Below are 43480 nucleotides of genomic sequence, written 5' to 3'. Positions count from 1 at the left end.
GCCAATATAACCCTACCATAATCTAAGCGCCGTTTAGCTCGCCTACAGAAAAGACCATCGCATTTCGCTGGAATATAAAACACTCAAAATATTGGCATCTAGCATACACATGTTCAAGCTCCCGCATATAACTTTATTCAAGCTGTCCAACTATTTTATTTGGTAAGCAAAACTGATACGTACCTGCACTGCCACTTTGACCGTTGACTTGAACTGGATCAGCACGCTGTCGGTGGTAGGGTCGCTCCAGATCACGCCCGTCATCATCGGCTCCTGCACGCCCGAGCAGAACCCGGCTGCATCTGTGACTGCCGTAAAGTCTGATGGAATAGGGATCGACAGTAGCAATTGGGTGAGCGTGGATTCGGTTACTGGCGTCAACGTAATACAGCCTGACACTGACACCAAACTGCCGACCCGGCTGTACATAAGCCCATCACGTGGTACCGCCACGCTGAGGTTCTGCAGGTTGCTGAGCATTGGGATGTAGGTTCCGCTGCCGTACTGGGTGCCTTGCAAGTTGTCGCCGTCGATTAAAGGCCCGTAGATCAGTGCCGTGCCCTTCGAGGAAAAGTGGTTGAGCCCATTGCCGCCGTAGGGGAGCGACGTGGTGGCGGTCGGGTTGGGTGCGCCCCAGGCCTGTGCCGAAGTCAACTGCGGCCGGTAGGCCAGCGGTTCGCCCAGGTTCACATGATTGACGCGTGCCCATGGTCCGGTGTCGAGGTCGTAGTAGCGGGTCAGAGGGTAGAACTGGCCGCCATGGGTCATCAGCTTCATGGCGGTGCGGGTCGTATCCTGCTGGCCGTCCAAGCTGATTGCCAGCCAGACACCGCTTTTGATCACCTCAAGGTTGAACGACCCGGCCGGGAACGGGATGGTGGTGTTGATGGTTTGGTAGTTGACGCCGCCGCAGTAGCACTGGAACACGAAGAAGCCATTCGAGTCCTTGCGGATCTGCACGATATCGCCAGAGCTACCGTTACTACCGCCCGCGCCCACCCGTACAATCGGTGGATTGTTCGGGTTTTCGGACATGCTGAAGGCTGCGTTGTTGGCCGCAGCATCGCCGACAAACGCCAGGTTCATGGCGAAGTCATGGGCGGTAACCGGGCAGATATACATGCCGTTCGGCGCTGCAACACTCGCCGCCAGACGCTTCATGGCCGTTGCCAGGATATCTCGACCGTCTATAACGATACCGCCCATGCGATTGCCATCGATCAGGCCATAGTCGTTGTAGAGCGCAAACGAGCGCACCAGACCGGCCGCGAAATCACGGCCCTCCTGCTCATCGTAGCTACCGTAGGAAGCGAAGGCGGCGTTTGGGTCGGCACACACCGAGGGCTGAGTGATGAACACTAGGTCAGGTACCTTGGCGAATCCTTTCATTTTGGCCACCGCCGACGTCAGCGCGGCATTTGAGATGTTGCCGCTGTCGTTGCTGCCCATGATGATGTAGATGACGTCCGGCTTGACGTCCGACAGATAATCAATCCAGGCACGCCGCGAATCGGTGTACCACGATGGAAACACAGTGGGCTTGTCGTTGAGGTTGGCGAAGGTCTGACCACCGATACAGCGGTTATGGAAGGTGATCTTCTTATCCGGATTGAGCTGGCGGATACGCAGAGACAGCATCGCCGCTACCCCGCCGCCGGTGTCCACCGTGTTGGGGTTCCAAGTGCCGGTCGAACTGCCGGTCAGCACTACGACCGGCGCCCTGGTATTGGAGAAGGTCTTGAGGTGGCGAGCAGGCTCCAGGTCGTGGAAGGTAGGCGGGCTCGTCGGTGCAGACTCCGGAATGACCCGCACCCGGTAAGAGGCATTGCCCGAGAGCTGACCCGTGCCTAAAAAGCGCACGTTGGTGCGGTTCTTCAGGGCGCCCACGCAGACGTACTCACGCGAGACCACCGCCTCCTGCCCGCCTATCGCCAGCACCGCGTCGATCACCCGCTGGATGATCTGCAGGTCGCTTTGACCTTCAAACCAGATGGCATGGATCAGACCGTTGAAGATGCGCTCCCAAACCGAACCGTTCCCTCCGACAATGTAGGTGCCGCCGTTGTCACCTTTGCCTGACCCGATCAGGCGCCGGAAGGTGCCGGCGATACCGCCCTGGGTTAGGGTCACCTCGGCAGCCGTGCCGATGTAGGCGCGCAGGTCGTCGTAGTTGGCCAGCGTGGTGGACTTGTCTACCTCCTGCTTGACCGCGTTCAGCTGAGTGTCCAGCTCTGAGACCTGTCGCGCCGCTTCTCTCGCCTGGCTGGCAGCATCATCGACCTGGGAAGTACGTGCCACATTCCGGCTCAACCAGTCATCGTGTATGGTGCCGGCGCCATCAGCGATCGGCATCTTGCCAGGCTCGGGCTGAAAGCTGGCGGTACCGCCCGTGACCACCGCCGCGGCTTTGGCCTCGCTGGCAGCTGCTGCAGAAGCGTTTCGTTCGACGCTGGCTCGATCAGCTGCCACCTGTGCGACCGATTCTGCAACGCTCGCGCGCGCGCCGACAATGAAGATGCTGGCCTCCTGAGTCACCTGCTCGGAAAGGCCGGCGGCGATCTGGCTTTGCTGGGCCGCACGAGCGCTGTTCTCGGCCAGGGCGGTGTTCTGCTGCACGGTGTTGCGATCATCTGCTACGGCCAACTTTGCCTCTTGCGCCAGGTCCGCAGCCTCTTGGGTAACCTGCCGGTCCGCCGCCACGGCCTGCGCCTGCTGTGCGACCTGGGTGGCGCTGCGCGTGACGCCTTGCGATTGCTCCTGCACCTGAGCTGCGTTCGTTTTGACCTCGGCGCTCAGCTTCTTCACGGCGTCGGCATTGCTGCCGGTTTCGTCCCGCGCCGTCTGGATCTGCGCCAGCATCTCGACCGATGCGTCAATCTCCGCCCCGGTGTGGGCGCTGTTGTAAGCCATGTGTCTTTTCTCCAGGCAAAAAAAACCGCCAGTAGGCGGTGTGTTGTTGCTGATTTGGTCAATAAGCGGTGAGGATGAGGTTGCGCTCGCTACCGGATAGGGCATCAACCATCAACCCCAAGACCGGCTGTGGATAGTCGACGCTGAGCGAGGAAACCTGCATGCCAGGGGCCAGTGCACGCTCGATCCGCGAGACAGGCGCCAACGTCCCTCCGACGCTCACCTGCCAGTCGCGAGTGGTGCCCGGGGTCACGCCGATGGCCAGCACCAGCGAGTTGCGCACCGTGGTCCCGAGATCGGCCGGTGCGGCCGGCGCCGACTGCGCCGCTAAAGTGAAGGTCGACCATGCGCGGGTACGAAACGCCAGTACGGCCGTGAATACCCCGCTTGCCGCGCCTTTGTACCACCTGGGAGCAGCCAGCCCGGCGACGTAGCGCGCCGCGCACAGGTAATCCTGGTTGCCGGTCCGCCAGCGCTGCCAGCCATTCGTGAGCATCTCGGTCGGCGCCTGCTCGGAGCGTGGCGACATGACGCCTACTAGCAGATCGCCCTCTCGGATACCAGCCGGCAGGCCTGGCGTGATCGGCGCGCTGTCAGTGGTCAGCAAGTTTGTCGAGCCAATGAACTGCCAAGCACTTGCCGAGCCCTGGACATTTCCCAGCATCAAGGCGGCCTCAATCATGACCGCGCTCCTACCGAACCCACCCAGCCATCCCCGATCCAGATAAGGATGATCGTAGTCCAGGTGGTACCCATCACCGGCGACTGGCTGTTGTTCCACAGGATGCCTGGTGGCCAGGCAGGTTCAACCGTGCCGGTGATGTGCAGCACCACGGTCATGGCCCGCCCGCCTGCCGGAGCGTTGGCAAAGGACAGAGTGCGCTTGATCGAGGCGTCGATCTTGAACACCTGGCTCTGCGCCAGATCCAGCAAGGCCGTGCTGGCCGCCAGGCTCAGGTCATAACGGCTCAGGCTGCTGGAAAAGTCGACGCCACCATCGAGACGCGCCAACAAAGGGGCACCGGCCTTACCAGCTGTGGCCGGCAAACCTGCCGAGGCCTGCGCTGCCGCTGCAGCCGCTTGCGCCGCTTCCCGGTGCCCCCTGCTGGCATCGGCCTGTCCTTTGGCCGCAGCCGATTGACTGGCTGCCGTCTGGGCGCTTTGCGCCGCAGCCGAAGCGTTGTCTGCCGCCTTCTCGACCTGCAACGTACCGCTGTTGGTGATCTGCCGTGCGATTTCAACGACGGCGTCCACCTGGTCGCCGACGTGGTCCACCACCTGGTTGATTTGGTCGCCGAACGCCGGCAAGGCCGCCATGAAGCTGTCGGCCTGCGCGGCAAAAGTCCCCGCCGAGTTTTGTCGGCTCGGGGCTTCAGGCAGCCGGGTAACAATGGGTGTTGCCATCAGATGAGTCCTTCGACAGAAATGGAGCAGTCCGACGCTATCGGGCCGCTGATCACCAGGTTGAATTCTTTATAGAAGCCGTAGAGGATCGTGGATTGCAGGCTAGCCTCACCAATCCACACCAGTGGCTTGGCTCGGTACTTGCCCAGCAGGCGCTGGACCTGCGACACCATGCTGGTGGGCACCATCACGTCGAAGTCGGCGCGCTTGGAATAGTCTCGCTCGACCACCACCATGTTGCCGAAGTCGTCGCGCTCCTTGCGGCTGTAGTCCGTGATCCCCACCGCTGTGCCATAGAGCGCCTCGCCCAGCACGGCGGCTTTGCCCAGTATCAGCGCGCCTAACTTGGCCAGCCCCCCGGGCTTGGCGATCCTGATCTCGATGGAGCCATAGCTGCCCACTGGCACATCGAGCAGCACGAAGTCTTCGTTCACCTCGACCGGAGAGAAGAAGTAGTCGTACCAATCGTCAATGCCGTCAGTGGACACGGGTGAGACGCTCGACTCGTAGACGATGCCTTGATAGGGATCGACGACTCGCACGTAAATCGACGCCGCGTCCAGTCCGAAGAACGCCAGCGAGTCCACCGCCCGGCCCGGGGCGATGGTCAGCGCGATGCTCTCCGGGTTGCTGGTCTCGGTACCGATCTTGTCATCGAACAGGCGCCAGCGGTTGGTGGGGCCCAGGTCCAGCCAGGTTGGTGGATCGGTAGCGGCCCCGGCCGGGCTTTTGTTGCTATGCGCGACGAGAGCTTCGTAGTTACGGTGCTCGAGCATGACGCGCTCGCCGAGCGCATACGCCTTCGTCGGGACCCAGACCGGATAGTCGTTCTCCGGGACGTTGGTAACGAGCGAGGCGACCTGGAAGGACTGCCCTGCTTTGACCACCAGCGGCTCGGCGCCGGGCGCCACTTGAAACGCCTCCATAACCGCCATGCTCGGGGTGATGGTGACTGGTTCAATGATCCTCACGGGTACAGCTCCTGTTCCAGTTTCTGCGGTAGAAGATCGGTGTTCTTGGCGGCTTTCAGGGTGTTCTTGGCGATCGCGAACAAGGCCGATTTGAGCTCGGCTCGAAGCTCGCGCACCTCTGCGGCCGTGGCCTCGTCCTGGCCGCCTGCAAGCATCGCTGCCGTCTGGCCTGCGTTGTAGATCCGGCTGGGCCCGGTCACCTCCAGTTCCGGTCCACGCTCCCCTACCAGGCGCAGGCCACCACTGAATATGCCCCCTGAGGCATAGCCAGGAGTCCTGACGGACTCACCGTTTGCAGCACCGCCACGAGCGATGGTGTCCATCAAGTTGGCATAGGTGACAGAGCCGTTCTGCAAAGCAGCCGTCCAGGTTGCTAGTCCTGAAGCATCCAGCTCCCTGCCAAGAACGGCCTGATACACCGCCCGCAGCAGCGCCACGTTGTTGTCGGGGGTGTTCTGCCGAGCAGCGTTGGCGTCCTTGATCGACAGCGAGGCAGTGATGGCATAGCTCAGCCTGTCGACTGCGGCCGCCACCGACACGATCGAGTTGTCCACGCCGTTGAGCGCATCGACCTGAGCTTGAGCAAGCGAGAGCTGCACGTCGTATTGAGCCATCTGTAGGTCGTATGACTGCTTGGCCTGCTCGATTCGAGTCTGCAGGCTTGTAACGGTCTTCTCGGCCGCAGTCAGCTGTTTTCCATTAGCGGCGTTGAGCTGGCTGACCACGTTGGCAGTGCGACCCTGGTCGCGGTTGAAGGCCTCAAGCGAAGCATAGGCCGTGGTGTTGTTCTGGCTCACCACCTCGAGCGCATCGCTGAGCCCGGTGATGCTGCTCATTGACTTGCCCGCGCGGGTTGCGGCCAGGGCGTTGGCGAGCGTGGCCTGTGCCTGGCTGCGCAGCATCTTGACCGCGTCGTCAGAATTGCCTCGCAGCGCCTTGAGCGCACTGCTCAGGTTGTTGCCCACCGACGTCAGGCCGCTCACGGTTTGCTGGGCCGTCTGCGACATGTCGTTCAACGAGGCCGTCTGTGCATTGTAGGCCTCAGTCAGAGCGGTCTTTTGGGCATTGACGGCGCGCTGTACAGAACCCAGCGCAGCCGTGACGTTGCTTTCCAGGGCGGCCGCGACCTTGGCCGCTGCTTCCTGCGCCGCCTGTGCTGCTGCCGTGGCCCGCGCCTCGAGGACATCATAGGCCTGCGCCGCGGTACCGGCCGCACCAATCAGCGTTTCGTACATCTGCTGACCGCTTGCGGTTGTGAGATCCAGTGACTCAACGACCTTGCGATAGGCTTCCCGCGTTTCCGGCAGCACCACGTTCATGGCTTTGAATTGCTGCCGAACAGCTGACAGTGTCGACTCCGCGCGCTCTACATCCGTGAAGAACGCACCGGTGTAGGTGCTCAGGCTATTTGCAAAGGCTTCGGCGGCTTCCTGCACTGCCTGTGCTGCCGCCGTCGAACGCGCTTCGAGGATGTCGTAGGCCTGCGCGGCGTTACCCGCAGCACCGATCAGCGTCAGATACATCTGCTGACCAGTCTCTGTGGTCAGGTCCAGGGATTCGATCAGCTTGCGGTAACCTTCCCGGGTCTCTGGCAGCACCACGTTCATATCCTTGAACTGCTGTCGCAGAGCAGCCAGCGTCTTGTCGGCCCGCTCGGACTCGCTGAAGAAAGCCCCGAAGTATCCATTGAGGCTCTCCGTGTAGGCCTCAATACCGCCAGCTGCGGTGACCATGGCGTTAGCCAGTTCCATCGAATGCGGAGACAGCTTGAGCATGGCCACATCGATGAGCTCCAACGATTTGTTGAAGCTCTCGAACGTGGCGATACGCTGGCCAAGCTCGGCAAAGCTGTATCCGAAGCCACCTGAACCTTGATCGAGGTAAGTGACCATCTGGTCAGCGAAACCACTGAACAGATCATTGATAGCCGCCTGGATCTGCTCTTGGGTTTGGCCCTTGGTCGAGATCTGCTTGCGAGCGATGGTCAGGCCAGAGAAAGCACCCTCACCTACCGAAACTCCGATTCGCGCCAGCAAATCGACGACACTGTCCTGCGTCTCGCTATAGGTCTGCTCCAAGGCTGCCTTGAACTCAGGATTAAGCGCCGAATACTGCGTGCGCTTTTTGCTCGAGCTGAACAGCCCGCCTTTTTTCTTCTGGTAGATGTACTCCCAGCCTTGGAAGTCGCCGTCGCTTACGCCCAGCTCGAAACCGCCATCCTTGGTTTGCCATTTGCCACCAAACAGCGCTGAGCTGACTTTTCCCAGCACTGCCGAAGCCAGTGTCGAACCGGTGAGCATGGCTGCCATTTTGCCGCCCACCAGCTTGGAGGCGATCTTATCGGTCAGGCCCAGGCTGGCGAGCATGGTTTTGGCCAGAGGGTCGTATTTAATCAGGTCGAGATTTGTGACCTCACTAGTCTTGAATCTCACGCCTTGATCGTAGAGCTTGCCGCTCTGATAGGCGCCAGTAATGGCCGCTACGACCCACCCAACAGGATTCGAAGCCATTGCCGCCAATTGCCCCATGAGCCCAGTACTCACACCTGCGGCTGCTCCACCAGCTGCAGCGGTTCCGGCGCCGGCATAGGCCGCTCCCCCTACCCCGATACTGCTGCCGACGGTGGCTGCGCCCTGGGCGACCGCGCCCTGAAGCGCCGCCGAGGTGGCTGCGTTGGCCGCGATTTGGGAGCTGGTCGAACCCAGGATGGAGCTCACAACACTGCCAAATCCGCTGTACAGACTACTGGTCAGGCCGCTGAACAGGTTGGCGTAGTAGCTGTAGCCTCCGTTGATGGCCCCGCTCAGGCCGCCAGAAGCCCAGCCGGAGGCAATGCTTGAGCCCACCCCGGTGATAGCGCTGTAGACCTTGTAGAGCATGTTGCCGGTGCTGGCCAGCGAGCTGAGCTGGCCAGTGCCGCCACCGCTTGAACCGTTACCGAGCAGTTTGCCCCACACCGAGGAAAGGCCCTGGCCGTTGTCGGTACCGGTCAGCCAGTTACTGATCGAGGCCAGAAGCGGCTTGGTGGTCAGCATGTGGATGATTTCGCCCAGGGTCTGCTTAAACCCTTTCACCAGATCGCCCCACAGGGTGCTGGCCCCGCTGCCGATGTTGGACCAGGCGGTGGCGAAAGCCTGGTCCACCCGGTCGATGGCGCCCTCGGTCATCTGGCCCCAGAGCGTCGAGTTGCTGCGGTTGATCTCGTATTCGTTGCTGAGCTTGCCCAGCGCCTCTTGATACTTGGCAGCATTCTCTGGGTACAGCGACATGGCTGCATTCAGCGCTTTCTGCTCCTCGGTGTAATCGCGCAGCAGCTTTTGCTGCGGGTAGAGCCGATCAAGGATCGAGCCCGCGCTGACCGCATGCTGGGCGATCCTCACCGCCTCCTGCTGCGCGCGGGTGGCCTTGACCAGGGCCTCGTACTCGGCGCTGGACTGGGCGATGTCCTTGCCGGCCAGGGCCACCTTCAGGGCCTTCTGTATGTTGTAGTCGGCCAGCGCATCTGCGCCCTGCAGCGTGGCCTTGGCCACGGCGGTCTGGTCGGTCGCTTCCTGCCGCAGGTCATACGCCTGCTTGCTCACCGCCAGCCGGTCCTCGGCAGCCATCTGCCTGGTGATTGCGGCGGTGACCGCATCGCGCGCACCCGCCCCAGACTTTAGCAGTGCCTCCTCCACCTTCTGCTTGAGGGTGAACTCGCGGGAGCGATCATTGCCGGCCAGGTAAGCGGCCGCCAACCCCTCAGCCGAGGCTATAGCGATGTCCGCCTGAACCTTCAAATCGGATAAGGCTTTGGCTTGGTTTTTGGCCTGGGTAGCTGCCTCCTTGGCCGCGCCAGTCGCCCCCTTGGTGGCCTTGGTGGCTGCATCATCCGCCGCATTCTGGGCATCCTTGGCTGCAGCAGCAGACCGGATCGCGACGACCATTTCGTCAGTCAGCAGCTTGTTTTCAGCGATGAACCTATTGGCTGCCTGCAGCGCGGTTTTATCCTGGGCGGTTGCCAGTTGCTTCTGCAACTTCTCCAGATACTTCTGTCCCTCTCCGGCAGCCGATGCCTTGGCAGCCGCATTCTCACGCTCCGCCCGGGTGTTGTCATCCGTAGCACCAGTCAGCTCGGAGAACGCTTGCTTCTGATTCTGCAGAAGGGCACTCAACTCGGCCACTGGCTGCTGGCTGGACTCCAAGGTCCGCGCCATCTGCTCCGTAACGCCTGGCATCAAACGCAGCTGATCAGCCACCGCCTTCCAGTCAACGGTGATGCCTGCGGCCTGATCCTTCGATGCCTTGCGCACCAAGTCCAGCGCAGCCTGAGCCTCGGCCGGCAACTTCACCAGGCTGGCCATCAACCCGTCAGCGCCCGCGGCACCCATGTTGCGCAGGTCGGACTCAAACTTGTCAGCCATCGCCCCAGACATCTGGGTCAGTTTTTCCTGGGTGTCTGCGATTTTTGCCTGAAGCTCACGCAGGGTGACGGACTGCGTCGCCCTGTTAAGCTTGTTGAAACGCTCAGCGAGCTTGTCTACTGGATCGGCTAAATCGCCAAGCTCCTTCTCAAGAGAGCCAGTGTTGTCCCGCAGGGTTAGGAAAGCGGTCGCGGCACCCACCGCCAACATCGCGATCCCAACAGGACCGCCGAGCAAGCCGAGCAATGTACGACCAGTGCCGACGATTGCGCTTTGGGCAGCGCCCACGGCTGCCGTGGCGCGAGCCTCAACCATCCGAGCCTCAGCGAGCTGCAACGCCAGCTGCTTCTCAACCGCCATGCCGCTGATGCGAGTCTTGGAAGCCGCCAGCTCCTTCTCAGCTAAGAAAACGGCGGTTTGGGCCTTCCGCTGATCTGCCTGGGCAGCAAGCAGCACAGTGGACGCCTGCGCACGCCGCGCCATGGAATCTTCAATAGCCGCCTTCGTGGCGAGCACAGACCCTGCTGCAGAAGCGGCCAATGACCGGGCGTAAACAGCCAAAGCACCGGCAGCGGCAACGCCCGCGATTTCGGCGATAGTCCCGAAATTATCGGCCAGCACCGATATCCCAGACGCGAGCACTCCAGTGAGATCAGTTGATTCATTCAGCTGGCCCACGTAGACGGTGAAAGCGTTGTTCAGCGCCGTCAGGGCATCGCGGACGGCAACTCCCATGCTGTCAGCCAGCAATCCGTTTGCAGCAGCGCTTTTCTGTAAACCCTCAGTGAGGATGTCGAGACTGAGCTTTCCTTGTGCCCCAAGGCTTCGGATCTCTTCGGCACTTTTGCCAGTGGCCTCAGCGATGGTGTCCACCACAGTCGGCATGGCCGCGAGAATGGACTGCCAGCCGTCCGCATCGAGCTTTCCGGTCTGCAGCGCTTTGGAATACGCATCAATGGCTGAGCTGGCTTTATCGACTGAAGCCGAGTTGGTCACCAGCAGGTAGCTGAAACTATCCATGACGTCCATGGATTCATCAGCGCTGAGCCCCATCGAACGCAAGCTATCCGCTGTACGGATGTATAGCTCCTGGGCCTCCTCCAGCGGCCGGTAGGTCCGGTTCGCTGTGGCCAGCAGGCGATCTTGGACAGCGGTGTACTCGCCGAAGCTCTTCGTAGCCAGGCCGATACGATCCGACATCTGGGAGTAGGAGTCGGCCGCCTTGAGGATCGAGCCTACAGAAACAGCCCCTACAGCGGCTGCCAGGGCGCTTTTGAGCAGTCCTCCGGCGTTCTGGGCGCTGGCACCTACTCGATCAAATGCGTCGTCTACGCGCGCAAGGCTCGAATCCATCCGCTTGGACGTTGACGCAACCGCCGACTCACCCCGTGCGATCTCCTGGCGGAGTTGAGCCGTGGTGGCCTCAATGCGTACCAGCATGCCTTGAACGTCAGTATCTGCCATGTTGCCCCCGGGCGATAAAAACCCGCCAGGGCGGGTCAGCTTTTAGCCGCCGATCGAGACGCAGCAGCCCCTCTCAGGCCGCGCCGAAGGTCTTTTGCCACGGCCGCCTTGGAGGGCTGCGTCTCCGGCTGGCCGAACGGATTGGTTTTTTTCAGGAAGTCAGCTTTCGCTTCCCAGGCCAGGATGATCTCGACCACAGGGGTATCCCAGGCGTCGTGCGGTGACCAACCCAACCAGCCGGTTGCTATTCCGAAGAGCTCATCGACGTAGCTGCCGTTGCCGGGTCGCTCGGTTCGTTTCCCTGCGACTCTTCGAGTTCTTCATCGGTCTTGCCGCCTGGGTTCAGCAGTGCCTTCACGAATTGCAGTACCTGGGTTCCGACCTTGTTCACGCCGCCCTCGAACACAGCCTCCTCGACCGCCTCGAGCTCTTTGCGCTTGTTGGTGTCGATACCGGCGCCGGCGGCGATGATGAATGCGGTGGCGGTGATGTTGGCCGCGCCCAGGGTCTGCATCGCTGGCAGAATGCCGCCGAAACGGTTCTCCAAAGCGCGAACAGCCCGAAGTGTGGGCTTGAGGGTAAAGCTGTCGCTGCCGGCTTCAACGACGACGGTGCCATGATTGGTCTTGGACATTGCGGGTTCCTTGAATTATGGGGTTTGAGCGAAGGAGGCGCGGCCAGTAGCAGCGCCTCAGCCGGAAGTTACGGGTCCGGCTGGTCTTCGTAGATCTCGGAGTTGATACCGATGGTCACGGTGCGCTTGAGAACATCCTCGGCGCCGCCGACCTGTTTGCGGGAAGACATGACCTTGGCGGCGAAGTAATCGGCGACACCACTTTCGTACAGCACTTTCACTGGGTAATCGAAGCGGCTGCGGTCTTTCTGTGCGGCCTGCAGCGCCAGCTGACCCGCATCGTCGTCGAGCAGACCGATGGACAGGTCGACAGATCCGGCATCGGCCAGGCCTTTGAGGTGTCGGGTTCGGGAGGCGGCGAGCGAGGCGAACGTGACGTCACCCACCTCATCGCCGTAATCGCCGATGTTCTCGACTTCACCGATCTCGGTGTAGGTGATGGCTGCCAACAAGGTCAGTGCAGCGGCCGCATCCTTGGGCAAATCTGCGGTCAGGCGCGGGCCGATGAAAATCTTCGTGCCGGCTGCGGTAGTAACAGGCATGGGTAGTCCTCCTGGGACAGGTGATATGCCGCAACGCGGCGGATTCAGGGGTAGATCAGTGTTGGGTGAGGACGCGCAGCGTCACTGCACCGTGGTAGGTCCTGCCATCAGGCTCGCGGCTGGTCTGCTTGCGCGTGACCTGCATGCCGATGACATGGCCGGTTGTGAGCACCAGCGGCTGGTTGTGAAGCAGGGCGTCTATCTTGGCCATGATCTCGTGCACCTCCTTCTGGCCCTGGTACTGGCTCCAGACCGACAGATACAGGAAGCGCTGATCCTTGCGGCTGGCCAAGAAATCCGCTGCATCGCTGACTGCACTGTCGAGAGTCACGTAAGGAAACGGGGAGTTATCGGGTACGCCGTCATGCACCGGGCATGGCAGGCCCGCCTCAAGACGAGCATGCAGAGCGACCTGCAGGGCCCATGCTGGATCTGCCATATCACTGTCCTCTGGATGCCCTGTCGAGCGTACGAGCGACTGCCGCCCTGATATCGGCGAGAACAACCTCGCGGTTCACATCCATCGCCGGCCTGAGCCAAGGGTGGGCAGGCATGGCAGGAATGTCAGGCGATTTGCCAAACCAGTTGGTACCGTCGGTTTTGTTCGCGGCCCTTCCCGCCCGGCGACCGTTCTCCTGGCTCTTGAAAGTGCCCTTGGTGCCGTACTCCAGGAAGCGCAGGTAGAAATACCGACGATTCGCCTTCTTACCACGTAGACCAATCTGAGCATCCAGGCCGCTGGGGGCTACATAGGCAGTCAAAGCGGCTGCGCCGGCGCCGGTATCCTTAGGCACAAACTGCTTCATGCTGGCTAGGATCTTCTCGGCCCCATCCTGCATGGCCGCCCTGACCTCGTTGTCGACGGTCTGGTGGATGGTGCGAAGCACCTTGCGCAGCCTGATATCGCCCGTCAGGCGCGATCGGCGGGCCACTTCACTCGCCCTTGGCCGCCGCTGCAGCCTTGACCGTATCGGCCGTCTTGGTGGAAGGGGTGACCTCTTCCGCCTGCTTGTTCTCGACCAGGCTACGACCCTCTTCCGCCTTCACGTCGAAGGTGTCGCCGATGGCCTTTTCGCCCATGGGGCCAGAGAGACTGGCCAGCGCTCGTACTTTCATGGTGGTTTCCTCAAGGATTGATGACGTTGGAGCAGAGCAGCCGCAGCATGTCTCGCTCGTTGCTGGGCAACACAGCCTCGATCAAGTAGGTATCGTCAGCTGACACATGTACGAGCCGCATGCCGTTCTTGTAGATGCGCGAAAAGCGCACCCGGATTTCGGCAGACACAACGTTCTGGATCTGGTTGGCGACTGGGTCGACCCGACCCGTGGGTAGCTGAATCTCTGCCCAGATGGGCTTGACCTCCACCCAGGACTTGCGCCTTCCGCCGCCTGGCTCGGGCGTGGACCTCTCTTCCTGCAACTGGCAACGATGGCGAAGCGGGCCGGCCCTCATATGCCCCACCCGACCCGGTAAGGCGTCAGCAGCGCTTGAGAACCCCGGGGCAGGTCGGTGGCGATGGTGCCGATCACAACGTCTTCGCGGTTGGCGTACAGGTGGCCCAGGATCAGCAGGCAAGCGGACTTGAACGGTGCATTGCTGAGCATGGGCTTGTCCCCGGCAACTTCGGCTGCGATCGCCTCAGCCAGCGACTGCGCATCGACGTAAACCTGGCGGTTGAGGTAGTTCATTGCCGAGAGCTCGGCCGAGTCGATCAGCAGTTGTAGGTAGTCGTCCTCATCGTCCGGATCACGCAGGTGGGCGCGGGCCTGGGCCATGCTGATCAGCGACATGGATCACTCCTCCAGTGGAGTGCGAGATACCAGATTGCGACGCTCTAGGTCTTCAGCATGCCGCCGCGGCACCTGGTAACTTGGGCCGCCGCGACGACGCAGTTCGCCTTCGTCCATGTAGGTCCGCATTGGGTAAACCTCGACACTGATAGGGTTCGGGTCTGTACGCGGAATCGTGGTCGACTCAGCTTTTACCTGGTCTCCACTGGCTGCTTGGCGCTGCTCGTCGATACGCGATTGCGTGACGTCAGTTGCATCAGCGTGCGAGGCCGATATTTCGGTTGCTGTCGGTTGCTCCACGAGCAATGGCCTCATTTGCTCGAGGCCAGAGTCGGCATTCACCGTGACAATTGCCGGTGCCTGCTCAGGATCGAGCGGCGAAACCTGCTCGGCTGGTCGGTCTTTGGACTGAGAATCCTCGAGCTGATGTTGCAACGCTTCGGGCGCTGAGGGCGTGACCGTGTCAGCCTTGTCCTGCTTTTTCGTGCTGGCCATGAGATTGACTCCTCAATGGCGCCGGGGCCGGCGCCGTTTTTGTTGGGTTAGGACGTGCGAGTGAGCGGGCCAGTGACGAAAGCTTCGCCTCGATAGATGGCCAATGCTAAGCGCTGCTCCGCACGGACGGTCACCATGTTGTTCTCGAAGTCTTTGTCGTTCTCGGTCGAGATGAGGATCTCAACATCCATGCGGTCGAAGATCTGGGCACCTAGACCGAATGCACCTACCAGGAAGTCATCGACCGGCATGGCCTGCGTGGCAACTACGGGACGCCGCCACATAGTGGGTTGGGTATCACCTTGAGGCTGGCCAATCAGATAGCGTCCTTGTGCATCCTTGAGCAGCTCGATCATGGCCCAGTCGATTGGGTTGAGAACGATGCCGTCCGAGGGATACTCAGCGAGCTCTGCCTGCAGCAGCGCCAAACGAATGCGGTCAATGCGCTGCTCACCTGGCACAACAACACCGCCAGGAGGCGAGTAGAGCTGAGCCGCCGGTACGATCCCCCCAATGTTCGCTCCGGTACCGTTACCGAACAGCATCTGCGACTCTTCCGCGAGTTTCAGGCCATAGTAGCCACGAGCGTCAATAAAGCTGCGCAGCGCAGGTGCATCGTCCAGGATCTGCCGACTGGCCTTGAACAGGTGAGCCAGCGTGCGAACGGGCGCGTTCTCCAGCTTGAATTTAATGTCGGAGTAGGGCTTGGCGGTACCTTCGGCGACTGGTCGGGCGCTGTTGGTGAAACCTTCCTCTTGAACGTACTCCACCGAGTTGCTGCCAGTCTGGCCTGGTGCGATGAGGTCACGGATAGTCAGTCGACGCTCAGGGATTGCCTGGATGCCGTAGCGGCGATCAGCAGGTACTGTGTCCGCCGCCGATCCGGTTGCCGAGGTGATAGCTGCCCGAGCTACCGAGATGCGGCGGGAGCCGCGGAACGAGGAATCAACACCCTCCATCTCCTGAGATGCCGTGACGATTTCGCCGGCCGTCTTTTGGCGGTCCGGCTCACTGCGCGAGCGGTTAGCGTTAACAAGCTTTTGCTCTGCTTCCTGCAAGCGCGCCGAGACCTCGCCCTGCTTGGTTAGCAGCTCGTCAACCTTCGCACGCGTTTCGGCGTTCATCTCACCGGAAGCTTTGATCTGCTTCTCGGTGGCCTCGGCCTGGCTTTTGATCTGGTCGCCGATGCCCTTGAGCGTGGCGTTGATTTCTTTGACTTGGGCTTCATAGTCCACGGTCATTTACCTTTCAGAGAGTTCAAGAGATTGGTTGCCGCGCTCAGTGAGGCGGAGAGGTCTGGCGCGACAGCGTTCGGCTTGTCGGTCAGGGCAGCGCGAGGCGTACCCCCGCCAGCAGCGCGAGGCATGCTGGACTTGAAACTGGCAAATAATTCGCGGCGCTCGGACCGGGGCATACCGGCTTTCGCGAGCGCTGTGTCCATGGCCTTCAGGGCGTTGGCCTGGGCAGATTCCTCGGTCTCCCGCTCGGTGATTTCCCCCGGGGCGAGGATGCTGGTAGCTAGGCCGAGCTCCACGGCACGCTTGCCGCGGATGAACGTCTCGTCGTCCATCAGCTCCGCCATGCTCTCAGGGGTCTGGCCGCTGGTCTCGGCGTAGAGGTCGCTCATGGCGGCGTCGAACTCCTGCATGTCGTCGGCCACGTCGCGCAGGTAGTGGCGGTTGCCGGCGAGGAAGGTCCAGCAGTTGTGGATCATCAGGAAGGCGCTGCTGGCGACCTGGCGCTCGGCGCCAGCCAGGTAGATGATCGACGCGGCGCTGGCTGCCATACCCAGCACCTTGGTGGTGACCTTCTGGCTGTGCTCGAGCAGGCGGTTGTAGATGGCAATGCCTTCGAACATGTCACCGCCTGGCGAGTTGATGTACACCGTCACCTCACGGTCGCCAATGGCCCGCAGCGCTGCATCGATACGCTTGAGGGTCACGCCCTCCCCGTACCAGTCCTCACCGATAACACCGTAGATGGTGATGGTTTCCGAGGTGTTTTCCACGGCCGCCTGAATGGCGGGGTTCCATTTATCGAGCGCACGCGGGCTCATCTCGCTGCGCAGGCCGCGAGACTGGATCTTGTGTTTCATGGGTTACTCCCCGGAGTTGCTTTGAAGCCAGTTCATCAGCGCCGCGCGCGCGGCTTGGCTATCGTTTTGTTTGCCCAGCTGGTCAAGCGGTACCAGGTTCGATTGCACGGTGAGGATGTCGCCGCCAGGCATGCTGGGCAGGTTCTCTTTGTGCCGACCCTCGTTTCGGGTCATGTAGCCGTTTTGGCCCATGGTGCTGAGGTAGGCGGCACGGCCGGCACTGTCAGCGCGCAGGAAGGCTTCCAGCGAAAACTCCGCGTAGTGCTTGATCCGGTCCACCGCTGTTAGGCATCGCTTGTTCACGCACTGCTCGATTGGCGCCGTGTAGGTCATGATGCAATAGGTCAGAAACGCGATTTGCTGTTGCTCAAGGCCTGTGCCCCAGTTACTGCCTTTGTCAGTTTTCATCACCATCCAGGGCGGCACGCCGAACCAACGACAGATCTCCTCGATGCTGTGCCCACGTGACTCGAGCAGCTGGGCGTCAGCCGGGTTAATGCCGATCATCTCGGGCTTCACGCCTTGCTCGAGCACCGGGCTCTTACCCGCATTGAGCGCGCCAGAAATCGTCTTAACGTAGTCTCGAAATTCGGCACGCTGCGTGGGGTTGAGCGTCTTATCCACCGAGAAGGCTACGGTGGGCATCATCCCGTTCTTGAAGGTGGTATTGGCAGCATCGTCGGCCGACATGGCCGAGCCGAATACATCGGCGCCGTAACGAATTGCCGAGAGGCCCATCCGGCCATCCAGGGTGAAGGCCGGGATGTGCAACATGTCGCCCTGGGCAATCTCTCGGCGAGCGCCCTTGCGCGGCTGGAAAAAGTAGCGCAGCCGACCATCATCGTCCGCCTCCGGAGTTACCCGCGACGGCATCAGGAAGTCTAGTGCGATGACCCGCCCGCCGGACCGGTGAATCTCACAGTAAGCATTGCCCCACAGCAGCATCGAAGCGACGACCGCCTGCCAGAAGTGGAAGGCTGCCATGTCCTCATTCGGGCTGTTGTGCACCACGTCGTAGAGCGGGAAGTCTCGCGCCGTCTCGCGCCCGCCGTCCGGGAGGCGCCGGTAGATGCTGAGAGGCAAGCCTGCGACCGAGGTGGAGATGATGCGAACGCAGGCCCAGACCGCCGACAGGCGCATGGCCTTGTCGACCGTGACTGACTTGCCGCTACTGGACTGGGCGCCCAAGAAGGCGCTCCAGAACCCGCCGTCCGACAATCGAATGCTTTTGCCCAGCCAACTGCTCATGCTTGCCGAGGGCTTGGCGGCTGCTGTGCCGAGCGCCTGAGAGAGGGTTTTAATCACTGCTCAGCCCTCGGCGAATGAACGCTGCAATGCTGAACAGACTGACCGAGCCCGCGAGCAGAGACCAGCCCGTACCCGCCAGCATCCAGACGCCCGCGCAGGCTAGGCCGAATCCGCACACCGCGCAGATGATGAAGTAGTGAAATGCGTTCATGCGATCAGTGGATCCCGAATGCCGGCCATGAAGTTTTCCATGCCGCCTTGGCCCTCGGGATTGAGGGCCATCAGCGTCACAGCGTTGAATAGCGCCATCAGCGGGTCGATCTTGGCCGAGCCGCTGGCCTGCTTAGTAATGAGGATCGAGTTGCCACGGGGCTCAACTTTGGCGTTACCGCAGCACCAGGCCATCATCGGCTGGCCACCGTGTAGTAGCGTGCCCTCGGCCAGTTTGCGCTCGGCGGTTTTGATGGCTCCGCCCAGACGCCAGCCTTGGGAAATGCCATCGATCTTTTCGCGCGGAATTCCAACAGCCTCCAGCGCGTCGAGGATCGCCCCGACGCCGGCCGGGTCCAGCCCGACCTTGTCCAGCAGGCCGGCCTGTTCGACCTGCGCCACCAGTTGTGCCACCGCCTCGATGTCGTCGCCGATGCGTTCAACCAGGGTCAGGTGCCCATCCTTCGCGAAGTCGCGGATGCGCGGCGCTTCTGCTTTACGCCGCTCCAGTACTGATGGGTGGGCCCAAGCATGGGTCCAGGTCAGCCAACGCCGTGTGCCCTGCTCTCGACCGAGTGCTGCAAAGCCAAGCAAGTCATCCAGCCCCCCGCCATCGACACCGATATCGATCACTTCGCACCGCTCAATCAGGTCTTCCAACGTCCGGCATAGCTCGGAGGTCTGTGTCTCCCAGAAATCAGCACCCGCCCAGCGATCCGAAAGCAGCGCCAAGCCGATCTCCACGTTCAGGTGCTTGGCCAAGAAGCCGCGGAAAGACTCCTCGCCGTCCAGCTGGGCCTGTGCATAACCGCGCTCGATGAAAGGTTCGTCGACCGACAGCCCAAGGTTAGGGTTGGTGATATACGCGTTGGAGAAGTCCCGGTGTTCGCCGGCGTCAAGCATTGCCTTGGGGAACTCGTACAGCACCGGCAGGAACGATTTATCGACGATCTCGCCGTCGCGCACCTTGCGGGCGTACATCAGCTTCTGGCGGAACACGCCAGCAGGCGGGGCGTCGGACTGGGTGGTGGCCCAGATGATGAACCCCTCCGGTCGGGATGCCAGGCCACCGGTGGCCTCTCTCAGCATCGCCTCGGCATTGGCGCGTTTGCCGAACACCCACAGCTCGTCGATGAACACGCCAATGGCCTTTTTTCCCGACACTGTCTCGCTGTCTGCTGCTACTACCTTGAGCGTGGCATTTGTCTGCCGGTGCGTCACCGTGCGCAGGTGATCCTGCACCTTGAGCAAGGCTTTGAGCTCGTCGTCGGCACCCACCATGTCCCGGATCGGGAGGTAGGAGTTATCCGCGATCTCCTTGGTCGGCGCCAAGATAATGAACTCACCCGACGCCCGCCAGTTGAGGATCAGTGCGGTGAGCATGATGCCGGCGGCGATGGTCGACTTGCCGTTCTTCTTGCTGATCAGCAGCATGAACTCGCTGATCAGGCGCCGGCCCGAGTCTGGGTCGTAGGCGCCGAAGATCGCAGCCACAAACTGGTTGACCCAGTCACGTACGGTCTCGCACATCAGTGGACTGCCGGTGGCGTCCACCATGCGCAGCGCACCGAACACGTCGAGGGCTTCCTCGGCCTCGGTCGGGAATAGCGGCTCGAACGGAATCAGGCCCTGGCGGGCGACGATGCGCTGCTCCCAGTCTGGGCAAGCGGTTGACCACTCCATCATTTCACCGACTGCAGCGGGCCGCGGCGGGTGCCGAACTTGCCGTTAGCTGCCTTATCGGCGTTGGCCTGGGCCTGGTCCTTCTTGCCGCTCTCGCCTTTGCGAGGGTGAACGAATGGCATCAGCGCCTTGGCGGCATCGACGCGCAGCTTCGCTTCCGTTTCCTGGTCGTTCATCACCGCCAGGAGGAAGTCCTTTGGGTCACGGTGCAGCAGCGCCTGGGCCAGGTCGAACCCGGCAGGTTCCCGCTCGGTTTGATCCTCCGGTGCCGAAGGCGCTTCCGGGCCCGGCCCAGCCTCTTTGGCAGCCTTGGCGGCGGGCCTGGCTTTAACATCCGGTTTAACATCGCCTTTAACATCTGGAGGCATCAGCCCCAGGGCGCGCAGCTTCATCAGTTCGGCCGCCACGTCCTTGTCCTTGACCAGCCGAGAGCCCGCCGCAGACGCTGTGCGCTCGGAGTAGCCAGCGGCCACAGCAGCGTCCCGATTGGACGCACCTTCCCTCAGCGCGGCGATGAAAGCGCGCTTGCGGGATGTTAAAGCCATTTAACAAAAATCCTGTGGGGGAAAAAAATCTGTACGTGGGGTCGGGAGCGGTCTAGCTAGATGAGAACCCCTAGCTTTTGACCCCCCTACCCCTTTGTGGCACGTCACTGGTGTGCTTAGGGAAAGATCCCGCACCTATTTGGTGCGCCGCGCGGTGAACCCACTACGCCTGCGGCCTCTTCGGCTTGTTTGACCGTGTCGTGGCAGGACTTGCAGAGCGGTTGCCAGTTGTCCTGGTTCCAGAACAGATCGCGATCACCCCGGTGCGGCACGACATGGTCAACAACGCCGGCGGCGGTCGTTCGCCCGATCTTCGCGCAGTAGGCGCAGAGCGGGTGTTCTTCGAGATATCGCTCCCTCGCCTTCTGCCACTTGTAGTTGTACCCGCGCTGCGAGCTGGTCATTCCACTACGCCAACTGCTGGGGTCTACTAGCTTGACCCTAGTGTTTTCGGCTTCCTGTAGGCGGGGGCTGATCGTCTTGAGCCTGGCCATCAACGCACCTCGACCACGATGCCGCGCTCTATCCAGCGCGTGACGCGACCAAGGTGAGGATCACGCCCGGTGAGGTGACACGCCAGCAGCACGCCAGCCAAGTAGTACTTCAACCACCAGCGGTGGCGGCAGACGATCGTTGCGTAAACCTTGGCCATGGCCGATGTTCCTTATCTCTTGTACCAAGTCAGCTGGTAGCACCGTGCATCAGGCGGTAACTCAGCAATGGGCCAGCGCAGGCAGTCCATGTGCTTGCGCTCTGGCCTGGTGCGACTCACCCTCAGCGTCTGCACCAGGTAGGCAGAACCAGCAGCAGTGGTTATGTAGTCACCAACCACGATGCCGTCGGCGCCGTCCACGTAAAGCTTGCAGGGTGTATACGGCGCTAGTGTCCTAGCCACCTCTCACCCCTCTCGGCGCATACCAATTTGGCTGGCGATATCGGTGGCGCGCTCGCGAACCTCAAGCGTTTGGCCATCGAACGTATGGACGATGGCGCAGATGCCGTGCCATTGAGAGCTGGCGCTGGCCTCGCTTACACGAGCGATAGCAGCAGGCGCCAGGTAGTGATTGTTGCCGTTGGTGCTGGTCAGCTTGATCACGGTCGTTCCTCGCTCTGTACGCGATTGAATTTGATTTACCACTTAATTTTGGTGGTTATAGCTGTAGCTTTTAGGGAAGATAAAAGGCTTGCATGGGCGGCTCTCAGTGACTTGACGCGCTCTCGCTCCTCTGCCCTATTTAGGCTCTTACAACGAAAAGTCCTCGGACAAGGCGGTAACAGAATGGAATTTCAAACAGACCAATTAGACGATCTTTCGATCCGAGTATTGACTACCCTTTTTCAAGCTTTTCCTAATGCTATTCGTTTGCTTCCAGCTGATTTCGGGATAGCTGCGAGCCATCCTTCAAGCGAAGAACTAGCACCAAAATATGGTCCGATGCCACTCTTGGCGACCAAGAATTTCCTCATGGGTCAAGGACTGATCCTACTTGCACAAACCGAGGAAGGAGCTGGTCATAAGTTAAGTGCCACAGGCTTATATACCTGCGAAAAAATGGGTTTTACGCGGGATGTGGCCTGGGCTGAAGATGCGCCCCACTAAGGTGAAGGAAAAAAATCGCTTCGGAGCCGCGTATATAGACTTTGTGCCGCTCAGGGCGAGACTCGACTAAGGGCCTCGTCAGCCTTATCGGCAGCCTGTGTGGCGGTGGTGGCTGCCTTTGAGGCCTTAGCGGCCGCGCTACCGGTCTGCCTGGCCAGCTCGTCCAGCCTCTGATCACGCTGCAGGCTGGCTTCGTCATAGGCGGAGCGGATCTCGGCGACCTGCTCCAGGTAGCTGCGGGCAAGGGCCCATTGAGCGAGCTGGTAGCCGCCGAACCCGCCACCCACGACGAGCAACAGGGCGATTACCCAAACCTCAATGCGACGCCACCAGCGGCGAGCAATGAATTCAAGTGCGCATCTGTCCATCACGACATACCTCCAAGCTTCGTGCGCAACCGGGCGATCTCTTCGCTCTGCAGCGAGACGCGCTCAGTGAGCTGGCCGACTTGGCTGGTCAGAGCCTCGATCTTCCCTTCCATGCGCCCAACGGTGGCAGCAAGGTCGTTGCGCTCCTTGGCGAACTGGTCAGCCCGGGCTTCGGCGAGCTTGCGGGCCTCGCGTTCAGAGTCGAGCAGTTCGTTCAGGCGGCGCACCGTGCCGATATCGGCGTTATCCATCGCGCGATCTGCCGCGTCTTTCGATAGGAACTTGCGCAGCCAGAGGAAGACGCCCAGCAGGACGGTGCCCGTACCGCCCAGCCAGGTGGCTGTGCCTGGGCCGAGGTCGGTCGGGTCCATCCATTTCTCCAGAAAAGAAAAAGCCCCGGCATATGCCGAGGCTTCAAGGTGGCTGCTGCTGATGGCGAGTTTGCTCTCGCGCACCTACCGCAAAGTAACACGAAATATAGGGATGAGGACCGGGGATGTCAAGCGGCTTCACGACGAGCATCAAGCGCCCCATCAACCCAAGCAACACCGGCCTTCCAGAGCTGCCTTGTTTTCTCCTCTCCGAACTTCAGCTTCTTGCCCACTTCACGCAGCGAGGTGTCCCGTGACGTGTAGTACTTCATGATCACCGCCCCGCACTCTGCATAGCGCTGCAACAGACGGCCGACCAGGCGATCTATAAACAGGGCCTCGTCGTCGGTGATGACCGGGTCGAGGATGGTGTTCTCACGCGACGCGCAGCAGGACACGCCGGAGCCCAGCACAACCCAGCGACCCCAATGCTCGAGCAATTCTTCTGCACTTCTCTCCAAGTGGCTCATATCTTCCCCTCAATCCCCGGTGTAGTTGGTGCCGCCGGCGCCGCGGCGGTTGTTGGTTTCGTACTGCGCAGATGGACCCTCGGTGCGCGGCGGTCGCTGGCGATCAACCTGCTGCTCCAGCTCATGCACACGTAGGCCCAACTGCGTTACAAGCTCTTCCAGCGGCAGCGGCTCGCCAGTGACGGCCGACAGCCAGCCCGATGCGTTGCAGCGGCCACATGGCAACTCGTAGAAGACGCCCTTCATCACTGCCTTTCCGTTGCAGTCTGGACACTGAGCCAAGACGATCCGCCCTTTGCGCAATGCTGGGCCGTGGATCTTTTTCATGTCGACACCAGGCCCAAGTCGCGCAGGGCCTGCGCATCTGGCTTCCTCTGTCCAGGATCGTCGCCCCGCAACGGCCGCAGGTGCTGAGGGTCGCAGCCGGCCAAGTTGCTGATCACCTTGCCGCCTTCTGCGTTACGCACCAGGCCTTCACCAGTGACGATCCAAAGGCCCGGAGCATCCGCGTCGAAGTAACCGTCCTGGCAGAAGACGGAGCCGAAGGGTGGCACGAACTCGACGAGCTCGACCGAGCGACCGATATTTTCGGTGACGCTGAAGGCTCCAATGATCAAGGCGAGGTCGCCCGGTTTGAGGCTCTGACTCATTTTGAATCCTCGCTAGTAACAAATTCGGAATGCGGGCTAGAGGCCTTGTCCTCTGTGGCCTGCGCCGGATTCTGTGGGATTTCGGATAAGGCCTCTGTAAGGCCGTGTATGCGCCCAAAGCCGATGCTGTCTAACCAGGCGTGCCACTTTTCTAGGGCGGCCCTGCGTTGCGCCATGGCCTGGGTGTGGATGTAGGTGCTGGCGATCTTGCCCAGTGAATGGTTGAGCAGCATCTCGCCGATATGTCCATCAATGCCGAGGTCGGTCCAGGTGCTGCGCGATACCTTGCGCAAATCGTGGCTGGTCCACTCGCCCCGGCCAAGCTCGGTGAACACCGCACTGGCCTGGCCTTCGCTCAAGCACACGCCGCGCCGGTTCGGGAACAGGTAAACGCCTTCGTACCCATTGGCCTGCTGGATATCCCGGTAGCGCGTCAGCAGAGCGCATAGCTGGGCGGTTAGCGGGAGACGGTGTTCGGTCCGGGTCTTGGCGTTCGCCGCAGGGATGAACCATTCACCGGCCGTTATCGAAACCTCGCTCCACCGTGCCATACGGGTCTCGCCGATCCGGGTGCCATGCGCCAGCATCATCAGGGCCAGCATCACTTTCTCGGGCGCGTCATCAAAGGCATGTACCAGCTGCTGCATGACCTCAGGCAACTGCACGGCTCGCAGTCGGGAGGCCTTAGGCATGATCTTGGCCTTGGTGAAGTCGCTGAAGCGCATGCCGGCCATGGGATCGGCCACGACCAGCCCCAGGCGCTTTGCCTGTTTGAAGGCGGTCAGCAGCAACGCGAACATCTGGCGCAGGTACGACAGCGATACCTCGGCCTGAGACGGCCACATCAGCTGCTTGTCTAGGCTGTCGGCGGTCACATCAGCTATGGCCAAACCGTCCAAGCGCGGCTTCAGGTGCTGCGCAATCGCCGATCGTGCACCCGCCTTGCGCTTAGTGGACAGCGCCCGGTCTCGGCCCATGCGGTCACCATACCAATCGAGCAGCTGCCCCACTGTAGCCATGCCCGATGCGACTGGTGCGGTGGCCGGGTCGCGAAGCATGCGCTGGCGCAGTGTGGGCAGCTCAGCGATTACGGCCGCAGCGCCCAGATCAGGCCAGCGTGCTACCGGCACCCACTGCTTGCCGCGGACCAGGTGCCAGGTGCCCCTAGATCGATCTGACCAGAAGCGCAGGTACAGGCCCGGGTAACGCGGATCGCGCAGGTCGCGCACGGCCAGATCGGCGGCCTGTCGGCGCACCTCAGTTTCCGTGAATTTGATGGACCGCGTTGCGCTCATGCTGCCACCGTCGCAGGCTGCAGGAGGTAGGCACGTATCGCTTCTGTGGCGTCAATGCGGCCCCGGCACACAATCGCCAAGTAGCCCTGCTCGGTCAGAGCCTCAATATAAGCGTGCTGACTGGGAGAGATGTCAGCATCGAACGGCGGCAAAGCTTTGAATTCGACATACAGGCCGAACCAGCCACCGCGGGCCATCGGAAGGACAAGATCAGGCACTCCCGCTTTGACTCCTTGGGCCTTGAGCTTGCCGGCCACCGCCTTCACTCGGTGCCCCCCGTTCGGAACGTGATAGATCAGTTTGAACACCTGCGGGTAACGCAGCTGCAGCTCCTGCATCAGTGCTGCCTGCTCCTGCCCTTCCCTGTCGACGGGCTTGGCGCGAGGTTTGCGTGGCTTGAACGCGCGCATAGCCAATGCAGTCATGCGACCAATACCCCTTCGCTGATGAGCTGCGCCTGGGTTCGCATCACGCCCTCGGCGTGGTATTGGCGAGCGGTGATGCGGTCAATCACGTGGCTTCGGCCGTCGCATGCGTCATGGCAAGCGCTGCAGCACCATGCGCCCTGCATATCGTGCGGCTTTTTACCGACGCCACAGGTACCCGCCAGGCGATAGTGCGCCAAGACAGTAGTCTCGGGGTCGCCGTTGCACACGCCTGGGATACGCACTTGGCACTCGCGGCCACGCGCGGCCTTGGTCAGCTTGGTCTGCCTCATCATTCAACCTCGCAATGCAGCCATATCAATCTTGCCTGGCGAAGCGCGCCAGGCTGGTCTAAAGGGCCGTCCATCAGCACCATGGAAAATGGCCGATAGCCTGGTACGTGCACGGTCCAGATTCGTTTCACTGCTGCATGCCCGACCCAGCCAACGCCGCGCGAGCCTGGCGCTTGCGAAGATAGGTGCTAACACGGCGCCGCTGCGCCTCTTTCGCACGGGCGCTGTCTTTCTTGGCCTTGGAAGCCGTCAATATCGAGCGGACTTCTGCAAGCTTCTCCCGCACCGCGGCGCTGGGCTGAGTGCGAACCTCTCCTGTAAGCAGGCCTGCGATGGCCTGGCCGTCAGCCGTCACAGGAGCTATGCGAAGGTCGGCGAGGTACTTGTCCCCCATGTCACGGCTGATCAATTGAGCCCGCACGGCGGTTTCAACGGCTGTCACGCGCCGTTCGGAATCGAAGCCCAGAGAAACCTCCCAGGTGACAGGCTTGTCTTCAGCTCGAGCGAAGCTGACCAAGCGCTCATAAGCGCTCATGAAAGCCATTCGGGCGCCAATCTTGTCGCCTGCTTCGAGGATCGGCTGGGACGCCACCATGGCCTGACGAACCTCATGGGTGAGCACTACCGTCTCGTATTCGTCACTGGCCGCCAGGGCGATGGACCACGCTTCATCCTTACCGGGCCGGCCATCGGCAGCGTGGATGTGTTTCAGGACCATACCCAGCGACAGGCGCCCGGCTGGTTCACGACGGCAAGCGCGCAGAGCGGCAGCGATCACCTCAGGTTCGTGCGCTGACAGGTCTTCGGCGATCAGCTTGGCCCCAGCAGCACTAATGGCTTGGCCCATGGCTTCAGCCGTTGCGCAAATAGCCATGGCCAGCTCGGCGATGTCGTCACAGGAAAGCATTGCGTTTGCTCCCTTGGCTGTTGCGGATGGCATCGGCGGCGGCGTGGGCGGCGTTGATGTTTGCCTGGGTCTGCTCCTGCTGGCGGGCAGTGGTCGCGTTCATCTGCCGGTTCGTGACCCACTGGGTGTGGTAGGCCTCACACTTGGTGAGCAGGTCGCCGAGGTTGTGGCAGCCATTGATCAGCCTCGAGTCGTTTATCGATACGAAGTAAGCGGCGACATGGTGAGCGACGTCGATGCCCAGGCGGTCGATCAGCTGGCCCAGCTGGCCACCAACCTTGGCGTTCCACACTGGCCAGGCGCTGTAGCGCTTGCGGTAGGCCATCGCGTAGTTAGCCCAGGCCTTGAAAGTCTTGCAGGTCTGGTCTTTCGGCCCGGGCATGTCCTCTGGGATTTCACACCGGGGTGCACCAGCCGGAACCAGCGTCAGCCCCGTGGGTTGCGACGGCGCAGCCGGGGCATCCTGCAAACTGTGACTGGTATCCTGATTGGTATCTTGATTACTGGTATCTTGATTTGTCGGAGATTTTTCCGACCCTGGCTCGGATTTATTTCCGACCTTGCTCGGATTTTTTTCCGAGGTAGATCGGATTTTTTTCCGACCCTCTGTACCCGTCTTCAAGGTCGGATATTTTTCCGACCCATCCTCTTTTTTGTTCCACTGCGCGGCCTTATCAGTCAGCCGGAAAAGCGTGACATTCGAAGTGCTCGAAAGCTCGATCAGACCAAAGTCCTGTAGTGCCTTCAGCATGCGATACGCCGTGTCGGGTTTATCTGTCAGCAGCGGCAGCTCTTCGATGATCTTGGCCTTGCTCAACACGAAGAAAACGCCCTGCTCGGTGGTCATCGCCTTGGCCCAACTCGGGCAGCCATAAACGAACGCGAACAGCAACGCCTGCTGGGAGTTCAGCCCCCATTCCAAGGCCTTGACCTGGTTGATTGTTACAGTGAATTGCATGTCAGCTCCGTCCTACGCATAGGCCAGCCATGGGCACTGCGAGAAGCTCTGCCAGGCGTGCCAACCCCTTCGGCGTTACCAGAACATCGAACGCTGCGCGGTCACTGCCTGTTTCGGGATCAGGCTTAAGGCCGGTCACTTTGTGCTTGAGCAGCCCCGCACTGATCCGGGGCTGATAGGCAATCCATCGCTTAGAGCCGCGGCGACGATAGATCCAACGGTTTTCTTCCAGCCAGCCAAACAGCTTGAATGGCGCCACCTGAAGCTGCTTCGCCGCATCGGTGACACATATAGCGCCGCCTGCACCCGCCAAACGCACGATAGCCGCGACCTTCGGTGCCTGCTTGGCGAGCGCATCCTGGAGGCGCTGGTTCTCCTCGGCCTTGTCGGCAGCCAGGCGCAACGCCTCTGCGAAATTTGTCGGGACCCGCATGTGCGCCAGCACTCGGGCCTCCAGTTCCTGCCATCGATCAATGATCCTGGCGCGGAGTGACGCGTCGTAGCCCGAAACCAGCACCAGGGCATCCCGCTGATCGAGAAGGAATTCAGGGTAAGCCTGGCCGTTTTGAGAATGCACGTAGGGGGTCTCCTCAGATTTGAGGACACCCCTTTTTGCCAAGGATCGAGCGTCACGCAAAACGTTGTCGTGACTCTTGCCGGTCAACTCAGCCACTTCACGAGTCGACATCAATCGGCGCAGTTGCTCAGTGCATGGAATTGCCGAGGGAGCGTGGGTGTTGCTTGCATCGATCGCTCTATGCATAATCGACCTCTATGTTGTGTTGAAGAAACCGGGCTGCCACCCGGTTTTTTGTGCCTGCGATCCGGGTACTGGATGGATCAGCAGGTGTTTCGGTCATCTATAAGCGCGGCGCCAGATCAGTGATCATTCAATGGTCAGGCGGCTTCTGGGTCGCGAGCAGTTGGCGGGAAGACATCGTCAAGACTGCACTCAGCGCCTAGACCGTTAAGCGCACTGACGATTTTCCGGGCCGCATCAAGGGCGACACACCGGCGGCCGGCCTCGTAATTGGCCAGGCGTGATTGGTTCCAACCAAGCTCCCGGCAAAGCCGGACTTGGCTAATGCCCGCTGCTACCCGGATTCTGCGAACTTCGTTCATTCGGGGTTCCTCAATGTCTAGCACTCAGGATAAACACGCATCGTGTTAATATCAATCACAATAAGTGAAAGCCAGGTATTTCATTTCGTGATGAAATCCCGCGCATGAATGAATCATTGAGCCAACGCATTAAGCGACTGAGAAAAGCGGCGGGAATGTCCCAGGCCCAGCTGGCGGATGCTTGCGGCTGGAAATCGCAGTCGCGCGTCGGTAACTATGAAGCCGGAACGCGTGAGCCCACGCTGGCGGATATCGCCGCTATGGCAGCTGCTCTTGGAGTCGATCAGTCCGAGCTACTCTTGAGCTCTACGGCAACGGTCGAGATTTCGGCGCCAGCCCGGACTACTGCTGATCTTGTGAGGCAGATGCTCGCAAAAAGTGGCAAAGGTATCCCGGAAGAGGCCCGTCAACGCCTTCTTGCTGCGGCTGAGGAGCCGAGCGCCAGCAATTTGATCGCCGCTGACTTCGTTCGCCCAGGCTTGGTCGGCGACGAGGTGTGGATCGCCCACTACGACGTGCGCGGAGCAATGGGCGATGGTGAGGTGGCGCACGATTACCCTGAGATGCTCCAGGACATCCGCGTCAGTCCTACTCACCTGCGAGAGATGGGGGTCGAGTTCAAAGAGCACTTCCATCTGAAGCTCATAACAGGCGTCGGCCAGTCCATGGCGCCTACCATCAAGAGCCGCGACCCGCTGGTCGTTGACATCAGCATTCGTGAGTTCGTGGGCGACGGAATCTACTACTTCTCTCACCAAGGGCATCAGTACATCAAGCGCCTGCAGAAGAAGGGTCGCGATCATTTCAGAATGATCTCGGACAACACGAACCATCCTCCTGAAGATATTCGGGTTGATGAGACCTACATCCAAGCCCGGGTGCTGTTGGTCTGGAATGCCCATCTGGTGTAGCCAATTCCCGCCTCGGCGGGCTTTTTCATAGTTTCACACTTTTTTAGCGCCATACCCTGCACATTGAAGGCTCATGCAGCTTCCTCTTAGCCCTCATAGCAGTGCGGGCTTTCATTGCTTGCGCGATGGCGGATGGCCACTGTGATAGAATTGGGACTTTCTTTCGGAGGGACCCAAGTGAAAATCGCCATTCAAACTCTAGCGCTTTCCATGGCGCTCGCAACTGCAAGCCCTACGTTCGCAGATGTATCAGAAAAAGAAGTGATGAGATGCGCAGCCTTAGATAACTCTGTCGAGCGCCTGTCGTGCTTCGACACGCTGGCGGAAAGCAATGGGCTAACCACCAAAACCGTGCCCACCCCATCCGCAAGCAAAGGCAAGTGGTCTACCTCAACCACCACCGACCCGATGACAGACAAATCGATATATATCGCTCGGCTCGATGCGAGCAGCGGCACAGGACGCCTTGGCGAAGGGATTGATCTCATCGTTCGATGCGCCCAGAACAAAACCGAGCTTTACATCAATTGGAAGTCCTTCTTGGGAACTGACTCGGCACGAGTAACGCACCGGATTGGCAAATCTAAGGCTGAGACCCATACCTGGGATGTATCCACTGACCACACTTCGTCCTTCTATCCCGGGTCTCCGGTGGCGGCGCTCAAGGAAATGATCAAAACCACTTCGTTTGTAGCCAACGTAACGCCCTACAGCGAGAGCCCTGTTACGGCCACGTTCGACGTTTCAGGTGCTGAAGCCGCATTCGCCGACATCAGAAAAGGGTGCGGCTGGTAGTCAAATCAGTATATGGAACGTGGTCAAGATGTCAGTTCCTTCTTGATCTACCACCATTAATCAAAGCCCGCACCCCGATGCGGGCTTTTCCATGTCTGTCAGAAAGGCGCCTCCTCCTCCTGCTTCTCCTCTTCCCAGTCCTTTGGCACGACTAAATCATCGCGATCCCCAGGACTCTGGGCCTCCCAACGCACCGTAACGCTATCGTCGTCGTTGAACGTCAGATCCAGCTCAGGCGTTTCGACCAGCAGCCCCATCACCTCCTCCCACTCCATATCTCCATCAGTGTCCAGGCGATGGATCGTCACCCAGCGCTGCGACTGCGCAATCGGGTGATTAATCATCGATGAGACTCGAAGGCCGAGGCGCTCTACCCCGGTCATTTCTTGACGTGCTTGTGGTGACGTCTTCTTCTGCTTGGACATAAACCATCTCCTTTACTGTATATCCATCCAGTCCTTGCGGTGAGGATACATCACGCCTTGTGAAACGTGAACCCGCACCGTAGGGAAAATCCTCAACACACCATCAGGCAAATAAATCACGCATCGTGTTGACATTTAAAACACGATGCGTGATATTTGCATCAGTACGCAGCCACTAACGCTGACTGCCGAGGCCATCGAGTCTCATCGCTCTTTACACAAACAGACGTGACCACCTCGACGCACCCAGGCCATCACCTGGGTCGGGACAAGCTAAGTCGTCGACCATGCAGCCTCTGGATAGCTGCCGGACTCCCCCCCATGGGAGGACGCCAAACCATGCGAGCCACCTGATGCGTAGCCAGTAGCTGCAGCAGGCAGTGGTGGGGAAACCCGGCGCCGAGCATGGAGCGGATCAAAAACCATAGGAGGAATCTGCCAATGAAGTAGCAAGCCCAGCCGGAAAACGGACCGGCCACCCACGACGAGCTGCCCTACCCAGTAGGCCGCCGAGCTGCAGCTGGCAGTCGTGTAGCGAATACATAACCCCATGACCACCGCGCCAAGGCCGATCAAAGCGAGGTGACCAGGGAAGCTCAAGGCCAGACAGAAGATCGGGTGAAGCCATCGGTGGTGGACCTCGAGCACGGTTTCACTGGCTGGCCTTCTCACGAGGGCCAGACGGGAAATCAACCACACATGGATGGATCACCTAATGAATCAACAAACTCTTCAGGAACTATTGGTCGAGCGCGTCAGCGTCTATGCCCAGTCGGACCGTGCGCGCGAACTGATCGATCAAGGCGTTGAAAGCATGTTCAAGGACGTGGTGAAGGACACTTTCCGCTCCTATGGCGATTTCGGCAAATCAGTGCAAGAAGCCATCAAAGCCGCTCTGCCAGCTAACGTCACCGACATGTTTGAGCTGCAGCGTTACAACGCTCTTGTAGCAAACGCACTTCGCGAGCGGTGGGAGGCAGCTGCGTTGCAATCCACCGTGCTGGACCAAGCAGAGAAAGCCATCGCAGAGGTGATGGACGGTGAAGGCCTGCTGAGCGGTGAAGTTTCCCTCAAAGGGTTGCTGGACGAGTTCGTTAGCGAGCATCGCGAGAAAGCCGCCGAGGAGCATTGGATGAACCCAGAGATCCGCTTCGAAGAAACCATGAGCGGACGGTCAGAGTTCCTCTACATAGGCTTTGATCCAGAGCCAGAGGACAGTCGCGCCATGTCCTCCTGGCGAACTGACTCGCGGGGAATCTACAGCATGAAGAACTCGCTGCACGTTCACATCGTAGGCTCGCGCAAGCCTGATGAGCCGCACCTCCCGACCATACAGGTAGCTGAAGTCCTAAGTGCGAAGTTGGATGACAAACGTATAGCCGTAAACATGCGCATTCGCTCCAAGTGGGAACGCATGTTGGCTTCGCTCTACTTCGGAAACGCCGTGCTCCTGATCGACTGCGATCCAGACGATTTCAGTTACGGATTCGACGACTGAGCCAAACAACACCCAAGGAGTAGGACCATGCTGATACTTACCCGCAAAGTGGGCGAAACCATTGTGATCAACGACACAATTCGCGTGACGGTGCTGCAGGTTAAGGGCAACCAGGTACGCATAGGCATCGAGGCACCGAAGGACGTATCAGTGCACCGCCAAGAGATTCAGGAGCGAATCGCGGCTCAAGCTGAGGTTGCTGCCTGATTTGATTTCACTGGCTGGCCTTGGCGACAGGGCCAGACGGGAAATCAACCGCCCTGGAGGGCAAGACGATGAGCTGCACCTGCATCAGCGATGCCGTGAAGCTGGTTACGGACCAGCTTGCTGAGGAGGCACCAGGATCCGGGCCTTTCTACATGCGCGCAGAGGGCCACAACCTTTCACTGAACATCGAGACAGGGAAAGCTAGTCGGCGCTTCTGTGTAGAGGTTACCGGCCACTTCATGGCGCCGAAGAAAACCGGCGGCATGAAGCGCGTGAACAAAACGGTTTCGGTGGTCGCCAACTACTGCCCGCTTTGCGGCAAGGCGTGCACCACCCAAGAGCCGGAAGATACAACCAGCGCCACGTCAGCCTGACGTTAACTGCCCGATGCCCTGCTCCCCATCGCAGGCTGCATTGGAGTGTGATCTGTGAGACGTGGCCGCTGAAACCCAAGCGCCTAGATGGATGCGCCGAAACGCGTAAACGGGGCGCTCAATACCAGATCACACCCCGATGCAGACACATCGTAAAGCGCACAACTGTGTGCCTTATAAATCATAAGGCTCATCCAGCCGAACTTTATCGGCATCCCCCTCCCTTCACATACGACCGCATTGGCAGGCGCCAGGCCCGCGCTCCTCGGCTGCGCGTGGGTTTGGTCACCCACCCTGACGCCTGACCAATGCGGTTGCTGAGGACAATCATGGAAACGATCACCTGCGGCTCATGGACCGGCCAGCTCGGCAAGACGCTGTCACCTCGCGAGCTGGAAGCACTGCTCTGGGTTGCCCAGGGCCTGACCACTAAAGAGATAGCGCGGCAGATGGCGGTCACCCCTGGAACCGTGGCCAACCGTATCGAGGCTGCGCTGTTCAAGCTGGAAGCCGGGCGCCGCATCGAGGCGGTCACCAAGGCCATGCGCCAGCAGCTCATCAGCCCACTCTGCATCGTGCTGGCCGGCCTCATCGCCATGCACGCTGCCATGAATGACAGCGATCCCATGCGTCGCGACCGGCGCGCGCCGGAGCGCCGCACTGCCCAGGTTCGAGTTGTCCGCCGCGCCGACGTTCTTGAACTTCAAGCCTGACCATAATCGAGGATCACCCTATGCGAACTGCTATGCATCCTGCGTTTCAGGAAAAGTTGGCTGTGCTCGCCGCCCTGCTCGAGCGCGCCCAGATTGTTCGGGCCGAAACTCGCGAAAAGCTCGGCGCGCCCCGCTTCCAAGTCGCTAGTCATGGCCAGGCTTGGGATGTAGTCGACTCGGCTACGGGAACGGTCCAGGGCTTCGCGTTTACGTACCAAGCGGCGCTGCGTTTTGCCTCTGCGATGGAAGCCGGCGCTACAAGCAAAGGCCTGCGGCAATGAGCAAGCGCAAGCCTCACAACATGCGTGCCCGGCTGGATAGAACCTGCCGCGCCCTGGTGTCAGCAAATCATGCTGCAGTGGTGAACATCGATCCGAGCGGCCAGCAGGTGCTTATCAACTGGAAGAACCTCAAGCAGATCCGCGTCCGACAGATCGTTGACGCCGTGTGCGATATCCCTCACCGCTGGACCATTTACATCAGCGTGTTATGCCGCACTGAGTTTGGCGAGCGGTACCACAAATCGGTTGAGGTCGCGCCCCTAGGTAACTACAGGGCTGAGCACCTCACCGATGTGATTCAGGCGAGCTACACAGACCTGCGGGCAACAGCCAACCCTAATCACCTAGTAGCCGCAGGCTGGATCGCCATTCCCACCGATACAACACTCGACGAGGCAGAAGCCGCAAAGATTTTTGCTGCCGTCGGCGCATGGAATCAGCAGAAAGCAGCATGAAGCGTATCACAGCACGCGTTCGGCACGGCCGGCGCCAGCAATACATCACTCTGCCGCCCAGCGGCCTCGTCCTCACGGAGTCTCAGCAATGCCAAAACCTACAGACACTACCGAGTTCCTGCAGGAGCTCAACGGCGGCGCATTCGCCAGCCAGATCGGACACGCCCTCTCAGAAGTAGCCGCCGGCGTGGTCGATCACGGCAAGGCCGGCAAGATCACCATCACGCTGGATTTCAGCCAGATCGGTGACTCCCACCAGGTGAAGATCAAGCACAAGCTGGCCTACAAGGTGCCCACCAAGCGCGGTGATCGCAGCGAAAACACCAGCCTGGATACACCGATGTACGTCGGTACCGGCGGCAACATTTCGCTGTTCCCCGAGAAGCACGATCAGCTCTTCACCCGTGACGAAGCACCGGTCCACCCGCGCACCTGATCCCTATCCCAACAAGGAAACATCGTATGTCCCTCTCGAAAGAAGCACTGCAGCTGATCATCGACGACGCTCTGGCAGCCGCCGGAAAGCAGCTGGATACGCATGCACCGGTTGCGCTGGTGCCAGACGGCGCCAAGGTCGTCGACCTCGAACGCTTCCAGAATTACCGCAGCCGCTTCCGTGGTACCTACTCTACCCACTCCCTGGTCGACTTCGGTGCTTACGTGGTCGAACGCTCGGTACCAGCAGCCCGCGGCTTCATCGACCAGGACGCCATGAGCTGCACCGTGCTGTTCAACCTCGGCACTCCAGATAACCCTGGCCATGCTGATGATCGCGCCGTGCTGCGTCTCAAGCCTTCCGCTGCATTCGCCGCTGTGCAGGCCGTATGTGGTCAGTCCTTGGTGCAGAAGTCCATGAGCGACTGGATCGAAGACTGGCATCAGCACCTGACCGCTACTGACGAGAACGGCGCCGGTATGACGATCGCCAAGGCCATCGCCGCCGTGCGCATCATCACCATCAAGGCCTCATCCGAGAGCGATCACGCGGTCAGCGAGACCCGCGCCAGCCGCAGCGCCATGGATTCGATTGAGGCCAGCAGCAAGGAAACCCTGCCGGCCTGGCTCGACTTCAAGGTCATCCCATTCGAAGGCTTGGCCGAACAGGTGATCCGCCTGCGCATGTCCGTCATCACCAGCGGCTCGCAGCCGGTTATCAAGCTGCGCTGGCTCGGCGAGGAAGCCCAGCGAGAGGCGATCGCTCAGGAGTTCAAGCAAGTTCTGGAGGATAAGGTATGCGAATCTGCCAAGCTGGTGCTGGGTAGCTTCGACTCGAAGTGACCTGAGGGATCGGTCGGCTCCACTCCTTGGAGCTGACCGATCAAGACCAGGCATAGCAGAATTTCTTTGATCAGCCTGACGACCTCGTTCAGCAGGTTGATCCATTCAGTCAGTCGTTTCATACAGCAGCTCTCCGGCTTGAATAATGGCCGAAGCTTCGCGTCACGACTCATCGGCAGGCGCACTTTGAAGCGCATGGCCTGCCCATTCCACTTGGGTTTTTTCCAAGATCGGAGCAAAACGCTTCACTGTGTACGCCTATCGTCGGTGAGCCCCGCCTAACGTTCCTCTTGTGGAAAATTCACCTTCCCCTATTCAACGATGACGCCTCCCCGGCGAGGATCGCCCATGAACCCAATCGCCCTGCAGGCCTTGCAAGACGCAAGGCGACGGCTTGTGAAGTCCTTGCCCGAGCCGTCGCGTCGATTTTGGACCGACGCGGAAGTGGCCAGGCTCAGGGAGCTCTACCCCGACACCCCAATGCCGGACCTGGTCCGCACATTTAATCGGCCCGACCACTCCATCTACAACAAGGCCCATGCCTTGGGCCTGGTCAGAAGCGCTGAATATCTCGCCAGTGAGCACGCCTGCCGTCTGAGGCGGGATGACAACCCGGGAATCGAATATCGGTTTAAGCCTGGTCAAGACCCATGGAACAAGGGCTTGAAAGGCCTGCAGATCGGCGGTGAGGCTACTCAATTCCGCAAGGGGAACAGGCCTCACACCTGGCTGCCAGTGGGCACGGAGCGCGTCACCGAGGACGGTATACGGCAGCGGAAGATTTGCGACGATGGCCCATCGTATCGGCGATGGAAGTCGGTGCACTCACTGCTTTGGGAAGAAGCCCACGGCGAGATCCCCCCAGGCCACCTAGTGGTGTTCAAGGATCGCAACCCACAACACATCGAACTCGACAACCTTGAGCTCGTGACCCGAGCGGAGAACATGCGCCGGAACACCATCCACCGGTACCCGCCCGAACTCAAATCAACCATCCGCCAACTCAGCAAGCTCAAGAGAGCGATCAGCGAGGCCGCAAGTGAAAAACAAGATGACCGATCTGCGTAACCACCTGTTCGCCACGCTGGAGGCCCTGCAAGACAAAGACGATCCAATGGACATCGACCGCGCCAAGGCTATTGCCGATGTCGCGAAGGTGCTGGTGGATTCAGCAAAGGTCGAAGTTGCATTCATCGCCGCAACGGATGGGGAAGCCCAAAGCACTGGCTTCATCGAGTCCGAGCGCTCCCTTCCATCAGCGCATTCTCACTGAGGTTCCCCATGCCCACAGAAAACCGATACAGCAATACAGAGATGGTCAGCGTGCCGCCATACATTGGCCTGGAGCCGCTAGTTGGACGTTATTACCCCGCCCAATGCCGCCGCTGCGGTTGGGTTGGCAGCTCTGAAGAGTTGACCGAGGACGATGCGCAGTGCACACGCGACGTTGGCGACCGCCTGTGCCTGGGCGACTGCGACGAACTTGAGCGCCATGATCTGCTGAACATCATCCAAGCCATGGCAGCCCCGCAGCCCCACCCCGACCCTATAGCCTGGATGGTCGGTACTGCCTTCTGGTGGACCAAAGAAGAGGCAGAGAGGGATGCGGCGGAGACTGGGCTGCCGATTGTTGGGCTGGGGTCGATGGTTGGCCCAACGCCTGTCGAGCGAAATCTAGGCGAGCCGGTAGGCGTGGAGGGAGCTACCTTCATGGGCGAACCGAATTTCCGACACTCAATCGAGTGGTACCGGGAGGGCATATCCAAGCACTGGAAGAAAATCTGCGATTTGCGTTCTGAGATTGAGCGGCTGCGAGCAGATGCGGGCCAGCCCAAGCTGGCAATGGATGCCGCGTGCGGTGAGATTGCCGCCCTGCGCGCCTATCTGGCCGAGGCGCAGGCGCTGCTGCGTGAAGCCGACGAATTCATGTACATCATGACCGCGCATGACGGGCACGCCAAGCTCGCTCACCGGTACGGGAAAGATTGGTGGGATGCTATCGACAAGCTTCGAGGCAAGGTCTGCAACGCCCTATCCGCCAGCGCAGAGCCGAGCGCGCCGATCGCCTGGCATGTCGGCGGAAATGGCTATAACCGGATCTGCTTCGAGGAGCCCACCGACCTACCAGGCCACCCTTGCATCCAGGCCATCCACGACCAGCGCCAGCTGATCGAACTGCTCAAGCGCTATGACCTGCGCGACGAGGATGTGCCGCCGGATGAGCGCGCCCACGGCATCCCAGGCACCTCGTTTCAGCGACTGAATGCACTGGCCAACCAAGGCGAATAAGCCTCTGCCCGCAAAGAGCACATTTGTACTCCAGCTGTAACCCCTCTCCCCAATATTCACTGATGCTGCTCTGAGGGCAGCAAGGGCGAAGCCATGTCTGAAAATAAACCTTGCTCCGAATACAACAAGGCAGAAGACCGATGCAATAGCGGCTTCCCTATTTTGCACTCTGTCTGTCGCGGTATGCCGAATGGCTGCCATGCCTGCGGAACACCTCATACCCAACCGATGTGCATGCGAGAAGACCTGCCAGCGCACCTGGTTCGCGAAGACGGCATGCCGCTCGGCTGGCCGGTCAAGTAACCCCTCTCCCCTCTATTCACTGCCGCGATATGGCGGCCAAGGAATCGCTATGCGCATCACCGTACATGTCGAATGGCCTACGGGCGGCGAAGACGTTGAGTTTGAGATGGACGACAGCTCGACCCCTGAAGAGATTGCTCACGAGGCTCAGCAGGCATTCTTTGATGTCTGCAACTACGGCTACTCGGTAAACGGTGAGCCGGTATGACCCGCCTTGCCCTCTGCCTCCTGCTGCTGGCCACCGGCGCCAGCGCAGATGATCTGCCAAAGAACGTGTGGTCGTTCGAGGATAAGCCTCGAGGCGTCGTCTGCTACGTGATGAACGCCAACGCCATCAGCTGCGTGAAGGTCTGGCTGCCGCAAGTGGCCTGCAACGAGCGCCAGCTCTCCCCGCACGAAACCCAACCCGAACCTACACCCGCTACGCAGTCTGGACGCTGGACCGCAGAGAGGTATTCGATGTGAGTGAAATGATCGAAGTAAGAGCCAGGGAACTGACCGGGCACGCGCTCGACTACTGCACCCTGGTGGCAAACGGCAAGCAGGCTCGGATGACTGAATCCGGGGTTCGACAGGCAATTGGCGGAAGCGTTTTCAAGCGCTTCAGCCCCACATCTGACAGCCGATTAGCCAGCGAGCAAATCCTCAGCCATCGAGTGCGCTTCGATGCGCTGCTTCCTGGATTCGAGTTCTCGGCAAGGGTCGGCGACGTGATCTGTGGCGGCGACACAATCGACATAGCCGCCTGCCGAGCAATCGTCGTTGCATCGCTTGGCGAGGCATTCGCCCTGCCGCGCCATGTGGCGCCTGGGCGCTGGATTGATGAGAGGTATGAGCTGTGACGATCTTCATCATGGAATACCGAGTAATCGGCTACTCGCTCGCCCACGCTTTCTCTACAAACCCTAAGGCCGGCAAACGGATCTTCACCGCCAACTCTGATGATATAGGCTCTGACGACATCCTGGCCGTAATGGAGGCCGCCCGTTCGCCCGAGAACACCCCTGACGGCTATGAGCTTTTCTCCGTTACCGACCGGGACTCATCGCAGGTGGTGCGGCCATGAACGACCTGATCGAAGTGAAGACGGGCGACCTGGTAGGCGAGTCCCTTGGCTGGGCGGTGGGTATGGCCGAGGGCCTGGCTCTGCACCTCGAGCCGCCCCAGTACGGCAACGGCTGGCGCGTTTTCGCCATCTATCGGGGCGAGGCGACTGAGCGCTCTAAGCGGTATAACCCCTGGGAAGCGTGGGTGCTGGGCGGGCCGCTGGTAGCGAAATACCGCATCGGTTTCGGGCTTTACTCAGACTCGTTCTTCGCCGTCATCGGACTGGACGATATTGCGGGGGACGGGGATGGCTTGACCCACCTGGTCGCGGCAATGCGCGCGATCATCGGCGCCAAGCTTGGCGATACCGTCCAGGTACCCAAGGAGCTGATGTCATGACCGAACAAAGCACAAAGGAATTCTACTCTGTCGATCAAGCCTCTCAGCATGCTGCTGAATGGTGCAAGCGCAACCCCGCATGGCGCCGGATCTGCGATATCCCGGATATCTCCGTGTTCGAAAAAACCTACGATGAGATTCCAAAGCGCGAGCGCGCCTACTGGGAAAAGAACGGCGGTGAAGAGTTCTGGCGTGAATTCGGCGCCGGCCGGACCAAGGTGCCCACCGGATTCATCTCTGGAAAGGGCGAGTTCTTCGACCACGTCCTAAAGGTCCCACTCCATCACAACATGATGATGGTTTACCGCGTCGGCAAGAGGTGGAAGCCATGATCGCCCTCGCCCACATGGCCTACCTTAGCTACAGGGGGTCGCAATGAGAGCGCCGCCACTCATAAGCAGCCAGCGATACTTGAACCGAGATGTCATCACCAGGAAGGCGACCAAGTTCAAGGTGTTCGTGGTTCGAACAATCGATCTGGACATGCGCGGCAAAACCTACCGCATCATCCTGGATGGCCACCACAATCTTGCAGCAGCTCGCCTCATCGGTGCTGAACCAACTTGGAAAGGTCCTCCGCCGAAGTTCGAGCGACTCATGAAGAGCATGCCTGCCGAAAGCTTCGCCGCGTTCATGATCAACAATCTGACCGATAGCGACTGGTACTTCCACGACACTGGCCAGGTAGTCGAAGACTTGCTCGCACTTCAGCTGTAACCCCTCCCCCTACTACTCACGCCCGCCGACATGCGCGGGAATGGAGAGCTATTGCCATGACGAAACAAGAACTCGCCAGCCTACCCGAGAAGGTGTGCATTGCCATCGAGGCCGGCAAGGCTGCAGCTGCCGCCTGCGCTGACGACGGCGGCAGCGCCAACCTCGACCGCGTCGTCATCCCCATTCCCGGTCTTCGCGCCAGTCAGGTACCGAGCCTTCCAGGCTATATCCAGCAGCGCACCACTTGGCACCGCCAGGGCATCCACCTCGACACGCCCTGGCCCGGCCAAGGCTACCAGCGCAGTGCGGGCGTGCGAGCCATGCATCAATCGCTGAAAGACCAGGGCGTTAATTGCTACGTCTATTACCAGGTCGATTGACCACCAACCTGCCGCCACCGGCGGCGTGGAGACCATCATGTGCAAAGTCACCCTCGACGAATGGGCGCACGATCACTTCAGAACGCCGCCCAGCAGCAACACCCTTCGCCGCTGGGCCCGTGAGGGCCTGATAACACCAGCCCCGGTAAAGCACGGACGCAGCTACTATGTGGAAGCTGACGCCTGCTATCGGGAGCCCGAGCCGCTGCCACGCGTCCCTGTGGGCAGCTCCCTTGTAAATCGAATTGCGAGTGCACGATATGGCGCCCAGGCCGCGTAATCCTGGATCAAAGGACCTACCGCCCAACCTCTACAGAAAGACCGACAAGCGCAACGGGGTCACTTATTACACCTACCGAGACCCTGTGAGCAGCCGGATGTTTGGCCTGGGCAGCGACAAGGCAAAGGCGATCGTTGAAGCGGTCGCCGCCAACATGGCACTTCAGGTTGCCCAACCAACACTGTCGGCTCGTATAGCACCTGAGCCGACAGTGCCTGATCGAAAATTCAGCGAGTGGATCGTTGAGTACTTGGCAGACCTGAAGGACCGGGACCTTTCTGAATCGAGCATGCGCAACCTTAGAATGCGGCTGAACCGGGTCGAGAAAGCATTCGGGGAGCGCGGTATCCGCACGCTGACGACCATGGACATCGCGGATTACCTGTCGACCTACGTCAAAGAAGGTAAAGCCCAGATGGCCAGGGCTATGCGCTCCCTGCTGCGCGACCTGTTCATGAGTGCCTTGGCCAGGGGCTGGGTAGACGTCAATCCGGTTGAAGCCACCAAAGCCGCCAGGGTCAAGATCAAGCGTCAGCGCCTGACGCTGGAGTTGTGGGAGGCGATCTATGAGGAAGCTGCACAGCCTTGGCTCAAGCGCGCTATGGAGCTCGCTCTTATAACCGGGCAGCGTCGCGAGGACATTGCTTCATTCGTTTTTAAGGATGAGGTGGACGGATTTCTGCAGGTCGTCCAATCGAAGACGGGCGCCAGGCTGAGGATCAGCACCAGCGTCACACTGGAATGCATCGACTTGAGCCTGGGTGAGGTGATACGGCGCTGCCGGGATCGGGTGCTGTCAAAGCACCTGGTGCATCACCACCGGACAATCAGCCGCGCAAAGGCGGGAACTACCGTCATGCTCGACACAATCAGCAAAGAGTTCGCCGCGGCCCGGGACCGGGCAGCAGAGAAACTTGGCCTCGACCTGGGCGCCAGCCCGCCAACATTCCATGAGCAGCGGTCCCTAGCGGCACGGCTACATGAGGAAGAGGGTCGGGACGCACAGCGACTGCTGGGTCACCGTTCGGCCAAGATGACAGACCTATACCGCGACAGCCGTGGCGCAGAATGGATAGATGTGGCCTAGTGCTTAGGTTACGTAGAATTTATGGTGAAGATCAATGAACACCACATAAAATGTATTTGTGCAAAATCTAAACTTCTCTTGACTACATAGTTTGTGATTAAGTGTGGACGGGATCGTAAACCCCGCCAATCGAATGGTTCGATCAACCCGAAACCTTCCCCAGACTGCGTCATGTGGCACAGATGAGGGGTGAATAAATTCGCTTTTTTTGGGAAACTTGTCGTATATTTGATACATGTTCCCATTGCCACGCCCCGCAGGCATCGTAGCCCAGTGCGATAAATCCTGCTCACTGAAGTTCTTCAGCTTTTCTAACAACTGCGTAAGAAAGTCAGCAGACAATTCCGCACGCAATCCAGCTGGCTGATTAAGATCCAAGTAATGCAAATTAAACTTAAGTTTTTTAACTAACCCCGAACCTTCGACGCTATCCGTTGGGATTTGCTTTATAAACTCAGCTGCTTTTTTGTTCTTGAATTTACCACTCATAACTTAGGAATCCCACCGAGCTTACCCTCTCGATAAAGAGCTGAAATCGACCGATCATTACGAATCAAATCCCCTGATATCTCATCAAGTCGATAGCTATAGCTCTCACCATCTTCTTTTGAAACAAGGATTGTCCTGTATTTGCCAAGGCTATCGATCACATCCGAGTTGTGCGCCGTAAACAGGAACTGAGCACCGTGTGGGTTGGATTCCTTATTGATGAAAAGGTCTAGCAAAGGCGGCAAAAGCATTGGATGACAATTCTGGTCGAATTCATCCATGATCAGCACTCCACCTTCTTTCAAAACCATCCAGTACATAGCTAGGCGCCGGTATAGCGCCATAGTGCCACTAGATTGGTCATAGGAAGTAAGAGCGGCTCTCCCATTCGACTTACCGACCTGATGAATAAAAATCGGAAAATATTCTTTCTTTCCCGTCGGCAAGTCATGCGAATGAATTTCTATATCAACTATTCCAAGATCCGCCCTGCGAATGAAGCTTTTCACAAACTCAAACGCTTCAGGAACGCTATTATAAAAAGAGGTCGCACTTTCCCTGTTAAACATCTCTGAATCTGGAATCAAACCAAGCGGCGTGACATTGCCAGAAAATTTCTCAAAATAGCTAACAATTCGCTCAAAGTCATCTGGCAAATTCTTGATTTTATACTTAACGACAGTCGAGATGAACGAAGCACG

63 protein-coding genes are annotated in these 43480 nt (G+C 59.8%); 24 read left to right on the top strand and 39 right to left on the bottom strand.

Annotated features, from left to right (window positions below):
* Window positions 1-150 precede the first annotated feature (150 nt).
* From ACK59L_RS14320 to ACK59L_RS14205, 24 genes are all read right to left on the bottom strand, one after another.
* The gene (locus tag ACK59L_RS14320) at window positions 151-2910 is read right to left on the bottom strand and encodes a hypothetical protein (RefSeq protein WP_409274344.1); all 2760 of its coding nucleotides are present in this window, start codon (window positions 2908-2910) and stop codon (window positions 151-153) included.
* 58 nt (window positions 2911-2968) lie between these two features.
* Complete coding sequence (locus ACK59L_RS14315; RefSeq protein ID WP_409274342.1) at window positions 2969-3592, bottom strand: hypothetical protein; 624 nt, start codon at window positions 3590-3592, stop codon at window positions 2969-2971.
* Entirely contained in the window at window positions 3589-4314 is a 726-nt protein-coding gene (locus tag ACK59L_RS14310) for a hypothetical protein (RefSeq protein ID WP_409274340.1), read from the bottom strand. The genes ACK59L_RS14315 and ACK59L_RS14310 overlap by 4 nt, the downstream gene beginning before the upstream one ends.
* Complete coding sequence (locus ACK59L_RS14305) at window positions 4314-5285, bottom strand: hypothetical protein (protein WP_409274338.1); 972 nt, start codon at window positions 5283-5285, stop codon at window positions 4314-4316. The genes ACK59L_RS14310 and ACK59L_RS14305 overlap by 1 nt, the downstream gene beginning before the upstream one ends.
* The gene (locus tag ACK59L_RS14300) at window positions 5282-11149 is read right to left on the bottom strand and encodes a tape measure protein (protein ID WP_409274336.1); all 5868 of its coding nucleotides are present in this window, start codon (window positions 11147-11149) and stop codon (window positions 5282-5284) included. The genes ACK59L_RS14305 and ACK59L_RS14300 overlap by 4 nt, the downstream gene beginning before the upstream one ends.
* 35 nt (window positions 11150-11184) lie before the next feature.
* Window positions 11185-11346, bottom strand: a complete 162-nt coding sequence (locus tag ACK59L_RS14295; protein ID WP_161631449.1) for a hypothetical protein — start codon at window positions 11344-11346, stop codon at window positions 11185-11187.
* A 47-nt stretch (window positions 11347-11393) separates the two neighbouring features.
* Entirely contained in the window at window positions 11394-11783 is a 390-nt protein-coding gene (locus ACK59L_RS14290) for a hypothetical protein (RefSeq protein ID WP_409274335.1), read from the bottom strand.
* A 68-nt stretch (window positions 11784-11851) separates the two neighbouring features.
* Window positions 11852-12325: a phage tail tube protein gene (locus tag ACK59L_RS14285; RefSeq protein ID WP_198740625.1), complete on the bottom strand. Its 474-nt coding sequence runs from the start codon at window positions 12323-12325 to the stop codon at window positions 11852-11854.
* 55 nt (window positions 12326-12380) lie between these two features.
* Complete coding sequence (locus ACK59L_RS14280; RefSeq protein ID WP_409274333.1) at window positions 12381-12764, bottom strand: DUF3168 domain-containing protein; 384 nt, start codon at window positions 12762-12764, stop codon at window positions 12381-12383.
* 1 nt (window position 12765) lies between these two features.
* Window positions 12766-13257 carry an HK97-gp10 family putative phage morphogenesis protein gene (locus ACK59L_RS14275; protein ID WP_409274331.1) on the bottom strand — a complete coding sequence of 164 codons (492 nt, stop codon included), beginning with the start codon at window positions 13255-13257 and terminating at the stop codon, window positions 12766-12768.
* A 1-nt stretch (window position 13258) separates the two neighbouring features.
* Window positions 13259-13441 carry a hypothetical protein gene (locus ACK59L_RS14270; protein WP_409274329.1) on the bottom strand — a complete coding sequence of 61 codons (183 nt, stop codon included), beginning with the start codon at window positions 13439-13441 and terminating at the stop codon, window positions 13259-13261.
* Window positions 13442-13451: 10 nt separating this feature from the next.
* The gene (locus tag ACK59L_RS14265) at window positions 13452-13778 is read right to left on the bottom strand and encodes a phage head closure protein (protein ID WP_400562128.1); all 327 of its coding nucleotides are present in this window, start codon (window positions 13776-13778) and stop codon (window positions 13452-13454) included.
* Window positions 13775-14116, bottom strand: a complete 342-nt coding sequence (locus ACK59L_RS14260) for a head-tail connector protein (protein WP_409274327.1) — start codon at window positions 14114-14116, stop codon at window positions 13775-13777. The genes ACK59L_RS14265 and ACK59L_RS14260 overlap by 4 nt, the downstream gene beginning before the upstream one ends.
* A gap of 3 nt (window positions 14117-14119) precedes the next feature.
* Complete coding sequence (locus tag ACK59L_RS14255; protein WP_409274325.1) at window positions 14120-14611, bottom strand: hypothetical protein; 492 nt, start codon at window positions 14609-14611, stop codon at window positions 14120-14122.
* Window positions 14612-14658: 47 nt separating this feature from the next.
* A complete protein-coding gene (locus ACK59L_RS14250; RefSeq protein ID WP_409274323.1) occupies window positions 14659-15852 on the bottom strand; it encodes a phage major capsid protein in 1194 nt (397 codons plus the stop codon).
* Window positions 15849-16706, bottom strand: coding sequence for a head maturation protease, ClpP-related (locus tag ACK59L_RS14245; protein ID WP_049696032.1), 858 nt, complete (start codon window positions 16704-16706; stop codon window positions 15849-15851). The genes ACK59L_RS14250 and ACK59L_RS14245 overlap by 4 nt, the downstream gene beginning before the upstream one ends.
* Before the next feature lie 3 nt (window positions 16707-16709).
* Complete coding sequence (locus tag ACK59L_RS14240) at window positions 16710-18011, bottom strand: phage portal protein (RefSeq protein WP_049696033.1); 1302 nt, start codon at window positions 18009-18011, stop codon at window positions 16710-16712.
* A complete protein-coding gene (locus ACK59L_RS14235) occupies window positions 18004-18165 on the bottom strand; it encodes a hypothetical protein (RefSeq protein WP_182387823.1) in 162 nt (53 codons plus the stop codon). The genes ACK59L_RS14240 and ACK59L_RS14235 overlap by 8 nt, the downstream gene beginning before the upstream one ends.
* A complete protein-coding gene (locus ACK59L_RS14230; RefSeq protein ID WP_409274320.1) occupies window positions 18162-19850 on the bottom strand; it encodes a terminase large subunit in 1689 nt (562 codons plus the stop codon). Before ACK59L_RS14230 ends, ACK59L_RS14235 begins: the two co-directional genes overlap by 4 nt.
* Complete coding sequence (locus ACK59L_RS14225; RefSeq protein ID WP_409274318.1) at window positions 19847-20392, bottom strand: terminase small subunit; 546 nt, start codon at window positions 20390-20392, stop codon at window positions 19847-19849. The genes ACK59L_RS14230 and ACK59L_RS14225 overlap by 4 nt, the downstream gene beginning before the upstream one ends.
* Window positions 20393-20508: 116 nt before the next feature.
* The gene (locus ACK59L_RS14220; RefSeq protein WP_409274316.1) at window positions 20509-20886 is read right to left on the bottom strand and encodes an HNH endonuclease; all 378 of its coding nucleotides are present in this window, start codon (window positions 20884-20886) and stop codon (window positions 20509-20511) included.
* Entirely contained in the window at window positions 20886-21044 is a 159-nt protein-coding gene (locus tag ACK59L_RS14215) for a hypothetical protein (protein WP_181074789.1), read from the bottom strand. Before ACK59L_RS14215 ends, ACK59L_RS14220 begins: the two co-directional genes overlap by 1 nt.
* Before the next feature lie 12 nt (window positions 21045-21056).
* A complete protein-coding gene (locus ACK59L_RS14210) occupies window positions 21057-21287 on the bottom strand; it encodes a hypothetical protein (protein ID WP_409274314.1) in 231 nt (76 codons plus the stop codon).
* A gap of 3 nt (window positions 21288-21290) precedes the next feature.
* Window positions 21291-21488, bottom strand: coding sequence for a hypothetical protein (locus tag ACK59L_RS14205; RefSeq protein WP_028634949.1), 198 nt, complete (start codon window positions 21486-21488; stop codon window positions 21291-21293).
* Window positions 21489-21671: 183 nt separating this feature from the next.
* Between ACK59L_RS14205 and ACK59L_RS14200 the strand changes: the two genes are divergently transcribed.
* Window positions 21672-21992, top strand: coding sequence for a hypothetical protein (locus ACK59L_RS14200; RefSeq protein WP_409274312.1), 321 nt, complete (start codon window positions 21672-21674; stop codon window positions 21990-21992).
* 50 nt (window positions 21993-22042) lie between these two features.
* Here the strand turns inward: ACK59L_RS14200 and ACK59L_RS14195 are convergent, their stop codons facing one another.
* The 12 genes from ACK59L_RS14195 to ACK59L_RS14140 all read right to left on the bottom strand — a co-directional run bounded on the left by ACK59L_RS14195 (window position 22043) and on the right by ACK59L_RS14140 (window position 28851).
* Window positions 22043-22360, bottom strand: a complete 318-nt coding sequence (locus ACK59L_RS14195) for a hypothetical protein (RefSeq protein WP_409274310.1) — start codon at window positions 22358-22360, stop codon at window positions 22043-22045.
* Complete coding sequence (locus tag ACK59L_RS14190; protein WP_409274308.1) at window positions 22360-22731, bottom strand: chemotaxis protein; 372 nt, start codon at window positions 22729-22731, stop codon at window positions 22360-22362. The genes ACK59L_RS14195 and ACK59L_RS14190 overlap by 1 nt, the downstream gene beginning before the upstream one ends.
* 128 nt (window positions 22732-22859) lie before the next feature.
* Window positions 22860-23201, bottom strand: a complete 342-nt coding sequence (locus ACK59L_RS14185) for an antiterminator Q family protein (RefSeq protein ID WP_409274306.1) — start codon at window positions 23199-23201, stop codon at window positions 22860-22862.
* Window positions 23202-23210: 9 nt separating this feature from the next.
* Window positions 23211-23528, bottom strand: coding sequence for a hypothetical protein (locus ACK59L_RS14180; protein ID WP_409274304.1), 318 nt, complete (start codon window positions 23526-23528; stop codon window positions 23211-23213).
* Complete coding sequence (locus ACK59L_RS14175; RefSeq protein ID WP_409274302.1) at window positions 23525-23851, bottom strand: hypothetical protein; 327 nt, start codon at window positions 23849-23851, stop codon at window positions 23525-23527. The genes ACK59L_RS14180 and ACK59L_RS14175 overlap by 4 nt, the downstream gene beginning before the upstream one ends.
* Window positions 23848-25146 (bottom strand): tyrosine-type recombinase/integrase, encoded by a 1299-nt coding sequence (locus tag ACK59L_RS14170; protein ID WP_409274300.1) that lies wholly within the window; start codon window positions 25144-25146, stop codon window positions 23848-23850. Before ACK59L_RS14170 ends, ACK59L_RS14175 begins: the two co-directional genes overlap by 4 nt.
* Entirely contained in the window at window positions 25143-25571 is a 429-nt protein-coding gene (locus tag ACK59L_RS14165; RefSeq protein WP_409274298.1) for a VRR-NUC domain-containing protein, read from the bottom strand. The genes ACK59L_RS14170 and ACK59L_RS14165 overlap by 4 nt, the downstream gene beginning before the upstream one ends.
* Window positions 25568-25864: a DUF1364 domain-containing protein gene (locus ACK59L_RS14160; RefSeq protein ID WP_409274296.1), complete on the bottom strand. Its 297-nt coding sequence runs from the start codon at window positions 25862-25864 to the stop codon at window positions 25568-25570. The genes ACK59L_RS14165 and ACK59L_RS14160 overlap by 4 nt, the downstream gene beginning before the upstream one ends.
* Before the next feature lie 127 nt (window positions 25865-25991).
* On the bottom strand, window positions 25992-26771 hold the full coding sequence (locus tag ACK59L_RS14155; protein ID WP_409274294.1) for a hypothetical protein: 780 nt from the start codon (window positions 26769-26771) through the stop codon (window positions 25992-25994).
* The gene (locus ACK59L_RS14150; RefSeq protein WP_409274292.1) at window positions 26758-27729 is read right to left on the bottom strand and encodes a phage replication protein; all 972 of its coding nucleotides are present in this window, start codon (window positions 27727-27729) and stop codon (window positions 26758-26760) included. The genes ACK59L_RS14155 and ACK59L_RS14150 overlap by 14 nt, the downstream gene beginning before the upstream one ends.
* Before the next feature lies 1 nt (window position 27730).
* Complete coding sequence (locus tag ACK59L_RS14145) at window positions 27731-28417, bottom strand: phage antirepressor KilAC domain-containing protein (RefSeq protein WP_409274290.1); 687 nt, start codon at window positions 28415-28417, stop codon at window positions 27731-27733.
* 209 nt (window positions 28418-28626) lie between these two features.
* Window positions 28627-28851, bottom strand: a complete 225-nt coding sequence (locus ACK59L_RS14140; protein ID WP_080992864.1) for a helix-turn-helix transcriptional regulator — start codon at window positions 28849-28851, stop codon at window positions 28627-28629.
* A gap of 104 nt (window positions 28852-28955) precedes the next feature.
* Between ACK59L_RS14140 and ACK59L_RS14135 the strand changes: the two genes are divergently transcribed.
* On the top strand, window positions 28956-29762 hold the full coding sequence (locus ACK59L_RS14135; RefSeq protein WP_049696047.1) for an XRE family transcriptional regulator: 807 nt from the start codon (window positions 28956-28958) through the stop codon (window positions 29760-29762).
* A gap of 177 nt (window positions 29763-29939) precedes the next feature.
* Window positions 29940-30557, top strand: a complete 618-nt coding sequence (locus ACK59L_RS14130; protein WP_409274287.1) for a type VI secretion system-associated protein TagO — start codon at window positions 29940-29942, stop codon at window positions 30555-30557.
* A gap of 98 nt (window positions 30558-30655) precedes the next feature.
* On the opposite strand, the gene ACK59L_RS14125 is transcribed toward ACK59L_RS14130, so the two are convergent.
* On the bottom strand, window positions 30656-30982 hold the full coding sequence (locus ACK59L_RS14125) for a DUF1654 domain-containing protein (RefSeq protein WP_409274285.1): 327 nt from the start codon (window positions 30980-30982) through the stop codon (window positions 30656-30658).
* Between the two features lie 715 nt (window positions 30983-31697).
* Between ACK59L_RS14125 and ACK59L_RS14120 the strand changes: the two genes are divergently transcribed.
* The 21 genes from ACK59L_RS14120 (at window position 31698) to ACK59L_RS14020 (ending at window position 42290) form a co-directional block, all read left to right on the top strand.
* Window positions 31698-32480 carry a hypothetical protein gene (locus tag ACK59L_RS14120; RefSeq protein WP_409274283.1) on the top strand — a complete coding sequence of 261 codons (783 nt, stop codon included), beginning with the start codon at window positions 31698-31700 and terminating at the stop codon, window positions 32478-32480.
* A gap of 27 nt (window positions 32481-32507) precedes the next feature.
* Window positions 32508-32687 carry a carbon storage regulator CsrA gene (gene csrA, locus ACK59L_RS14115; RefSeq protein ID WP_049696051.1) on the top strand — a complete coding sequence of 60 codons (180 nt, stop codon included), beginning with the start codon at window positions 32508-32510 and terminating at the stop codon, window positions 32685-32687.
* Window positions 32688-32755: 68 nt separating this feature from the next.
* Window positions 32756-33061 carry a hypothetical protein gene (locus ACK59L_RS14110; RefSeq protein ID WP_409274281.1) on the top strand — a complete coding sequence of 102 codons (306 nt, stop codon included), beginning with the start codon at window positions 32756-32758 and terminating at the stop codon, window positions 33059-33061.
* A gap of 329 nt (window positions 33062-33390) precedes the next feature.
* Window positions 33391-33774, top strand: a complete 384-nt coding sequence (locus ACK59L_RS14105) for a response regulator transcription factor (protein ID WP_409274279.1) — start codon at window positions 33391-33393, stop codon at window positions 33772-33774.
* A gap of 20 nt (window positions 33775-33794) precedes the next feature.
* Window positions 33795-34055, top strand: a complete 261-nt coding sequence (locus ACK59L_RS14100) for a hypothetical protein (RefSeq protein ID WP_181074806.1) — start codon at window positions 33795-33797, stop codon at window positions 34053-34055.
* Window positions 34052-34510 carry a hypothetical protein gene (locus ACK59L_RS14095; RefSeq protein WP_409274277.1) on the top strand — a complete coding sequence of 153 codons (459 nt, stop codon included), beginning with the start codon at window positions 34052-34054 and terminating at the stop codon, window positions 34508-34510. Before ACK59L_RS14100 ends, ACK59L_RS14095 begins: the two co-directional genes overlap by 4 nt.
* A gap of 88 nt (window positions 34511-34598) precedes the next feature.
* On the top strand, window positions 34599-34946 hold the full coding sequence (locus tag ACK59L_RS14090; protein ID WP_181074807.1) for a hypothetical protein: 348 nt from the start codon (window positions 34599-34601) through the stop codon (window positions 34944-34946).
* A 26-nt stretch (window positions 34947-34972) separates the two neighbouring features.
* Complete coding sequence (locus ACK59L_RS14085; protein ID WP_409274275.1) at window positions 34973-35788, top strand: DUF2303 family protein; 816 nt, start codon at window positions 34973-34975, stop codon at window positions 35786-35788.
* A 348-nt stretch (window positions 35789-36136) separates the two neighbouring features.
* Window positions 36137-36856, top strand: a complete 720-nt coding sequence (locus ACK59L_RS14080) for an HNH endonuclease signature motif containing protein (protein ID WP_409274273.1) — start codon at window positions 36137-36139, stop codon at window positions 36854-36856.
* Window positions 36828-37061 carry a hypothetical protein gene (locus ACK59L_RS14075; RefSeq protein ID WP_409274271.1) on the top strand — a complete coding sequence of 78 codons (234 nt, stop codon included), beginning with the start codon at window positions 36828-36830 and terminating at the stop codon, window positions 37059-37061. Before ACK59L_RS14080 ends, ACK59L_RS14075 begins: the two co-directional genes overlap by 29 nt.
* 8 nt (window positions 37062-37069) lie before the next feature.
* Entirely contained in the window at window positions 37070-38077 is a 1008-nt protein-coding gene (locus tag ACK59L_RS14070) for a hypothetical protein (protein ID WP_409274269.1), read from the top strand.
* Between the two features lie 352 nt (window positions 38078-38429).
* The gene (locus ACK59L_RS14065) at window positions 38430-38588 is read left to right on the top strand and encodes a hypothetical protein (protein WP_409274267.1); all 159 of its coding nucleotides are present in this window, start codon (window positions 38430-38432) and stop codon (window positions 38586-38588) included.
* On the top strand, window positions 38585-38845 hold the full coding sequence (locus ACK59L_RS14060; RefSeq protein WP_409274265.1) for a hypothetical protein: 261 nt from the start codon (window positions 38585-38587) through the stop codon (window positions 38843-38845). Before ACK59L_RS14065 ends, ACK59L_RS14060 begins: the two co-directional genes overlap by 4 nt.
* Window positions 38842-39222 carry a hypothetical protein gene (locus ACK59L_RS14055; protein WP_235767874.1) on the top strand — a complete coding sequence of 127 codons (381 nt, stop codon included), beginning with the start codon at window positions 38842-38844 and terminating at the stop codon, window positions 39220-39222. The genes ACK59L_RS14060 and ACK59L_RS14055 overlap by 4 nt, the downstream gene beginning before the upstream one ends.
* Window positions 39219-39446: a hypothetical protein gene (locus ACK59L_RS14050; protein WP_196127690.1), complete on the top strand. Its 228-nt coding sequence runs from the start codon at window positions 39219-39221 to the stop codon at window positions 39444-39446. Before ACK59L_RS14055 ends, ACK59L_RS14050 begins: the two co-directional genes overlap by 4 nt.
* Window positions 39443-39826 (top strand): phage protein NinX family protein, encoded by a 384-nt coding sequence (locus tag ACK59L_RS14045; RefSeq protein ID WP_409274262.1) that lies wholly within the window; start codon window positions 39443-39445, stop codon window positions 39824-39826. The genes ACK59L_RS14050 and ACK59L_RS14045 overlap by 4 nt, the downstream gene beginning before the upstream one ends.
* The gene (locus tag ACK59L_RS14040; RefSeq protein ID WP_409274260.1) at window positions 39823-40158 is read left to right on the top strand and encodes a hypothetical protein; all 336 of its coding nucleotides are present in this window, start codon (window positions 39823-39825) and stop codon (window positions 40156-40158) included. Before ACK59L_RS14045 ends, ACK59L_RS14040 begins: the two co-directional genes overlap by 4 nt.
* Before the next feature lie 79 nt (window positions 40159-40237).
* On the top strand, window positions 40238-40543 hold the full coding sequence (locus tag ACK59L_RS14035; protein WP_409274258.1) for a hypothetical protein: 306 nt from the start codon (window positions 40238-40240) through the stop codon (window positions 40541-40543).
* Window positions 40544-40599: 56 nt separating this feature from the next.
* The gene (locus ACK59L_RS14030) at window positions 40600-40923 is read left to right on the top strand and encodes a hypothetical protein (RefSeq protein WP_409274256.1); all 324 of its coding nucleotides are present in this window, start codon (window positions 40600-40602) and stop codon (window positions 40921-40923) included.
* Window positions 40924-40960: 37 nt separating this feature from the next.
* Window positions 40961-41203 (top strand): excisionase, encoded by a 243-nt coding sequence (locus tag ACK59L_RS14025; protein WP_080667897.1) that lies wholly within the window; start codon window positions 40961-40963, stop codon window positions 41201-41203.
* Entirely contained in the window at window positions 41184-42290 is a 1107-nt protein-coding gene (locus ACK59L_RS14020; protein WP_409274346.1) for a phage integrase Arm DNA-binding domain-containing protein, read from the top strand. The genes ACK59L_RS14025 and ACK59L_RS14020 overlap by 20 nt, the downstream gene beginning before the upstream one ends.
* Before the next feature lie 3 nt (window positions 42291-42293).
* Here the strand turns inward: ACK59L_RS14020 and ACK59L_RS14015 are convergent, their stop codons facing one another.
* Window positions 42294-42779, bottom strand: coding sequence for a hypothetical protein (locus tag ACK59L_RS14015; RefSeq protein ID WP_409274254.1), 486 nt, complete (start codon window positions 42777-42779; stop codon window positions 42294-42296).
* Window positions 42776-43480, bottom strand: a 705-nt coding sequence (locus ACK59L_RS14010; RefSeq protein ID WP_409274252.1) for an AAA family ATPase, incomplete at its 5' end; no start/stop codon positions are given. The genes ACK59L_RS14015 and ACK59L_RS14010, both read right to left, overlap by 4 nt.

It is taken from the genome of Pseudomonas sp. KCJK9111, assembly GCF_046231935.1.
GTDB classification, from domain to species: Bacteria; Pseudomonadota; Gammaproteobacteria; order Pseudomonadales; family Pseudomonadaceae; genus Aquipseudomonas; species Aquipseudomonas parafulva_B.
Note: the sequence above shows the minus strand (reverse complement) of the source record. Positions and strands in the feature narration are given on the sequence as shown.

Bases quoted from the DNA above. Each gene is read 5' to 3' on its own strand.
- ACK59L_RS14320 (WP_409274344.1), bottom strand. From the start codon at position 2,910: ATGGCTTACAACAGCGCCCACACCGGGGCGGAGATTGACGCATCGGTC.
- ACK59L_RS14315 (WP_409274342.1), bottom strand. From the start codon at position 3,592: ATGATTGAGGCCGCCTTGATGCTGGGAAATGTCCAGGGCTCGGCAAGT.
- ACK59L_RS14310 (WP_409274340.1), bottom strand. From the start codon at position 4,314: ATGGCAACACCCATTGTTACCCGGCTGCCTGAAGCCCCGAGCCGACAA.
- ACK59L_RS14300 (WP_409274336.1), bottom strand. From the start codon at position 11,149: ATGGCAGATACTGACGTTCAAGGCATGCTGGTACGCATTGAGGCCACC.
- ACK59L_RS14290 (WP_409274335.1), bottom strand. From the start codon at position 11,783: ATGTCCAAGACCAATCATGGCACCGTCGTCGTTGAAGCCGGCAGCGAC.
- ACK59L_RS14285 (WP_198740625.1), bottom strand. From the start codon at position 12,325: ATGCCTGTTACTACCGCAGCCGGCACGAAGATTTTCATCGGCCCGCGC.
- ACK59L_RS14280 (WP_409274333.1), bottom strand. From the start codon at position 12,764: ATGGCAGATCCAGCATGGGCCCTGCAGGTCGCTCTGCATGCTCGTCTT.
- ACK59L_RS14270 (WP_409274329.1), bottom strand. From the start codon at position 13,441: ATGAAAGTACGAGCGCTGGCCAGTCTCTCTGGCCCCATGGGCGAAAAG.
- ACK59L_RS14265 (WP_400562128.1), bottom strand. From the start codon at position 13,778: ATGAGGGCCGGCCCGCTTCGCCATCGTTGCCAGTTGCAGGAAGAGAGG.
- ACK59L_RS14260 (WP_409274327.1), bottom strand. From the start codon at position 14,116: ATGTCGCTGATCAGCATGGCCCAGGCCCGCGCCCACCTGCGTGATCCG.
- ACK59L_RS14255 (WP_409274325.1), bottom strand. From the start codon at position 14,611: ATGGCCAGCACGAAAAAGCAGGACAAGGCTGACACGGTCACGCCCTCA.
- ACK59L_RS14250 (WP_409274323.1), bottom strand. From the start codon at position 15,852: ATGACCGTGGACTATGAAGCCCAAGTCAAAGAAATCAACGCCACGCTC.
- ACK59L_RS14245 (WP_049696032.1), bottom strand. From the start codon at position 16,706: ATGAAACACAAGATCCAGTCTCGCGGCCTGCGCAGCGAGATGAGCCCG.
- ACK59L_RS14235 (WP_182387823.1), bottom strand. From the start codon at position 18,165: ATGAACGCATTTCACTACTTCATCATCTGCGCGGTGTGCGGATTCGGC.
- ACK59L_RS14230 (WP_409274320.1), bottom strand. From the start codon at position 19,850: ATGATGGAGTGGTCAACCGCTTGCCCAGACTGGGAGCAGCGCATCGTC.
- ACK59L_RS14225 (WP_409274318.1), bottom strand. From the start codon at position 20,392: ATGGCTTTAACATCCCGCAAGCGCGCTTTCATCGCCGCGCTGAGGGAA.
- ACK59L_RS14220 (WP_409274316.1), bottom strand. From the start codon at position 20,886: ATGGCCAGGCTCAAGACGATCAGCCCCCGCCTACAGGAAGCCGAAAAC.
- ACK59L_RS14215 (WP_181074789.1), bottom strand. From the start codon at position 21,044: ATGGCCAAGGTTTACGCAACGATCGTCTGCCGCCACCGCTGGTGGTTG.
- ACK59L_RS14200 (WP_409274312.1), top strand. From the start codon at position 21,672: ATGGAATTTCAAACAGACCAATTAGACGATCTTTCGATCCGAGTATTG.
- ACK59L_RS14195 (WP_409274310.1), bottom strand. From the start codon at position 22,360: ATGGACAGATGCGCACTTGAATTCATTGCTCGCCGCTGGTGGCGTCGC.
- ACK59L_RS14190 (WP_409274308.1), bottom strand. From the start codon at position 22,731: ATGGACCCGACCGACCTCGGCCCAGGCACAGCCACCTGGCTGGGCGGT.
- ACK59L_RS14185 (WP_409274306.1), bottom strand. From the start codon at position 23,201: ATGAGCCACTTGGAGAGAAGTGCAGAAGAATTGCTCGAGCATTGGGGT.
- ACK59L_RS14180 (WP_409274304.1), bottom strand. From the start codon at position 23,528: ATGAAAAAGATCCACGGCCCAGCATTGCGCAAAGGGCGGATCGTCTTG.
- ACK59L_RS14175 (WP_409274302.1), bottom strand. From the start codon at position 23,851: ATGAGTCAGAGCCTCAAACCGGGCGACCTCGCCTTGATCATTGGAGCC.
- ACK59L_RS14170 (WP_409274300.1), bottom strand. From the start codon at position 25,146: ATGAGCGCAACGCGGTCCATCAAATTCACGGAAACTGAGGTGCGCCGA.
- ACK59L_RS14165 (WP_409274298.1), bottom strand. From the start codon at position 25,571: ATGACTGCATTGGCTATGCGCGCGTTCAAGCCACGCAAACCTCGCGCC.
- ACK59L_RS14160 (WP_409274296.1), bottom strand. From the start codon at position 25,864: ATGAGGCAGACCAAGCTGACCAAGGCCGCGCGTGGCCGCGAGTGCCAA.
- ACK59L_RS14155 (WP_409274294.1), bottom strand. From the start codon at position 26,771: ATGCTTTCCTGTGACGACATCGCCGAGCTGGCCATGGCTATTTGCGCA.
- ACK59L_RS14150 (WP_409274292.1), bottom strand. From the start codon at position 27,729: ATGCAATTCACTGTAACAATCAACCAGGTCAAGGCCTTGGAATGGGGG.
- ACK59L_RS14145 (WP_409274290.1), bottom strand. From the start codon at position 28,417: ATGTCGACTCGTGAAGTGGCTGAGTTGACCGGCAAGAGTCACGACAAC.
- ACK59L_RS14140 (WP_080992864.1), bottom strand. From the start codon at position 28,851: ATGAACGAAGTTCGCAGAATCCGGGTAGCAGCGGGCATTAGCCAAGTC.
- ACK59L_RS14135 (WP_049696047.1), top strand. From the start codon at position 28,956: ATGAATGAATCATTGAGCCAACGCATTAAGCGACTGAGAAAAGCGGCG.
- ACK59L_RS14125 (WP_409274285.1), bottom strand. From the start codon at position 30,982: ATGTCCAAGCAGAAGAAGACGTCACCACAAGCACGTCAAGAAATGACC.
- ACK59L_RS14120 (WP_409274283.1), top strand. From the start codon at position 31,698: ATGAATCAACAAACTCTTCAGGAACTATTGGTCGAGCGCGTCAGCGTC.
- csrA (WP_049696051.1), top strand. From the start codon at position 32,508: ATGCTGATACTTACCCGCAAAGTGGGCGAAACCATTGTGATCAACGAC.
- ACK59L_RS14110 (WP_409274281.1), top strand. From the start codon at position 32,756: ATGAGCTGCACCTGCATCAGCGATGCCGTGAAGCTGGTTACGGACCAG.
- ACK59L_RS14105 (WP_409274279.1), top strand. From the start codon at position 33,391: ATGGAAACGATCACCTGCGGCTCATGGACCGGCCAGCTCGGCAAGACG.
- ACK59L_RS14100 (WP_181074806.1), top strand. From the start codon at position 33,795: ATGCGAACTGCTATGCATCCTGCGTTTCAGGAAAAGTTGGCTGTGCTC.
- ACK59L_RS14095 (WP_409274277.1), top strand. From the start codon at position 34,052: ATGAGCAAGCGCAAGCCTCACAACATGCGTGCCCGGCTGGATAGAACC.
- ACK59L_RS14090 (WP_181074807.1), top strand. From the start codon at position 34,599: ATGCCAAAACCTACAGACACTACCGAGTTCCTGCAGGAGCTCAACGGC.
- ACK59L_RS14085 (WP_409274275.1), top strand. From the start codon at position 34,973: ATGTCCCTCTCGAAAGAAGCACTGCAGCTGATCATCGACGACGCTCTG.
- ACK59L_RS14080 (WP_409274273.1), top strand. From the start codon at position 36,137: ATGAACCCAATCGCCCTGCAGGCCTTGCAAGACGCAAGGCGACGGCTT.
- ACK59L_RS14070 (WP_409274269.1), top strand. From the start codon at position 37,070: ATGCCCACAGAAAACCGATACAGCAATACAGAGATGGTCAGCGTGCCG.
- ACK59L_RS14065 (WP_409274267.1), top strand. From the start codon at position 38,430: ATGCGCATCACCGTACATGTCGAATGGCCTACGGGCGGCGAAGACGTT.
- ACK59L_RS14060 (WP_409274265.1), top strand. From the start codon at position 38,585: ATGACCCGCCTTGCCCTCTGCCTCCTGCTGCTGGCCACCGGCGCCAGC.
- ACK59L_RS14045 (WP_409274262.1), top strand. From the start codon at position 39,443: ATGAACGACCTGATCGAAGTGAAGACGGGCGACCTGGTAGGCGAGTCC.
- ACK59L_RS14040 (WP_409274260.1), top strand. From the start codon at position 39,823: ATGACCGAACAAAGCACAAAGGAATTCTACTCTGTCGATCAAGCCTCT.
- ACK59L_RS14030 (WP_409274256.1), top strand. From the start codon at position 40,600: ATGACGAAACAAGAACTCGCCAGCCTACCCGAGAAGGTGTGCATTGCC.
- ACK59L_RS14025 (WP_080667897.1), top strand. From the start codon at position 40,961: ATGTGCAAAGTCACCCTCGACGAATGGGCGCACGATCACTTCAGAACG.
- ACK59L_RS14020 (WP_409274346.1), top strand. From the start codon at position 41,184: ATGGCGCCCAGGCCGCGTAATCCTGGATCAAAGGACCTACCGCCCAAC.
- ACK59L_RS14015 (WP_409274254.1), bottom strand. From the start codon at position 42,779: ATGAGTGGTAAATTCAAGAACAAAAAAGCAGCTGAGTTTATAAAGCAA.